This is a genomic window from Streptomyces sp. NPDC043680, from assembly GCF_056436685.1.
This window is the reverse complement of sequence record NZ_JBWKCE010000024.1, coordinates 33675-91345: the sequence shown is the minus strand read 5'-3', so window position 1 is coordinate 91345 and position 57671 is coordinate 33675. Positions and strand designations below refer to the sequence as shown.

The 57671-nt window shown below is 73.0% G+C and carries 46 protein-coding genes (1 of these 46 only partly in view); 13 read left to right on the top strand and 33 right to left on the bottom strand.

What is annotated here, in order from left to right; all coding sequences use genetic code 11:
* The 5 genes from manA to AC0666_RS30955 form a co-directional block, all read right to left on the bottom strand.
* A protein-coding gene (gene manA / locus AC0666_RS30975) for a mannose-6-phosphate isomerase, class I (RefSeq protein ID WP_468969643.1) crosses the window boundary here: on the bottom strand, positions 1-531 show its start. Its footprint begins 627 nt before the window's first position; only the first 531 of its 1158 coding nucleotides appear in the window; the start codon lies at positions 529-531; the stop codon falls past the left edge of the window.
* A gap of 43 nt (positions 532-574) precedes the next feature.
* Positions 575-1708: an SIS domain-containing protein gene (locus AC0666_RS30970; RefSeq protein ID WP_468582032.1), complete on the bottom strand. Its 1134-nt coding sequence runs from the start codon at positions 1706-1708 to the stop codon at positions 575-577.
* Positions 1709-1777: 69 nt separating this feature from the next.
* The gene (locus tag AC0666_RS30965) at positions 1778-1963 is read right to left on the bottom strand and encodes a Trm112 family protein (RefSeq protein ID WP_054222355.1); all 186 of its coding nucleotides are present in this window, start codon (positions 1961-1963) and stop codon (positions 1778-1780) included.
* A gap of 156 nt (positions 1964-2119) precedes the next feature.
* Positions 2120-3490, bottom strand: coding sequence for a phosphomannomutase/phosphoglucomutase (locus AC0666_RS30960; protein ID WP_478708821.1), 1371 nt, complete (start codon positions 3488-3490; stop codon positions 2120-2122).
* Positions 3491-3567: 77 nt separating this feature from the next.
* Entirely contained in the window at positions 3568-3942 is a 375-nt protein-coding gene (locus AC0666_RS30955) for a DUF3499 domain-containing protein (protein ID WP_468582028.1), read from the bottom strand.
* 138 nt (positions 3943-4080) lie between these two features.
* Between AC0666_RS30955 and AC0666_RS30950 the strand changes: the two genes are divergently transcribed.
* On the top strand, positions 4081-4614 hold the full coding sequence (locus AC0666_RS30950) for a metallopeptidase family protein (protein ID WP_478708820.1): 534 nt from the start codon (positions 4081-4083) through the stop codon (positions 4612-4614).
* A gap of 80 nt (positions 4615-4694) precedes the next feature.
* Here the strand turns inward: AC0666_RS30950 and AC0666_RS30945 are convergent, their stop codons facing one another.
* The 3 genes from AC0666_RS30945 to AC0666_RS30935 form a co-directional block, all read right to left on the bottom strand.
* Complete coding sequence (locus tag AC0666_RS30945) at positions 4695-6173, bottom strand: DUF5719 family protein (protein ID WP_468969654.1); 1479 nt, start codon at positions 6171-6173, stop codon at positions 4695-4697.
* Positions 6170-9778 carry a glycosyltransferase family 2 protein gene (locus tag AC0666_RS30940; RefSeq protein WP_478708819.1) on the bottom strand — a complete coding sequence of 1203 codons (3609 nt, stop codon included), beginning with the start codon at positions 9776-9778 and terminating at the stop codon, positions 6170-6172. Before AC0666_RS30940 ends, AC0666_RS30945 begins: the two co-directional genes overlap by 4 nt.
* A 250-nt stretch (positions 9779-10028) precedes the next feature.
* Positions 10029-10292: a WhiB family transcriptional regulator gene (locus tag AC0666_RS30935; protein ID WP_003983763.1), complete on the bottom strand. Its 264-nt coding sequence runs from the start codon at positions 10290-10292 to the stop codon at positions 10029-10031.
* A gap of 642 nt (positions 10293-10934) precedes the next feature.
* Here AC0666_RS30935 and AC0666_RS30930 point away from each other — a divergent pair.
* From AC0666_RS30930 to AC0666_RS30920, 3 genes are all read left to right on the top strand, one after another.
* Positions 10935-11429 carry a cysteine dioxygenase gene (locus AC0666_RS30930; protein WP_468969658.1) on the top strand — a complete coding sequence of 165 codons (495 nt, stop codon included), beginning with the start codon at positions 10935-10937 and terminating at the stop codon, positions 11427-11429.
* Between the two features lie 117 nt (positions 11430-11546).
* Positions 11547-12506: a 2-phospho-L-lactate transferase gene (gene cofD / locus AC0666_RS30925; protein ID WP_468582023.1), complete on the top strand. Its 960-nt coding sequence runs from the start codon at positions 11547-11549 to the stop codon at positions 12504-12506.
* Complete coding sequence (locus AC0666_RS30920; RefSeq protein ID WP_478708818.1) at positions 12503-13807, top strand: coenzyme F420-0:L-glutamate ligase; 1305 nt, start codon at positions 12503-12505, stop codon at positions 13805-13807. Before cofD ends, AC0666_RS30920 begins: the two co-directional genes overlap by 4 nt.
* Positions 13808-13994: 187 nt before the next feature.
* Here AC0666_RS30920 and AC0666_RS30915 read toward each other — a convergent pair whose 3' ends face one another.
* Together AC0666_RS30915 and AC0666_RS30910 are read right to left on the bottom strand one after the other, a co-directional pair.
* Positions 13995-14987, bottom strand: a complete 993-nt coding sequence (locus AC0666_RS30915; protein ID WP_468969663.1) for a DNA-3-methyladenine glycosylase family protein — start codon at positions 14985-14987, stop codon at positions 13995-13997.
* A gap of 63 nt (positions 14988-15050) precedes the next feature.
* On the bottom strand, positions 15051-16415 hold the full coding sequence (locus AC0666_RS30910) for an LCP family protein (RefSeq protein ID WP_468969665.1): 1365 nt from the start codon (positions 16413-16415) through the stop codon (positions 15051-15053).
* A 132-nt stretch (positions 16416-16547) separates the two neighbouring features.
* Here AC0666_RS30910 and AC0666_RS30905 point away from each other — a divergent pair, with 132 nt between their 5' ends.
* On the top strand, positions 16548-17099 hold the full coding sequence (locus AC0666_RS30905) for an acyl-CoA thioesterase (RefSeq protein ID WP_356853454.1): 552 nt from the start codon (positions 16548-16550) through the stop codon (positions 17097-17099).
* A 6-nt stretch (positions 17100-17105) separates the two neighbouring features.
* On the opposite strand, the gene AC0666_RS30900 is transcribed toward AC0666_RS30905, so the two are convergent.
* Complete coding sequence (locus tag AC0666_RS30900; RefSeq protein WP_478708817.1) at positions 17106-18617, bottom strand: LCP family protein; 1512 nt, start codon at positions 18615-18617, stop codon at positions 17106-17108.
* Between the two features lie 174 nt (positions 18618-18791).
* Here AC0666_RS30900 and AC0666_RS30895 point away from each other — a divergent pair, with 174 nt between their 5' ends.
* The gene (locus tag AC0666_RS30895; RefSeq protein ID WP_468969671.1) at positions 18792-19832 is read left to right on the top strand and encodes a glycosyltransferase family 2 protein; all 1041 of its coding nucleotides are present in this window, start codon (positions 18792-18794) and stop codon (positions 19830-19832) included.
* A gap of 69 nt (positions 19833-19901) precedes the next feature.
* On the opposite strand, the gene AC0666_RS30890 is transcribed toward AC0666_RS30895, so the two are convergent.
* The 4 genes from AC0666_RS30890 to AC0666_RS30875 all read right to left on the bottom strand — a co-directional run bounded on the left by AC0666_RS30890 (position 19902) and on the right by AC0666_RS30875 (position 25938).
* Positions 19902-21587: an LCP family protein gene (locus AC0666_RS30890; protein ID WP_468969674.1), complete on the bottom strand. Its 1686-nt coding sequence runs from the start codon at positions 21585-21587 to the stop codon at positions 19902-19904.
* 151 nt (positions 21588-21738) lie between these two features.
* Positions 21739-23481 (bottom strand): LCP family protein, encoded by a 1743-nt coding sequence (locus tag AC0666_RS30885; RefSeq protein WP_468969676.1) that lies wholly within the window; start codon positions 23479-23481, stop codon positions 21739-21741.
* A 245-nt stretch (positions 23482-23726) separates the two neighbouring features.
* The gene (locus AC0666_RS30880) at positions 23727-24953 is read right to left on the bottom strand and encodes an LCP family protein (RefSeq protein ID WP_468969678.1); all 1227 of its coding nucleotides are present in this window, start codon (positions 24951-24953) and stop codon (positions 23727-23729) included.
* A gap of 232 nt (positions 24954-25185) precedes the next feature.
* The gene (locus tag AC0666_RS30875) at positions 25186-25938 is read right to left on the bottom strand and encodes a TIGR03089 family protein (RefSeq protein WP_478708816.1); all 753 of its coding nucleotides are present in this window, start codon (positions 25936-25938) and stop codon (positions 25186-25188) included.
* A gap of 139 nt (positions 25939-26077) precedes the next feature.
* On the opposite strand from AC0666_RS30875, the gene AC0666_RS30870 reads away from it, so the two are divergent.
* Positions 26078-27598 carry a peptidoglycan recognition protein family protein gene (locus AC0666_RS30870; protein ID WP_478708815.1) on the top strand — a complete coding sequence of 507 codons (1521 nt, stop codon included), beginning with the start codon at positions 26078-26080 and terminating at the stop codon, positions 27596-27598.
* Between the two features lie 59 nt (positions 27599-27657).
* On the opposite strand, the gene manB is transcribed toward AC0666_RS30870, so the two are convergent.
* The gene (manB, locus tag AC0666_RS30865; protein ID WP_468582073.1) at positions 27658-28740 is read right to left on the bottom strand and encodes a mannose-1-phosphate guanylyltransferase; all 1083 of its coding nucleotides are present in this window, start codon (positions 28738-28740) and stop codon (positions 27658-27660) included.
* Between the two features lie 112 nt (positions 28741-28852).
* Positions 28853-30010: an acyl-CoA dehydrogenase family protein gene (locus tag AC0666_RS30860; RefSeq protein WP_361718339.1), complete on the bottom strand. Its 1158-nt coding sequence runs from the start codon at positions 30008-30010 to the stop codon at positions 28853-28855.
* A gap of 194 nt (positions 30011-30204) precedes the next feature.
* Between AC0666_RS30860 and AC0666_RS30855 the strand changes: the two genes are divergently transcribed.
* Entirely contained in the window at positions 30205-31548 is a 1344-nt protein-coding gene (locus AC0666_RS30855; RefSeq protein ID WP_468582007.1) for a UDP-glucose dehydrogenase family protein, read from the top strand.
* Between the two features lie 134 nt (positions 31549-31682).
* On the opposite strand, the gene AC0666_RS30850 is transcribed toward AC0666_RS30855, so the two are convergent.
* From AC0666_RS30850 to AC0666_RS30835, 4 genes are all read right to left on the bottom strand, one after another.
* Positions 31683-32771, bottom strand: a complete 1089-nt coding sequence (locus AC0666_RS30850; protein ID WP_468969689.1) for a dipeptidase — start codon at positions 32769-32771, stop codon at positions 31683-31685.
* A 148-nt stretch (positions 32772-32919) separates the two neighbouring features.
* A complete protein-coding gene (locus AC0666_RS30845; protein WP_468969692.1) occupies positions 32920-34149 on the bottom strand; it encodes a dipeptidase in 1230 nt (409 codons plus the stop codon).
* Positions 34146-34682 carry a 5-(carboxyamino)imidazole ribonucleotide mutase gene (gene purE, locus AC0666_RS30840; protein ID WP_468582002.1) on the bottom strand — a complete coding sequence of 179 codons (537 nt, stop codon included), beginning with the start codon at positions 34680-34682 and terminating at the stop codon, positions 34146-34148. Before purE ends, AC0666_RS30845 begins: the two co-directional genes overlap by 4 nt.
* On the bottom strand, positions 34679-35818 hold the full coding sequence (locus AC0666_RS30835) for a 5-(carboxyamino)imidazole ribonucleotide synthase (RefSeq protein WP_468969697.1): 1140 nt from the start codon (positions 35816-35818) through the stop codon (positions 34679-34681). Before AC0666_RS30835 ends, purE begins: the two co-directional genes overlap by 4 nt.
* Before the next feature lie 215 nt (positions 35819-36033).
* Here AC0666_RS30835 and AC0666_RS30830 point away from each other — a divergent pair, with 215 nt between their 5' ends.
* Positions 36034-36561 (top strand): GtrA family protein, encoded by a 528-nt coding sequence (locus AC0666_RS30830; protein ID WP_468969700.1) that lies wholly within the window; start codon positions 36034-36036, stop codon positions 36559-36561.
* A 12-nt stretch (positions 36562-36573) separates the two neighbouring features.
* Here AC0666_RS30830 and AC0666_RS30825 read toward each other — a convergent pair whose 3' ends face one another.
* Both AC0666_RS30825 and AC0666_RS30820 read right to left on the bottom strand, forming a co-directional pair.
* Positions 36574-37839, bottom strand: coding sequence for an ATP-binding protein (locus AC0666_RS30825; protein WP_468581998.1), 1266 nt, complete (start codon positions 37837-37839; stop codon positions 36574-36576).
* Positions 37840-37888: 49 nt separating this feature from the next.
* Positions 37889-38566: a response regulator transcription factor gene (locus tag AC0666_RS30820; RefSeq protein WP_125816630.1), complete on the bottom strand. Its 678-nt coding sequence runs from the start codon at positions 38564-38566 to the stop codon at positions 37889-37891.
* A 493-nt stretch (positions 38567-39059) separates the two neighbouring features.
* On the opposite strand from AC0666_RS30820, the gene AC0666_RS30815 reads away from it, so the two are divergent.
* Positions 39060-40577: a peptide MFS transporter gene (locus tag AC0666_RS30815; protein WP_468969705.1), complete on the top strand. Its 1518-nt coding sequence runs from the start codon at positions 39060-39062 to the stop codon at positions 40575-40577.
* Between the two features lie 91 nt (positions 40578-40668).
* On the opposite strand, the gene AC0666_RS30810 is transcribed toward AC0666_RS30815, so the two are convergent.
* The 8 genes from AC0666_RS30810 to hutU form a co-directional block, all read right to left on the bottom strand.
* On the bottom strand, positions 40669-41964 hold the full coding sequence (locus tag AC0666_RS30810; RefSeq protein ID WP_478708814.1) for a hypothetical protein: 1296 nt from the start codon (positions 41962-41964) through the stop codon (positions 40669-40671).
* Positions 41961-43037 carry a hypothetical protein gene (locus tag AC0666_RS30805; protein ID WP_468969710.1) on the bottom strand — a complete coding sequence of 359 codons (1077 nt, stop codon included), beginning with the start codon at positions 43035-43037 and terminating at the stop codon, positions 41961-41963. Before AC0666_RS30805 ends, AC0666_RS30810 begins: the two co-directional genes overlap by 4 nt.
* A complete protein-coding gene (locus AC0666_RS30800) occupies positions 43034-44011 on the bottom strand; it encodes a hypothetical protein (RefSeq protein WP_478708813.1) in 978 nt (325 codons plus the stop codon). The genes AC0666_RS30805 and AC0666_RS30800 overlap by 4 nt, the downstream gene beginning before the upstream one ends.
* A gap of 17 nt (positions 44012-44028) precedes the next feature.
* Positions 44029-44712 (bottom strand): LPXTG cell wall anchor domain-containing protein, encoded by a 684-nt coding sequence (locus tag AC0666_RS30795; RefSeq protein ID WP_468969714.1) that lies wholly within the window; start codon positions 44710-44712, stop codon positions 44029-44031.
* 126 nt (positions 44713-44838) lie between these two features.
* Entirely contained in the window at positions 44839-46017 is a 1179-nt protein-coding gene (hutI, locus tag AC0666_RS30790; protein ID WP_468969716.1) for an imidazolonepropionase, read from the bottom strand.
* Positions 46018-46135: 118 nt separating this feature from the next.
* The gene (locus AC0666_RS30785) at positions 46136-47476 is read right to left on the bottom strand and encodes a formimidoylglutamate deiminase (protein WP_468970480.1); all 1341 of its coding nucleotides are present in this window, start codon (positions 47474-47476) and stop codon (positions 46136-46138) included.
* Positions 47473-48663 carry an allantoate amidohydrolase gene (locus AC0666_RS30780; RefSeq protein ID WP_468582071.1) on the bottom strand — a complete coding sequence of 397 codons (1191 nt, stop codon included), beginning with the start codon at positions 48661-48663 and terminating at the stop codon, positions 47473-47475. Before AC0666_RS30780 ends, AC0666_RS30785 begins: the two co-directional genes overlap by 4 nt.
* 38 nt (positions 48664-48701) lie before the next feature.
* Positions 48702-50366: a urocanate hydratase gene (gene hutU / locus AC0666_RS30775; protein ID WP_468581990.1), complete on the bottom strand. Its 1665-nt coding sequence runs from the start codon at positions 50364-50366 to the stop codon at positions 48702-48704.
* 104 nt (positions 50367-50470) lie between these two features.
* Here hutU and AC0666_RS30770 point away from each other — a divergent pair, with 104 nt between their 5' ends.
* Positions 50471-51814, top strand: coding sequence for a type III PLP-dependent enzyme domain-containing protein (locus tag AC0666_RS30770; protein ID WP_478708812.1), 1344 nt, complete (start codon positions 50471-50473; stop codon positions 51812-51814).
* A 318-nt stretch (positions 51815-52132) separates the two neighbouring features.
* On the opposite strand, the gene AC0666_RS30765 is transcribed toward AC0666_RS30770, so the two are convergent.
* Positions 52133-52975 carry a MurR/RpiR family transcriptional regulator gene (locus tag AC0666_RS30765; protein ID WP_478708811.1) on the bottom strand — a complete coding sequence of 281 codons (843 nt, stop codon included), beginning with the start codon at positions 52973-52975 and terminating at the stop codon, positions 52133-52135.
* A 522-nt stretch (positions 52976-53497) separates the two neighbouring features.
* The gene (locus tag AC0666_RS30760) at positions 53498-54883 is read right to left on the bottom strand and encodes a cystathionine beta-synthase (protein ID WP_361718396.1); all 1386 of its coding nucleotides are present in this window, start codon (positions 54881-54883) and stop codon (positions 53498-53500) included.
* A 134-nt stretch (positions 54884-55017) separates the two neighbouring features.
* On the opposite strand from AC0666_RS30760, the gene AC0666_RS30755 reads away from it, so the two are divergent.
* Positions 55018-56049, top strand: a complete 1032-nt coding sequence (locus AC0666_RS30755; protein WP_468969722.1) for an SGNH/GDSL hydrolase family protein — start codon at positions 55018-55020, stop codon at positions 56047-56049.
* 158 nt (positions 56050-56207) lie between these two features.
* Entirely contained in the window at positions 56208-57428 is a 1221-nt protein-coding gene (locus AC0666_RS30750) for an acetyl-CoA C-acetyltransferase (protein ID WP_361718286.1), read from the top strand.
* Positions 57429-57671 lie beyond the last annotated feature (243 nt).

Here is a 57671-nt window from a genome sequence, read left to right as displayed (position 1 = left end):
CTCGGGGTGGGCGTGGAGCAGGTCGACGTACGGCTTGAGGGAGTTGACCTCCAGCCCGGCCAGCAGCTCGGCGCTCTCCAGGGGCGGGCGGAACCCGCACAGTCCCTCGAAAGGGGTCAGCGCGCAGAGCATCTCGGGCTTGTGGTGGGGGTCCTTGTAGTTGCGGTGGCCGGCGTCCAGGGGGATGCCGCGGCGCTCCTCCTCGGCGTAGCCCTCCTCGGCCTGGGCCCGGTCGGGGTGGACCTGGAGGGAGAGCGGGGCGCCGGCGGCGAGGATCTTGAGGAGGAAGGGCAGGCGGGGGCCGAACTTCGCGACCGTGGCCGCGCCGAGCTCGCGTTCCGGGTCGGCGGCGATCACCGCGGCGAGGGTGGTCTCGCCTGCGCCGCGGTCGAGGCGGGAGGGGGCGCCGGGGTGCGCGCCCATCCACAGCTCGGCCTGGGGCTCCCCCGTGGGCTCGACGCCCATGAGGTGCGGGAGCGCGGTGGTGGATCCCCAGGCGTAGGGGCGGATCGTGTTCGTCAGGCGGTCCATCTTCGTCCGTCTTCCTGGATGAAGGGCCGGCACGGTCGTGTGCTCAGCCGTGTCCCCTGGTCGCCAGGGCCAGGTAGGCGGTGGCGAAATCCGTGACGGCGAGGAGCTCGGCGAGCTGCTCCAGCTCGCTGCCCTCCTCGGGTTCGAGCTCGCTGATGGCCGTGTCGTGGCTGAGGGCGAGTTCGCGTGCGGCCGGAGCGGCGCTCAGGCCTCCCGTGGGCCGGTCGCGCAGCAGGACGATGCGGGCACGCAGGGCCTGGGGCTCCTCGACCCGGTCACGGAAGAAGTCGTCCGGATCGGCTCCGGCGGCGAGGTCGCCGGCGAGCAGGACCCCGTGGGCGGGCAGCGCCTCGGGCAGTTCGTGGGCCAGCGCGGGGCGGCCGGCCAGCTCGGCGAGGGTGGCGGCGAACCGGCGGCCCGCGGGTCCCGCGCCGGCGCCCTCGCTCCAGATGAGCGGGAGGGAGTCGGCGAGCTCGGCGGCGAGGGTCTTGGCCGGGTTGGAGTACGTGGCGATGGCCGGCCCGCAGCGTTCGGCGGTCCGGTCGAGCCGGTCGGCGACGCGCTGGAGGGTGTCGGGGGCCGCGGTGATCAGGCCGACCTTGTCGAGGAGCAGCAGCAGCGGCGTCAGCAGGGCCCACAGGGCTCCGGGGCCGGCCGCGGCGGACTCGTCGTACTCCTGGTACGGGGCCTTGGCCATCGGTACGAAGAGCCCGTGCGCGCCGTCAACGGCCTCGCTGAGCGGAGAGCGCTCGGGGGCGACGGCGACGACGGTGCAGCCGCGCCGGTAGGCCTGTTCGGCGAGGGTGGCGAGGCTGGGCTCGGTGCCGTCGGTGGTGGCAAGGAGCAGCAGGTCGACGGGGCCGGCCCAGCCGGGCAGCGTCCAGCGCAGGGCGCCCGCGGCGGCCGCGACCCCGGTGGGCGCGAGGCGGTGGACGGGCGCGGACGCACCGGCGAGGGCGCCGAGCAGGTCGGCCACGCAGCCCGCGGCGGTGCCGGGGCCCGCGATGAGCACGGCCCGGGGACGGCCGTCGGGCCGCAGGTCGGCGAGGCCCGCCTCGGTCGCGTGCCGGGCGGCGGTGCGGACTCTGGCCCCGGCTTCGGCGGCGCCGCGCAGCAGACCTCGGCGGTCGGCGCGGGCGAGATCGTCCGGTGCGTCGAGGAGCGACTCGTCGAGCATTGCGGCCTCCGGCGGTGGTGAGGGACCCAGGGTTGCGGAATCGGTCTCAGCGTCTGCGGCGGGGGTGGCTCAGGCGGGGCGGCGGGCCTCGTCGACCAGGAGGACCGGGATGCCGTCGCGGACCGGGTACGCGAGGCCGCAGTCCCGGCCGGTGCAGATCAGCTCGGGCGCCGTCTCGTCGGCCGACTTGTCCTCAAGGGGCGAGTGGCAGGCGGGGCAGGCGAGGATCTCCAGAAGGCCGGCTTCGAGCGGCATGGGGCGCTTCCCTTCGAACATGCGGATTGGGCGAGGTCAGCGTACCGCCGAGTCACCTGCGGTGCGGCCCGACGGCGTCGGGCACGGGCCCGGTGCGGCGCCGGTGGGTTGCCGGGCGGGTCGGCACGGTCGGCGCCTTCCCGCCCGACGGGCGCATCAAGCGCGGACGAGGGCGAGGACCTCGTCGCGGACTTTGACGAGCTGCGCGGCGTCGCGCGCCTCGACGTTCAGGCGCAGCAGCGGCTCGGTGTTGGAGGCGCGCAGGTTGAACCACCAGTCGGCGGTGTTGGCGGTGAGGCCGTCCAGCTCGTCGAGGGTGACTCCGTCCCGCGGACCGTACGCGGCCTTGACGGCGGCGAGGCGGTCGGCCTGGTCGGCGACGGTGGAGTTGATCTCGCCCGAGCCGGCGTAGCGGTCGTAGGAGGCGACCAGGTCGGAGAGGGTGCCGTCCTGGCCGCCGAGGGCGGCGAGGACGTGGAGCGCGGCGAGCATGCCGGTGTCCGCGTTCCAGAAGTCCTTGAAGTAGTAGTGCGCCGAGTGCTCGCCGCCGAAGATCGCGCCGGTCTTCGCCATCTCCTCCTTGATGAAGGAGTGGCCGACCCGGGTGCGGACCGGGGTGCCGCCGTGCTCGCGGACGACCTCGGGCACGGACCAGGACGTGATCAGGTTGTGGATTACGGTGCCGGTGCCGCCGTTGCGGGCCAGCTCGCGGGCCGCGACCAGGGCGGTCACGGCGGACGGGGAGACGCCCTCGCCGCGCTCGTCGACGACGAAGCAGCGGTCCGCGTCCCCGTCGAAGGCGAGGCCGAGGTCGGCGCCCTCGGCCTTGACCCGGGCCTGGAGGTCGACGAGGTTCTTCGGGTCGAGCGGATTGGCCTCGTGGTTCGGGAAGGTCCCGTCGAGCTCGAAGTACATCGGTACGAGCTCCAGGGGCAGGCCCTCGAACACGGTGGGGACGGTGTGGCCGCCCATGCCGTTGCCCGCGTCCACGACCACCTTGAGCGGGCGGATGGAGCCGAGGTCCACCAGGGACTTCAGGTGCGCGGCGTACCCGGCGAGGGTGTCCTGCTCGGTGACGGTGCCGGGGACGGTGCCGGCCGCGGGGGCGGGGGCGCCTTCCTCGGACCACTTCTCGACGAGCTCGCGGATCGCGGACAGGCCGGTGTCCTGGCCGACCGGGGCGGCGCCCGCGCGGCAGAGCTTGATGCCGTTGTACCGCGCCGGGTTGTGCGAGGCGGTGAACATCGCGCCGGGCAGGTCCAGCGTGCCGGACGCGTAGTACAGCTGGTCGGTGGAGCACAGGCCGATCAGCGTGACGTCCACGCCGCGGGCGGCGGCGCCGCGCGCGAAGGCGGCGGACAGGGCGGGCGAGGAGGGCCGCATGTCGTGGCCGACGACGATCGCGGTGGCGGCGGTGATCTCCACGAAGGCGGCGCCGAACAGCTCGGCCAGCGACTCGTCCCACTCGTCGGGTACGACACCACGTACGTCGTACGCCTTGACGATGTTCGAAAGATCTGCGGCCACTGCCTGCCCCTCCTGCGGTCTGTGCGGTGGGGCCAACCTACCGTGCACGCACGGCGGCTCTTGAGGCGATCCGCATGTCAGGAGTCCGGCGAACGCAGGACGCGCAGGTGTCCGCGGCGCGTCTCCCCGGTGGCGCCGCCCCCTGGGCGGGCGCCGCCGGCCTCGGCGGCCCGGTCGTGCGGGCGGGCGGCCTCGCGGACGGCGTTGGCCAGTGCTTCGAGGTCGTCGCCGCTGGGACGCGAGGGGGCGGAGCCGTCGGTGAGGCGTACGACGTCCCAGCCGCGCGGCGCGGTCAGGCGCTCGGAGTGCTCGGCGCACAGGTCGTAGCAGTGGGGTTCCGCGTAGGTGGCGAGCGGGCCGAGGACTGCGGTCGAATCGGCGTAGACGTACGTCAGTGTCGCGACGGCAGGGCGGCCGCACGCGGTGCGCGAACAGCGACGTACAAGGCTCACGACGTTGGACGGTACCGCACTCTTGACCGGGCCGCGACGACTCTCCCCCCGCTCACTCCCCCGTGTCGTGCCCGCGGTGGGGCGCGCAGGGTCCGCGAACGCCGGGGCGCGGCCGGTCCTGCGGGCTACCCTGCGGGGGTGACGGACGCCGCCAACCCCCTGCCTCCCGGTCCTCCCGGCCCCGCCGGTCCCGCCGGACCGGAGGGGCCCGCGCACCCTGCCGGGCTCCCCGCCGACCCCCCTGCCGAGCCGCGCACGCGCAGGCGCGACCGGCACGGCCGGGGGATGCGCGGTCCGGTGGCCCCGCCGCAGGTGCCGCTGTCGGCGAGCCGGGCGGAGCTGTTCGGCGACCTCGTGCGGGACTCGGTCGAGCGGCTGGAGCGGCGCTGGCCGCAGCTGGCGGAGGTGGAGTTCATCGTCGCCGACGTACCGGGGCCGCCGGGCGGCCCGGACGCCGGATGGAACGACGAGGCCGTGCCGCTGGGGGCCCTGTCGGAGGCGGCGGGTCCGGGGCGGCCGGCCCGCATCGTGGTGTTCCGGCGGCCGGTGGAGATCCGGTCGAAGACACGGGACGAACGGGCCGTGCTGGTGCACGAGATCGTGGTGGAGCAGGTCGCGGAGCTGCTGGGGTTGTCACCGGAGACGGTGGACCCCCGCTACGGCCAGGACTGAGGTCCCGGCCGCGCCCAGGACCGGGGTCCCGGGCCGCGGCCAGGACCGGGGTCCGGGCCGGGCGGGGTCTGCGACCGGGGCTACTGCGTCAGGACCGTGAGGTCCTGGGCGGCCTTGGGGACCGACACCATCGCGTGGTCGTCGGACAGCGGCTGGACCGTGAACATCGGGATGCCCTCGTGCGGCAGCGTCAGCGTGCGGGCCGCGTAGAGCGGGCCGCCGGAGACCGTCTCGACCGTGAGCGCGTACACGCCCTTGGCCCCGGCCGGGGCCAGGGACAGCACCTGCGTCGTCCCCGCCTTGACGGTGAGCTCCTTGACCGCCGCCTCACCGGCCTCCGTGGCCGCCGACGCCGTCACCTTCACCTTCGCGTCGGCTCCGCCGGCCGCCGTCAGCGACAGCACCGTCGCGTTCTCGTCGGCCCGGTTGTCGGCGACCGTAGCCCGCGTCCCGACCGGCGCCGTCGCGGGGACGAAGCCGAGCTCCTGCTTGGCGCCGCTGCCGCGGACCACGCGGACGGCGGCCACCGCCGGCACGGCCTTCTTCCCGGCCGCCGGGGCCAGCAGCAGCGAGCCGGGCTCGCCGCGGGTGACGTCCTTGAGGTCCAGGCTCGCCGTCATGCCCGCCTTGACGTGCAGCTGCTCGTTGCCGGCCGGGGTGATCGAGCCGTTCGGGCCGGCCAGCTTGATGCCCAGGTCCGCGTCCTCCTCGCCGGGCACGAAGGCGACCAGCCGTACGGAGGTGGCGTCCGCCGGGATCCCGGGCAGCACCAGGGAGCCCGCCGGGTCCACGGAGGCCGGCAGCCAGTCGGCCCCGACCCCCTCCTCGCCCACCTGCACCGAGGCGCCGACCCGGCCCGCGCGGGTCGTCACGTGCGCGGTGAGGTCGGCCAGCTGGGCGCCGGGCGCCAGGGAGGCCAGGGAGACGGACTTGCTGGACTTGGGGTCGATCCGGATGTTCTCGCTGGTGCCCGGCTCGGTCTTGACCACCCCGTCCGGGCCGAACATCTTGATGTCGATCACGGCCGCGGTGTCGTCCGGGTTGGTGAGGTGCACGTAGTCCTCGCGCCCCTTGGCGGTGCTCGCCCCCGGGAACCAGAAGTCGGTGCCCGGCGCGGTGCAGCCCAGGCCGAGCACGCCGCGCGCCCGCCCGACCGAGACCTTCGTGGTCTGCTGGGCGGTCCAGCCGGGCGCGAGGATCCCGTCGGCCGTGCCGGTCAGCGCGGGCGCCTCGGCGCCGGAGGCGGCGGCCCCGGCCGGCTTGCCGCGCTCCTTGAGCTCCAGGACCGGCTTGGCCTCCTTGGTCGCGCCGAGCAGCCGGGCGGTGCCCTTGCCGCCCGCGCCCGCCGCGCCGGGGGTGATCGAGGTGTACGTGGTCTCCGCGATGTCCGAGGAGCTGGGCGCCGGGCACACGAGCGCGGACCGCTCCACCGGCATCCGGGCCGCCGCTGCCGTCTTGGCGTCGGCGGCGGGCGCGGCCGGGACCGCGAGGTGGGCGATGCCGGTGACGGCGGCCAGGGCCGCGGCCACCGCCGCCAGCGTCAGGGGTGCGCGCTTCACTGCTGGGGGCTCCCGTCCGGACGCGGGTCGTGCTGTCCGTAGGTGTCGTACGAGTACGGGTACGGGTACTGCTGCTGCCCGGGTTGCCCGTACGGCTGCTGCGGGTCCTGGTCCTGCTGCGGGTACGGGTACTGCTCCGGGACGGTGTACGGCGGCTGCTGGGGCTGCTGGGGCTGCTCCCAGCCGTAGCCCTGGTCGCCGTACGAGGGGTACGCGTACGTCTCCTCCCCGTACACCGCCTGTGCCGGGATCTGCGCGTACGGGTCGGCGACCGCGCCCTCCGGCTCCGCCGCGGCGGCGGCCCCGGCTTGCGCGGACTCGGCCTCCGCGCGGAGCCTGCGGGCCCGGCGGCCCTCCCCGGCGGCCTCGCCCGGGGCGGCGGACCGTTCGGCGGCGGCCTCGGCCTCCTCCTCCGGCAGGTCGTCGTCGAGCCGGGCGCGGCGGCCCGGCAGGGCCATCACCAGCAGCACCAGCGCGAGCAGGCCCTGCGTCCAGTGCCAGGCGGTCCGGGTGAGGGCGTCCTCGTGGACGAGGTCGAGGCGGCCTCCGGCGGCGGGCAGTTCGAAGCCCTGCGCCCAGCCGTCCAGCGTCTTGGGCTTGAGGGGCTTGCCGTCGAGGGTGGCCTGCCAGCCCGGGGCGGCCCGGTCGGCGATGCGCAGCACCCGGCCCGCCTCGCCCGCCGGGATATTGGTGTGGGCCTCGACGGGGCCCGAGGCGACCGGGATGGGGGCCTCGCCCGGCTTGCCGGAGACGATGGCGGCGCGGACGACCTGGCGGTCCACCCGCCACAGGGCGCTGCCGTCGAGCTGGCTCATCCGGCTGAGGCCGGGGGTGGCGTCGAGGACCTTGTGCATCTGCGGCGGGGCGCCGTCGCGGACCAGGATGTAGCGGATGGCGAATCCGCTGAGCTGGTCGCTCTGGTCGGCTCCGGATCCGGCGACGAGGCTGGAGACGACCTTGTCGAGCTGCGGGCTGCTGCCCGCCTCGGCGGCGAGTTCGGCGTCGCCGAGGCGGCCGCCGGAGCCGCGGACCAGGGTGTAGGAGACGGCGGCGGGCGAGGCTGCGCCGAGGACGAGCGTGCGGGCCTGGTCGCGGGTTCCGCTCTCCTCGGCGACGAAGGCGGGCACCTGTACGGGGTCGCGCCGCTCCAGCGGGCCGTCCGCGCCGCTGATCATCCAGCCGGCGGCGGCGAGCAGCGGGCCCGCGGCGGCGGCGAGGGCGATCAGGGCGGCGAGCGGCTGGCGCCAGCCGAAGTTGCTGGCGGCGACCCGCTCCTTGGCCCCGTCGGCGCCGAGGACGGCCGCGGCGAGCAGGGCGAGGCCGTACACCAGGGTGGCGGGGCCGGCCCAGCCGGTGCGGTTGGTGAGGGCCGCGAGGAGCAGGGCGGCCAGGGCGGTGGCCCAGGCGGTGCGGACGGCGAACTGCCGCCCGGTGCGCAGCAGGGCGGCGAGTGCGGCGAGGACGACGCCGACGAGCAGGACTCCGGCGGTGGCGCGGGGGCCTCCGGGGCTGATGCCGAGCAGGTCGAGGGCGGTGGCCGAGCCGGTCCCGTAGGGCAGGCCGGCCTCCTGGAGGAGCCGGCCGGGGTGGGTGAGCAGGCTCAGCGACCAGGGGGCGAGGACGAGGAGCGGGACGGTGAGTACGGCGAGCAGCCGCAGGCCGTACGTCTTCCACTCGGCGCGGCGCAGTACGAGCGCTGCCGTCCCGAGGACGGCGGCGAGCGGCCAGACGACGGGGGTGAAGGCGGTGGCCAGGGTCAGCAGGAGGGTGTACGTCCACACGGCGCGCCGGCTGCCGCGGCCGCCGTCGGCTCCGGTGAGGGCGAAGGCGGCGACGGCGGAGCGGGCGATGAGGGGGAGCAGGATCGCGAGGACGGCGGTGCCGAGGCGGCCGCCGGCGAGGGCTCCGGTGACGGCGGGCAGGAAGGCGTACGCGACGGCGGCCCAGGCGCGCAGCAGCCGGGAGGCGACCAGCGGCCGGGAGGCGAAGTAGGCGGTCAGTCCGGCGAGCGGGACCGAGCAGACCAGCAGCAGGGTCAGGGCGGCCTGGGTGGAGCCGAACAGCACCGTGGAGAAGGCGCCGAGGACGGCGAGGTAGGGGGGCGCTCCGGCGGTGGAGCCGGTGCCGACGGGCTGCCAGTCGTCGGTGTAGCCGCGCCAGAGGTCGAGTCCGCTGTCGGGGGCGGGCAGCAGGGCGCCGCCCATGAGGGAGCCGCCGCCGAGCAGGGCGCGGCAGGCGATGACGGAGACCAGCAGGAGGACGGCGAACAGGACGGGCGCCGGGTTGCGGGCGATCCGCTTGAGGCGGGCGAACTGTTCGATCTCCAGGTAGTCGGCGTCGTCCCCGCCGGGGCCGGACTCGACGGCCCCGCCGTGGCGGCCGACGGCGTGGGTGTCGGTGTCGCGGTCGGCGCCGAAGTACCCGGCGAGTTGTTCGGCGTTGGCGCGCAGGGTGGCGCCGGGCGGCGGGAAGAGGGGGCGCAGTTCCTTCGCGGGGACGGCGGGGCGGCCGCGTCTGCGACGGGCGCCGAGGATGCGGCCGGGGCGCAGCAGGGCGGCGAGGAGGCCGGTGAACTCGTCGACGGCCTGGCCGGGGGCCTTGCCGACGAGGTAGGCCAGGGTCCGCAGGACGGTGCCGAGGACGAGGCGCAGCAGGACGTAGGGCAGGGCGGGGCCGGAACTGTTGACGAGCACGGTGTAGACGGCGCCGGTCTTGTCGACGCGGTGCGGGCTGGCGCTCGTACGTCCCGCGCAGTCGACGGTGCGGCGTTCGCGGGCGGCGGCTTCGGCGTGGCGCATGACGGCGTCGGGGGCGACGAGGACGGTGTGTCCGGCGCTCTGGGCGCGCCAGCACAGGTCGACGTCGTCGCGCATGAGGGGCAGACGGCGGTCGAAGCCGCCGAGGGCGTCGTACACGTCGCGGCGTACGAGCATGCCGGCGCTGGAGACGGAGAGGACGGGGCGGACCTGGTCGTGCTGGCCCTGGTCCTGTTCGCGGCGGTCGAGGCCGGTCCAGCGGCGGCCGCTGCGGGCGATGGTGACGCCTGCTTCGAGGAGCTGCTTCTTGTCGTACCAGCCGCGCAGTTTGGGGCCGATGACGGCGGCGTCGGGGTTTTCCTCGGCGACGCGCAGCAGTTCGGTGAGGGCGTCGGGTTCGGGTGCGCTGTCGTCGTGGAGCAGCCAGAGCCACTGGACGGGTTCGCCGTGGGGCAGTTCGGGGAGGTCGTAGGCGTCGTCGCGCCAGGTGCGGCTGACGGGGTCCCAGCCGCTGGGGCGCTTGAGGTACGGGAGGTCCTCGGGGGTGAGGACGCCCGCGCTGCGGGCGGCCTCGTCCACCGCGGTGCCGAATCCGGTGCGGCGGGCGAGGTGGAGGACGCGGTCCTCGCCGAGGGCCTCGCCGAGCAGGCGCGCGGATTCGTCGGCGCTGCCGGTGTCGGCTGCGATGTGGTTCTGCGCGGGGCGTTCCTGGCCGAGGAGCCCGGCGAGTGTCCTGGGCAGCCAGCGGGCGCCGTCGTGGGCGACGAGGACGGCGGTGACGACGTGCCGGGGGAACTCGGGTGTGGCGCCGGCCTGGTAGGAGGCCGTCGACTGGCTGTGCAGGGACATCGCTCTACTGGCCCTCCGGCCTGGCTCCTCCCCGGCCGCGGTCCGGGGGTGGGGGGTACCCCCGGACGAAGTCCGGGGGAGTTCCGGGGGTGGTGTGCCCCCGGAGGCTGCTGGACAGCGCCCCACACTAACGGCTGGGAACACAGCGGTCCGCCTCCAGCGGGGAAGGTGCAGGAGGCGGACCGTTTGCCGTGCTTGTGGAGTTGGCTCGTCGTACCGCCGGCGCGGCCGGGCGATATGTCGGGGGATGTCAGACCGCGGCCTTTTTCAGGCGCCGGCGCTCGCGCTCGGACAGGCCGCCCCAGATGCCGAATCGCTCGTCGTTGGCGAGGGCGTACTCAAGGCACTCGGAGCGGACCTCGCAGGCGAGGCAGACCTTCTTGGCCTCGCGGGTGGAGCCGCCCTTCTCGGGAAAGAAGGACTCGGGGTCGGTCTGGGCGCACAGAGCGCGCTCCTGCCATCCGAGCTCTTCGTCCGCCTCCTCGACCAGCAGTTCCTGAAACAGCTCGGTCATGTGCGCCCCTCGCTCTGTCTGTGCGTCCCCGTGGTGTTGCCGTTACTCATTGCTACGTAACGACACGAGTGAAATTACAAGTGCGGTGCTCCGGCGCAGTCAAGCCGGGATCTGCTATTGGGCCCCTTATTCACTCTGCGGAACCAAGCCTATACAGAAAGTGTTCATATCGCCAAAAATCGTGACACATGCCGTTGGTGTCCCACTGCGCCCGGGTTCACCCGCAATCGACGTGCCACTCGGCGGCGTGGTTGCGATCAAGCCAAAGAAGCGGCGCAGATCACAGTCCGATCACGAGAGGGCGCGTCGGGTTTGGATGGTGCGAACGGTGCGACGTGCAGCGCCTTGTGCCCGGGCGCGCGTTGCACAAACCTTTCTCCCCGCAGGGCAACCGGATCAGATGAAACTTTTGCGCCAAACCAGACATTGGGTTGACAGTCCGACCTCGGACCCGCTCTCCTTGTCTCCATGTCAGTGACCGCAGCCGCCACCCGGACCCCCATTCGTGGGTTCCTGTGCGCTGCCCAGGTTCGCTGTTGCTGTTGCAGCTGTTGATGCCTTCGGAGCTTCGGCTCCCCTGAGCTCCGGCCACCCCCACAGCGACCGCCAGCACGACTGACATCCGTCGAGGACTCCCCCACGATGAACAACGACAGCGACCTCCAGATCGCCGGCGACATCCTCTCCGTCCAGCACCTCCTGCAGCCCGCCCGGGAACACCCGGCCACCGTCGCCGAGTTCGCCGGCCTCGCCCGCTCCATCGCCGAGGACCGCGCGAGCTGGCAGCACCTGGTCCGCTACGACGCCACCACCCGCTGGTACCACCGGCTGCGCACCGGCCCCGGATACGAGGTCTGGCTGCTGAGCTGGGTCCCCGGCCAGGGCAGCGGCCTGCACGACCACGGGGCCTCCTCCGGCGTGCTGACCGTCCTCGAAGGCGAGCTCACCGAGCACGGCCCGCGCGGGCCGCTCACGCTCGCAGCCGGCGCCCAGCGCGTCTTCGCCCCCGGCTACGCCCACGAGGTCGTCAACGACGCCCTCGACGGGGCGGTCAGCCTGCACGTGTACTTCCCCGGCCTGACCGAGATGCCGATGCACGGCTGCTCCCCGGCCCGGCGGGAGTCCGTACCGGCCTGACGGCCCCGCCCGTCGCCCGACCACCGCCCCCTCGGCGGACAGCCTGCGGCTGACAGTCCCTCCCGTCGCCCGACCACCGCCCCTCAGCGGACAGCCTGCGGCTGACAGACTGTCTGCATGCGCATTGTTGTTCTGGCCGGCGGCATCGGCGGCGCCCGTTTCCTCCGCGGACTCAAGTCGGCGGTTCCCGACGCGGACATCACGGTCATCGGCAACACCGGTGACGACATTCACCTGTTCGGGCTGAAGGTGTGCCCCGATCTGGACACGGTGATGTACACCCTCGGCGGTGGCATCAACGAGGACCAGGGCTGGGGCCGCACCGACGAGTCCTTCACCGTCAAGGAGGAACTCGCGGCGTACGGGGTCGGACCCACCTGGTTCGGGCTCGGCGACCGCGACTTCGCGACCCACATCGTCCGCACGCAGATGCTCGGCGCCGGCTACCCGCTGAGCGCCGTCACCGAGGCGCTCTGCGACCGCTGGCAGCCCGGGGTGCGGCTGCTGCCCATGTCCGACGACCGCGTCGAGACCCATGTGGCCGTGACCGACCCCGCCACCGGCGAACGCCGGGTCGTCCACTTCCAGGAGTACTGGGTCAAGCTGCGCGCCTCGCTCGACGCGGAGGCCGTCGTGCCCGTCGGCGCCGAGCAGGCCAAGCCCGCGCCCGGGGTGCTGGAGGCGATCGCCGCGGCCGACGTGATCGTCTTCCCGCCGTCCAACCCGGTGGTCTCGGTGGGCACCATCCTCGCCGTGCCGGGCATCAGGGAGGCGGTGGCCACCGCAGCGGCGCCCGTGGTGGGACTCTCCCCCATCGTCGGGGGCGCGCCCGTGCGCGGCATGGCCGACAAGGTGCTCGCCGCCGTCGGCGTCGAGTCCACCGCCGCGGCCGTCGCCCTGCACTACGGCGGCGGACTGCTCGACGGCTGGCTCGTCGACACGGCCGACGCCGCTGCCGTCGCCGAGGTGGAGGCCGCCGGGATCGCCTGCCGTGCCGTACCGCTGATGATGACCGATGAGGCCGCGACGGCCGAGATGGCGCGGGCCGCGCTGGATCTGGCCGAGGCCTCCCGGTGAGCGCCGGGCACGTGCCCTCGTACGAGGTGCGGGCGCTGCCGGGCATACCCGAGGTCCGGCCCGGCGACGACCTCGCCGGGCTGATCGCGGACGCGGCGCCCGACCTGCGGGACGGGGACGTCCTGCTGGTCACCTCGAAGATCGTGTCCAAGGCGGAGGGCCGGATCGTCCGCGCCGATTCCCGCGAGGAGGCGATCGACGCGGAGACGGTCCGCGTGGTCGCCCGCCGGGGGCCGCTGCGGATCGTCGAGAACCGGCAGGGGCTGGTGATGGCGGCCGCGGGCGTCGACGCCTCCAACACCGAGCCGGGCACGGTCCTGCTGCTGCCCGAGGACCCCGACGCCTCCGCCGCCGCCCTGCGCACGGGGCTGCGCGAGCGGCTCGGTGTGGACGTGGGGGTGATCGTGACGGACACCTTCGGGCGGCCCTGGCGCGCCGGACTCACCGACGTGGCGATCGGCGCGAGCGGCGTACGGGTCCTGGACGACCTGCGCGGCGGTACCGACACCCACGGCAATCCGCTGAGCTCGACGGTGGTCGCGACCGCCGACGAGCTCGCCGCGGCCGGCGACCTGGTCAAGGGCAAGGCCGCCGGGCTGCCGGTGGCGGTGGTGCGCGGGCTGGACCACGTGCGCGGCGAGGGCTCCACGGCGGCGGATCTGGTGCGTTCCGCGGCCGACGACATGTTCCGGCTCGGGACCTCGGAGGCGGTACGGGAGGCCGTGGGCCTGCGCCGTACGGTACGGGCCTTCACGGCGGAGCCGGTGGACCCGGGCGCGGTCCGGCGGGCGGTTGCGGCGGCGGTGACGGCTCCGGCGCCGCACCACACGACGCCGTGGCGGTTCGTGCTGCTGGAGTCGGCGGCGGCGCGGCGGGAGCTGGTCGACGCGATGCGCGAGGCCTGGATCGAGGACCTGCGGCGCGACGGGAAGTCCCCGGAGTCCGTCGAGAAGCGGCTGCGGCGGGGCGATGTCCTGCGGGACGCCCCGTACCTGGTCGTCCCGTGCATGGTGATGGACGGGGCGCACGACTACGGGCACGCCCGTCGGGACGCGGCGGAGCGGGAGATGTTCGTGGTCGCGATGGGCGCGGGCGTGCAGAATTTCCTGGTCGCGCTGGCCGGTGAGCGGCTGGGCTCGGCGTGGGTGTCCTCGACGATGTTCTGCCGGGACGTGGTGCGCAAGGTGCTGGGGCTGCCGGAGCACTGGGACCCGATGGGCGCGGTGGCCGTGGGCCACGCCGCCGCCCCTCCGCGGGAGCGGCCGGTGCGCTCTGCGGAGGAGTTCATCGAGATCCGCTGATCCGTCGTCCGGGGGCCGCCGGCGGCGGGCGCGTGCGTCATCGGCCCGTCCCGACGGCTGTTCCCCCCGCCCGACGTCTACCCGAGGCGAACCGAGCCCGTAAACGGGGGGAACGAGCGGTTTGGAGGACGTACGCCCTCCTGGAGCCGGCACCAGCGCCCCGGAGGCGAACCGAGCCCGAAAAAGATCAGAGCAGGCCGATGTCCGTCTTCGGCATTTTCGGGTGGCGGCGGGGTGGGATGCGTCCCGCGAGCAGGATCAGCCGGGCGGCGCGGTGGCGTTGACCGGCGTAGGGGGCGAGGAGCTCCAGCATGGCGGCGTCGTCGGCGTCGCGGTTGCCGGCGAGGGCGTAGCCGATGATGCCGGGCAGGTGGAGGTCGCCGGTGGTGACGGCGTCGGGGGCGCCGTTGCTGCGCTGGAGGGTCTCGGCGGAGGTCCAGGGGCCGATTCCGGGGACGGCCTCCAGTCTGCGTACCGCGGCCGGGAGTTCCATGGCGGCGGCTTCTTCGAGCCGGCCGGCGACGCGGGCGGCGCGGACGATGGTGGCGGAGCGCTTCATGTCGACGCCTGCCCGGTGCCAGTCCCAGGACGGGATCATGGCCCAGGTCCGGGCGTCGGGTACGACGGACATGTCCTGCGGGCCGGGCGCGGGCTCCCCGTACTGGCGTACGAGCCGGCGCCAGGCCCGGTACGCCTCGTCGGCGGTGACCTTCTGCTCCAGGATGGTCGGGATCAGGGTTTCCAGGACCAGGCCGGTCCTGGTCAGGCGCAGGCCGGGGCGGCGGCGGTGGCTGGCGTGGACGAGGCGGTGGCGGGGGACGAACGCGGCCGGGTCGTCGCCGTCGCCGAGCAGCCGCGGCAGCCCGTCGAGGATCCAGTCGGCTCCGGGCCCCCAGGCTTCGGCGTGGACGGTGCCGGCGGGGCAGGTGACGCGGAGGGTGGCGGGGCCGTCGGGTGTCCGGCTGGTCTTCCAGACCGACCCGTCGGGGGTGGTGCGGAAGGTGGGGTCGTGCGGGCCGCGTCTGAGCGGGCCGAGGATCAGGCCGAGGTCCACGGGGCCCGCGGGCGTCCACGTCCGCTCCCGCGCCGCGCCTCCCGCGCGCTGTCCGCTGCCCGCGGGCACGCGGGTCCGCCCGCCGCGTACGGCGGCGCGGGTGAGGGGTTCGTATCGGCCGGCCACCCCCTGAGCGTAGCCCTCCCGGGGGAGGGCCCCGTACGGGTCAGCGGGTGCCGCCGGTGACGGTCAGCGGTTGCCGGTGACCGTCACCTTCTCGTCGTTCTGGATCTGCTTGACCAGCTGCTGCATCTTGGGCTTGTCCCACAGGAGGTTGCCGCCCCGTTCGCCCGCGATCGGCATGTTCATCGAGACGCCCTCGCCGCCGCTGATGCCCTTCATCGCGAAGAACATCTCGCCCATGTCCCACAGGGACATGTCCTTGTCCACGATCAGCGTGTCCAGGCCCGCGCCCAGGACCGGGTAGAGCTTGAACGGGTTGAGGATCGTGCCCGGCGTCGCCGCCTGGCTCGCCAGCGTCGACAGGAACTTCTGCTGGTTCTTCGTCCGGGCGAGATCGGACTCGGCGAAGGCGTACCGGGTCCGTACGAAGGCCAGGGCCTGCTCGCCGTTGAGGGTCTGCTCGCCCGCCTTGAAGTCGGCGCCCGACTTCTCGTCCTTGAAGCCCTTCTCGATGTTCATGTCCACGCCGCCCAGCGCGTCCACGATGTTGGCGAAGCCGGCGAAGCCGATCTCCGCGTAGTGGTCGATGCGCAGGCCCGTGTTGAACTCCACGGTGCGCACGAGCAGCTCGGGGCCGTCGTCCGCGTAGGCCGCGTTGAGCTTGGTGTGCTTGCCCGTGCCGGCGTACTTCTTGCCCGATTCGGAGCCGACGAACGAGGGGATCTCCACGTCGGAGTCGCGCGGCAGGGAGACCATGGTGTTCCCGCTGGAGCAGGACGCCAGGATCATCATCGAGTCGGTGCGCTTGCCCTCGGCGGAGCCGGTGTGGAGCTTCTTCTTCTCCTCGTCGGACATGCCCTCGCGGCTGTCGGAGCCGACGATGAGGTACGTCGTGCAGTCGCCTTCCTTCGGGCGCTCGATGACCTTGGAGAGGTCGACCTCGCGGCGCACCTTGGAGTCGGCCCAGAAGTAGGTGCCGATACCGGTCGCCAGCAGCGCCGAGACGAGCACGATCGACCCGATCTTGATCCGCCTGCGCCAGTCGACGTGCGCCACGACGTGGAGCGGGTCCCCGCTGGGGCCGGGACCGCCGGGACCGCCCGGCCTGCGTGGCCCGCCCGGGCCTCCCGGGCCGCCGGGCCGCTGGGGGGTGCCGTAGACCTGGCCGGTGTTGTACCCGCTGTCGTAGCCGCCCTCGTACGAGTCGTGGCCCTGGGCGTGCTGCGGCGGCACCCCGTACGCGGGCGGGCGGCCCGGCCGGGCGGGGGGCTGCTGCGGCTGCGCGGGCCGCTGGGGCTGCTGCTGCGGCAGCCCCTGCTGCCGGCGCCGGACGTGCGGCATCCGGCGCGCGCCCTCCGGCTGCGCCTGTGCGCTGCCGCGCCCGTACCCGTCGTCGCGGGCGTCGCCGCGCCCTTCTGGCCACTCACTCATGCGGCCTAGGATGCCCGGTCGCGTGAGGTGCAGGACAGTCCGGGAGGGCTTCGTATCGGTGCTGTTGCACAGCTGATGCATCCGCGACGGCTTCCGGGCATGATCCGGAAGACGGGCCTTTAAGGTGGCCGTATGACAGAGATACCGGGCGAACCGGCGCAGGACCCGCAGGGCAAGCCGGTCTCCGCCTCACGGACCACCCTCAGCCACATCATGACGGCCAACGACACCAACCTCCTCGGCACGGTGCACGGCGGCGTGATCATGAAGCTGGTGGACGACGCGGCCGGAGCCGTCGCCGGGCGCCACTCGGGCGGCCCGGCCGTGACCGCATCCATGGACGAGATGGCCTTCCTGGCCCCGGTCCGCGTCGGGGACCTGGTCCACGTGAAGGCCCAGTGCAACTGGACCGGCCGCTCCTCCATGGAGATCGGCGTACGGGTCCTCGCCGAGCGCTGGAACGAGTCGACCCCGGCCACCCAGGTCGGCAGCGCCTACCTCGTCTTCACCGCCGTGGACTCCGAGGGCAAGCCGCGTACGGTCCCGCCCGTGCTCCCCGAGAGCGACCAGGACCGGCGGCGCAACCAGGAGGCGCAGATCCGCCGCACCCACCGGCTGGCCCGGCGCCGGGCGATCATGGCCCTGCGCGAGGAGCGGGCGGCCCAGGGCTTCGACGACGACTGAGCCTGCTCAGCCGCGGCAGACGACCTGGTCCCCGCTGACCACGCCGAACGGCCCCTCCGAGGGGTCCTCCGGCCGGACCGGGACCACCTTCTTGTAGTCCGCGCCGGCGATCACCAGCACCGTCCGCCCCTGGCCGCGCACCGGCCGCAGCTCGCTGCCGGGCAGGGCGGTGGACACCGTACGGGCGGAGCGGTCCCAGCGCGGGTCGTACGCGATCACCGTGCGCTTCACGTTGCGGCCGGCGCCGTTGCCCGGGGCGCCGGTGGTGTCGAAGCCTGTGCCGCGCAGCGCGGCGTCCACGCGGCCGCCCAGCCCGTCGATCCGGGTGCCGTTCTCCACCCGCACCCTGATCTGCTGCGGGGGGACGTCCACCGGCACCGCGGGGGGCGGGGAGGGCCGGCCAGGGGCGGACGTGCCTGTCGGGCGGGGCGGGCGGGGCGGTGTGAGGGGCTGGTCGTCGCGCAGGGCCTGGAAGAGCTTCGCGGCCTTCGGCTCGTCCCATTTGACGGTGGAGCCGATGCCCTTGACCGGGTAGGAGGGGTCGCCGACCGGCACCGAGGCGAACTCCGAGGAGGAGGGGCTGAACTCGCGCATGGCCTGCCCCAGGGCGAGCATCTGCTCCGAGCCGAAGCCCCGGTCGGCCCGGACGGAGCTCAGCAGGGTGGAGCTGACCTCCTTGAACTTCACCGGGTTCAGCAGCACCCCGCTGCCGGTGGCCTGTTTGACCAGTGCGGCGAGGAACCGCTGCTGGCGCTGCATCCGCCCGAGGTCCGCGGCGCCGTCCACGTGGCGCGAGCGGACGTACTGCAGGGCCTCTCCGCCGCGCAGCCGGTGCGTTCCGGGCAGCAGGTCCAGGCCGGTCTTCTCGTCGCGGAGGGTCTTGGCGGTGCAGATCTCCACGCCGCCCAGGGCGTCGACCGTCTTCATGAAGCTGGTGAAGTCGACCTCCAGGTAGTGGTCGATCTTGACTCGGGTCATGCTCTCGACGGTGCGGACGGTGAGCTGCGGGCCGCCCTCCGCATAGGCGGCGTTCAGCTTCACCGGGTGGGGGCCGTGCTGCTGCCCGGTCGACTCGTCGCGGTGGGCGGGCAGCTGCGCGTAGCTGTCGCGGGGCAGGCTGACCACGCTGGCCCGCTCGCGGTCGGCGGACAGGTGCACGAGCATCACGGTGTCGGTGCAGTGGCAGGGGTCGCCGCCGAGGCGGTATTCGCGCTTGTCCCGCTGGGTGATCTTGTCGCGGCCGTCGGTGCCGACCAGCAGGATGTTCAGCCCGTGCCCCGCCTCCGGGCGGTTCTTCATGTCCTTGAAGGGGTCCACCCGCTCGATCCCGGTGTCCACTCCGGTCATCACGGCGTGGCCGACGGCGCCGGAGCCCAGCACCAGCACCGCGAGCCCGCCCGCGAGCCGTACCCCCCACCGGGGTCCGGTGCCCCGGCGCCGGGCCGGGGCACCGCCGCGGCGCGCACGGGGCGGCTGCGGGGGCCTGGCGGTTCGGGTGGGTCGGTGCGGCTGGGGCACGGGGGACACCTCCGCGAGGCAGCAGGGGCCGAAAGGGACGACCCGGGCATATAAGGCAGATCGTCAGAACAGTAGGCCCATACGATCAGCGTCCGTCCCGACCGATCAGGCGGCGCGCACCCGTTTCCCCCGTACGCGGTAACGTGACACCGATACCCGACCGTGAAGGACCACATGCCCGCCCAGCAGCCCGCAGTCTCGGTGATCATGCCGGTGCTCAACGAGGAGCGCCACCTGCGTGACTCCGTCCGTCACATCCTCGGACAGGAGTACGCAGGTGAGATGGAGGTGGTGATCGCGCTGGGGCCGTCCACGGACCGCACCGACGAGATCGCCGCCGAGCTCGTACGCGAAGACCCCCGCGTCGTCACCGTTCCGAACCCCTCCGGCCGTACCCCGGCCGCCCTCAACGCCGCCATCAAGGCCTCGCGTCACCCGATCGTGGTGCGCGTCGACGGTCACGGCATGCTCTCGCCGAACTACATCGCCACCGCGGTCCGCCTCCTGGAGGAGACCGGCGCGCAGAACGTCGGCGGCATCATGCACGCCGAGGGCGAGAACGCCTGGGAGGAGGCTGTCGCCGCCGCGATGACCTCCCGGCTGGGAGTCGGCAACGCCGCGTTCCACACGGGCGGCAAGGCGGGCCCGGCCGACACCGTCTACCTGGGGGTGTTCCGCCGCGAGGCGCTGGAGCAGGCGGGCGGCTACAACGAGGAGTTCATCCGCGCCCAGGACTGGGAGCTGAACTTCCGCATCCGCGAGGCCGGCGGGCTCATCTGGTTCTCGCCCGAGCTGAAGGTCCAGTACCGCCCGAGGCCCTCCGTACGGGCGCTCGCCAAGCAGTACAAGGACTACGGGCGCTGGCGCCACGTGGTCGCGCGCTACCACTCGGGCTCGATCAACCTGCGCTACCTCGCCTCTCCGGCCGCCGTCTGCGCGATCGCAGCCGGTGTGGTGGTCGGAGCGACCGTGACCCCGTGGGCGTTCGTGATCCCGGCGGGCTACCTCGCGGCGATCGGCCTCGGCTCCGTCCCGGCGGGCAAGGGCCTCTCGCTCAAGGCCCGCGCGCAGATCCCGGTGGCCATGGCGACCATGCACATGTCCTGGGGCTTCGGGTTCCTGACCAGCCCGCGCGCTCTTGCGGACAAGGTCATCGCGAGCCGCCGCCCGGCCGTGCGCCGCGACACCACCGAGGTCCAGCCCCGGCTGCCGTAACCCGGAAGGGGCCCGGTGGTGCTGTCGTCCGACAGCACCACCGGGCCCCTTCGCGTTCTGCTCGCGGCCCTACCAGGTGAAGCCCGGCTGGATCGCCATGCACTCCTTGTCGTTGTCCCCGTTGAGCGGGCGCGCGGAGTCGGGGGCCTTGGTCGGGGCGGGCGGCGGCGGGGTCGGTGCGTCGCCCGTCCGCCAGTCCTTGCCCACGAACAGGGTGATCCCGGTGACGTCGTCGGACTTCTCCACGGAGCTCGCCGGCAGGCCGAGGGCGGTGGCCAGGGCCGTCGCGTCGGCCGCCTGGCCCGGGGCGGAGAAGCGGATCACGGTGGTGTCCTCAGCGGCGGCCTGGGCGCTGGCGGCCGCCTTCGTGTAGCCCTTGGCGGCCAGCAGCGAGGTGACCGTGTCGGCCCGGGCCTTGACCCTGGCCTGGCTGCCGTCCTTGCCTCCGGTGGCGTTGCGGACCGTGACCGCGACCTTCGCGGGGGGCGCGGCCGGGACGGCGGCGGGCTGGGACGGGGCGGTGGAAGGCGACGGCGTCGCCGGAGAGCCCGAGGCGGCCGGTGCCGAGGGGGTGGCGGCCGGGTTCCCGGACCCCTTGCCGTCGAGCGCGATGTCCTCGCGGACCATCCGGAACACGTCCTCGGCCTCGCCCGGCTTAGGCTCGACCCGGCCCTCCTCCCGGGTGCTGTACACCCACGGCATGGTGGTCATCGTGATCCGCCCGGTGGGGACCTTCTTGAGCTCCACGCTGAGGTCGTACAGCTTGTCGATCTTGTTCAGGCCGGGGTCCACGACCATGGCCTTGATGGCCGCCTGCGCCAGGCTGTTGAGCTTCACCGGGTTGCTGAGCTTGGCGTTCTTGCGGAACTCGCGGGCCATGGAGTTCATGTACATGTGCTGGGCGTGGGTGCGGCCGAGGTCGGTGCCGTCCTCGAAGCCGTAGCGGGTGCGCAGCCACTGCAGGGCCTGCTCGCCCTGGATGACGTTCTCGCCGGCCGACAGCTTCAGGCCGGAGCCCTTGCCGTCCTTGGTGCGCGACTCCACGTTCTGCTGGACGCAGACCGGTACGCCGCCGATGGCGTCCGCCATCGTCACCACACCCTTGAAGTCGATCATCATGAAGTGATCGATCGGGATCTTGGTCAGTTCCTGCCAGGCGGCGACGGTGCAGCCCGGGCCGCCGCGGCTGAGGGACTCGTTGGTCTGGACGAGGCGAGTGCTGGCCGGGTGGACCTTGCCGTTCGGCTCGGTGCACTTCGGCATCATCAGCATCGTGTCGCGCGGCATCGAGACGACCGACATGTTGCTGCGGTCCGCCGACAGGTGCAGCAGCATCTGCACGTCCGCCAGCGGCGGGCCGTCGAAGGTGTCCTTGGCCCCGCCGAGGGCCTGGTTGGCCGCGTCGTCACGGGCGTCGGAGCCGATGAGGAGGATGTTCAGCGGGGTCTGCCCGAAGGCGTTGGGCTTGGAGCCGCCCAGCTTGTTCTCGCCGAGGTTCAGCGGGTCCGTCTTGATGCTGCCGTTGAGGTGGCGGTAGTAGAGGTAGCCGGCCGCCGCCGTCCCGAGTATGAGGAACGCCAGGACGGAGGCGACCCAGCGCAGTATGCGCCGCCGTCCCCGCCGGGGCGGCGTGCCGTCGCGGCCCCCGCCGTTCCGCGGTGGGGGAACGGCTCCCGGCGCCTCCGCGCCACCGCCGGATATGCCACCGCCGGTCTGGGCGGGCGCCCCCTCCCCCCGCACGCTGCTGTGCCTCACGCGTCCCCCCTCAAGATCACTCTGGTCTTGTGTGCCGGTCGTACCGGCACAGGTCGGTGACCGGCCGGTGGTCGGCCGGCCGTCGATCGCCGTACTCGTTCTCGGGCTCGCCAGGACGGCCGGGCGGGCCCGGCCGTCCTGCGTGCTCCGCCTACTTGGCGCAGACCGCCTTGTCCGCCTCGACCCGCTGGATGTCCTCCGGCGCCTTCTGCGGCGCCGTCAGCGAGACCCCCGCCCCCTTGAAGTCCGCGCCGAGCGTGAGCTTCATCGGGGTCTTGGGCGCGGCGTCCGCCGAGCCCATCTTCAGCGCCGAGGCCGGCAGGCCCATCATGTCCGCCAACGCCCGCGCCTGGTCGGCCTGGTTGGGCGCGTACTCCAGCTGGGTCGCGTCGACCTTGGCGGGCGCATTGCCGTGGTTGCTGGCCCTGGTCACGCCCTTGCTGTTCTGCAGCCAGGTCAGGGTCGTGGAGGCGGAGCCGCCGGGGCCGCCTCCGTTGAAGATGTCCACCCGTACGTCCTTGGCGGCGGCGCGCTCACCCTGCAGGAGGGCGTCCTGCTTGGCCTTGGTCGCGGCGTCGGCCGCGTCCTTGGCGGCCTGCTCCTTCTGCTCGACCTCGGTGAGCGAGACGTCGCTGCGGATCATCTGCAGGAGCGGGTCGGCCAGCGCCGTCTGGACGACGACGGTCGCCTTCTTGCCCGGGGGCTCGGCCGGGTTGTCGAGCACCGGCAGGGTGGTGAAGGTGACGTTCTTCAGGTTCATGTCCTTCAACTCGCCCGCCAGATTGGTGAGCTTGTCGATGGACCCTATCCCCGAGTCCACGGTCAGCGACTTGGTGGCCGCCTCGGCGAGGGAGAAGAACTTCTTCGGACTGGTCAGCGTTTCCTTCGACTTCATCTCGCGCATCATCGAACTCAGGAACTGCTGCTGGGTCTTGATGCGGTCGAGGTCGCTCCCGGTCCCGAGGGCGTGCCGGGTCCGGACGAAGGCCAGGGCCTCCTCGCCCTGGAGCCGGTGCTCGCCCGCGTCCAGCTTCAGCTTGGAGTCCTTGTCGTCGACGGGCTTGGCGAGGCACACGGGCACACCGCCGACCGCCGTGCTCAGCACCTTCACCGCGTTGAAGTCGACCATCATGAAGTGGTCGACCGTGATCCCGGTGAGCTCCTTGACCGTGCGCATCGTGCAGCCCGGGTCGCGGCCCTCCTGGCCGAGGCTCGTGTTGAAGCGGGTGCCCTTGGTGGCCGGGACGGTCTTCGTCGAGCCGTCCGGCTGCTTCGTCGGGCAGGCCGGGACGTTCGTGATCAGGTCGCGCGGGATCGACAGGGCGGTCGCGTTGGTGCGGTCCTTGGCGACGTGGAACAGGATCGTGGTGTCGGCGTGGCCGACGCTCTCCGCGTCCCCGTAGCCCTCGTTGCCCGCGCCGCTGCGCTTGTCGGTGCCGATGACCAGGATGTTGATGGGCTGGTCCTTCTTGAACCCGCCCGTGCCCGCGTCCCCGACGTCCGTGACGTTGAGGTTGTTGTTCAGGTGGTCGTAGTAGAGGTACGCGCCCACCGAACCCGCGACCAGCAGGAAGGCGAGGGTGCCGCCGGTGATGACCAGGATCCTCTTGCGGCGCCCGCCTCCGCCGCCGCCCTTGCGGCCGGTGCGCCGCCCGGGGGGGCCGTCGCCGCGGCGCGGCCCGGGGACCGCGGGGGACGGCGAGGGCGAGGAGGGCTTGGGGCCGGCCGGCACGCCGGGGCGGGCCGAGGAGGGTCTGCGGGGAGCGGCGACCGGGGGCTGCTGCTGCGCAGCGGAGCGGTCCAGTCGCAGTTCGTAGTTGCCGGTGCGGGGGTTGAGTACCCACTGGTCTGCGGGGTCGATCTCGTCTGCCCGCCCACGGCTTTGCGCATCCACGGTTGCTCGAATCCTCCGTCGGTGCCTCGCGACGCGCCTCCCCCAAGGCGCCCGGTCAACGATCCGGCTGCTGGTGCACGGCCTCTTTGCTGGCCGGGGCACCGGACCGCTCACCTTATCCGCCCCGGTCTGCTCCAAACCATGCTGGTGACAAATTCCACTCCCCTTATAACGGGGCAAAACTCCCAAGCCTCTTGGTTCGGGGCTGGTTCGAGGCTGGTTCGGGGGCCGCTTTGGCGATTGTTTTACCGGCAGTCGGCCGCGTCGGCGGTGGTCCCGGTGAAGGTGGGGACGGGTGCGGGGGCCGTACCGGTTCCCGACGGGGAAGGGCTCGCCCCGTCGCGGGCGCCCTGCGGGGCGCCCGGCTTCCGGCCGGTTCCGGTCGGCTGCGGCGCCGCCGACTTCGGCGGGGTCACCGTCAGCGGCCGGTCCGCCCGCAGTTGCTCGAACAGCCGGGTCGCCGCGGGCTGTACGAGTTCGTCCCGGTTCGGGTTGGCCGCGTACGGCCGCCGGGGCACGGTCAGGAACCTCACCTGGCCGGTGGGGATCCCCCTGATGCCGCGGGCCAGCTCGTACAGGTCCCGCAGCGAGGCCAGCCCCGGGTCGGTGGTCACCGAGGAGGTCGCGGCGTCCAGCAGCGGGTACAGCCGCGCCGGGTTCAGCAGCACCCCGCTGCTCTGCACCTTCTTGACCAGCGAGCCGAGGAACTGCTGCTGGCGCGCCATCCGGTCGGTGTCGCTGCCGTTGCCCAGGCTGTAGCGGGCGCGGACGAAGCCGAGGGCCTGCTCACCGTGCAGGGTCTGCCGGCCGGCCGGGAGCTTCAGCCGGGCCTCGGGGTCGTTCATCGGCTGCTTGAGGCAGACCTCCACCCCGCCGACCGCCTCGACCATCTTCTTGAAGCCGCCGAAGTCCACCACCATGTGGTGGTCGATCCGGATCCCGGTGAGCTTCTCCACCGTACGGATCGTGCAGGCGGCCCCGCCCCACTGGAACGCCCAGTTGAACTGCGCGAGCTGCTCGGAGGTGCGGCTGCCGCCCGGTGTCAGGCAGCTCGGGATCCGCGTCATCAGGTCCCGGGGGATCGAGACCGCCGTCGCGCTCTTCCGGTCGGCCGGCAGGTGCAGCAGGATCGCGGTGTCCGAGCGCTGGGTGCCCTGGTCCGGCCCGTAGCGGGCGTTCTCCTTGCCGGAGCGCGAGTCCGAGCCGATCAGCAGGATGTTCTGCGAGCCGCCCGCCAGGCGCGTCGGGCGCTCCCGCTCGTACCGCTCCAGCTCGGCCGCCGCGGAGGTGTCCTGGGTGATGTTCCCGTCGAGCTTGGAGTAGATCCACCAGCCCGCGGCCGTCCCGGCCAGCACCAGCAGGACCATGGCGAGCCCGATCCAGCGCAGCAGTCGGCGCCGGCGGCTGCGCGGGGGCTCCGGGGAGCCTCCGGCGGCGCCGGTACTGCCGGGTATGCCTGCGCTGTCCGTCACTCGCTTACCGTCCCCTCACCGCTCGTGGCTGTGTGGTGACCTGCGGGCCGTACGGGTGTACGCACGACCTGTGCCGATCCTGCCCCCGGGATGCCGCGGCGGCCCGGGGGCAGGGCCCGGTCAAGGGCCGTACGGGTGACAAATCGCCCGAGTTCGCGGCTGGGCGAAGTGGGTGACGAGGGGTAGCGGAGCGTGACGGGCCGGGCGCCGGAAGGGCCGGGGCGGCCCGGGGCTACCGGGCGGTGTGGGTGACCCGCTCGCTCTCCGTCCGCTGGGCCAGGCCGTCCGCCGACAGCCGGTCCAGGTTCCGGCAGAGCACGACCGACCCGCCCGCCGCGAGGGCCGCGTACAGGCCCGCCGACAGTCCCGCCCAGGAGTCGTAGCCGAGCGCCGACAGCAGTCGGGAGCCCTCGCCCAGGCCGAGCCCCGCCGCGTCCTCGCGGGCCCGCTCGACGATCCGTGCGTACGAGAGCTCCTCGCCGCCGACGACCAGCCCCGGGCCGTCCGGGTCGACGGGGACGAAGGGAGCGAACCGGTCGCCCTGTCCGGGCACCTCCACCGCGTAGTCCGCGAACCCGGCGGGCGGCTGCGGGAACCGCCCGCCCAGCGGACGCAGCGCGAGCGCGATCCGCTCGCCGGAGCAGGCCGCGGCCTGCTCCAGGGTGTCGGGCCCGCTCACCACGAGGTCGGCGTCGGCCGGGTCGCCGCCCACCTCGGCGACCACCCCGACCGAGGCGCAGGCGAGCAGCCACACGGCGCTCTGCCAGTGCGCGGGCAACAGCAGGGCGAGCCGGTCACCGGGCCCGGCGCCCAGGTCGCCCTGGAGCAGATTGGCGGTCTTGGCCACCCAATTGGCGAAGGTGGCGACGGACAATTCGACGCGCTCGCCCGTGGCGTCGTCGTAGAAGGTGACGAGCGGGCGGCCCGGATCGGCGGCGAGCGCGGATCGCAGCAGGTCGGCAGGGGTGCGGTCAGTGGCGTTCACCCGGCCCAGCGTACGCGGCGCCCTCCCCCGTACGGCCGTCGGCGACTGCTCCGTACGAGCGAGCGCGGGGGCCCGCCGACCGGACGGGCCATCAGTTCTCAAATGGCGGCCCGGGGTGTGCGTGCACAGCATCTCTTCCATGCGTGGATTCCTTGCTTCCTCGATCGCCGTCGCGACCGCGGCCGCACTGGCCCTGCCGCTCTCGCTCGCCACTCCGGCCCAGGCCGCCGCGTCCCCGTCCGCAGCCTCCCCGGTAACCCCCGCGGGGTCGACCCAGTCGCTGCCGCTCGTCCCCCTGGGACCCTCGGCCGACCGGTCTCCCGGCGTACCCGGTATGAGCGCCTCGCCACGGCTGCCCGAGACCCGGGGCCTCGCCCCGCACGAGGTCAAGAGGTTCTCGCTGGTCGGCGTGGTCTGGGACGACGCGGGCACCGAGCTGTCCGGCCGCGTCCAGGTCCGCACCCGTTCCGCGGGGACGGGGGTCTGGTCCGACTGGCAGGACCTGGAGACCCACAACGGTGAGCACGCCGCCGACCCGGACGCCGCCGAGCGAGGCTCCGGCCGGGTCCGCGGCAGCACCGCCCCCCTGTGGGTGGGCGACTCCGACGCCGTGGAGGTCCGCGTCCGGGCCGAACCCGCGGCGCCCGGCCTGCGCGCCTCCGCCGCGCACCGGCTCCCGTCGGGCATGCGCATCGAACTGGTCGACCCGGGCGCGACGGACCCGGTGACGGTGGTCGACGCCAAGAACGGCGCGGACGGCGCGGACGACCCCGACGGCGCGACCGGTCCGAACGGCCCGGCCGGCCCGAACGGCGCAGCCGGCGCGGTGGACGCGGTGGACGCCGTGGATGCGGTCGACGACCCCGAGGGCGAGGACAAGGGCGACGTGGTGACCCTGCCGGGCATGACCATGGAGATGGCGGAGGCTTCCTCCGCCAACGTCCCCCTGGCCCCGCTCGGCGCGGCCGAGATCACCGCCCTCGACAAGGCCGACTCCACCGCCGACGCGATCCTCGCGAGCGACGGCGAACTCACCGCGGCCTCCCGCCCGTATATCGGCCCGCGGCCGAGGATCATCACCCGCAAGGGCTGGGGCGCCGACGAGAACCTGCGCGAGAAGGGCTTCGTCTACACGAACACCGTCAAGGCGGCCTTCGTCCACCACACCGCCTCCGGCAACAACTACGCCTGCAAGGACGCCCCGGCGGTGCTCCGCGGCCTGTACCGCTACCACGTCGTCAGCCTCGGCTGGCGCGACATCGGCTACAACTTCGCCGTCGACAAGTGCGGAACCGTCTACGAGGGCCGGGCGGGCGGCGTCGCGAAGGCGGTCCTCGGGGCGCACACCATGGGGTTCAACACGGACAGCATGGGCATCGCGGTGCTCGGCACGTACACGAGCACCACCCCGCCGGCGGCCGCGGTGAGTGCGGTGGCCCGCCTGACGGCGTGGAAGCTGGGCCTGTTCAACCGCGACCCGCGCGCCAAGACCACCCTCAAGTCGGGCGGCGGCAACCGCTTCACGAAGGGCACCAACGTCAAGATGAACGTCATCTCGGGGCACCGCGACGGCTTCGCCACGGAATGCCCCGGCCGCCTCCTGTACGGGCAGCTGCCCCCGACCCGCGTCTCCTCGGCCAAGCTCCAGGGCCGCCCGTAGGGGCTGTCTTCGGGATCAGGCCGAACGGCCCCGGGGAGATCCTCCGGGGCCCTCGCGGTTCAGCGGTCGGAGGAGAAGCGCACCGCCGCGGGCGGCAGCTCCGCCTCGCACCACACGCGGGCTCCGCCGCGCAGCTCGTTGTCCGACCCCACGACGGCGCGGTCGCCGACGACCGCCCCCTCCAGGACCGTACGCGCGCCCACCGAGGCGGCGACACCGATCAGGCTCGCCCGGACCCGGGTGTCCGCGCCGATGACCGCGTCGTCGAGCACGATCGAGCCGTGCACCACGGCACCCGCCCCGATCCGGGCGCCCGCGCCCACGACGGTGCCCCCGGAGAGCTCGGCCCCGGGCGCGACACTCGCGCCGGGCAGGACCAGTGCCTCCCCGCGGGGGCCGGGGACCGCCGGGGAGGCGACGACGCCGCGCACCAGGTCGGCGGAGGCCTGGACGAAGGACTCGGGCTTGCCGAGGTCCAGCCAGTACGTGTTCTCGGTGACGCCGTGCAGTTTCGCGCCGGAGGCGAGCAGCCCGGGGAAGGTCTCGCGCTCGACCGAGACGGGGCGGCCCGCCGGGATCGAGTCGATCACGCTGCGGCGGAAGACGTAGCAGCCGGCGTTGACCTGGTCGGTGATGATCTCCTCGGGCGTCTGCGGCTTCTCCGTGAAGGCCAGCACCCGCCCGTCCGGGTCGGTGGGCACCAGGCCGAAGGCGCGCGGGTCCTCGACCTGCACCAGGTGCAGGGAGACGTCCGCGGCGGCGGCCCGGTGGGAGTCGACGAGGCCGGCGATGTCCAGGCCGGTGAGGATGTCGCCGTTGAAGACGAGCACCGGGGAGTCGGGGCCGCCGGTCAGGCGCTGCGCCGCGTTGCGGATGGCGCCGCCGGTGCCGAGCGGCTCGTCCTCGACGACGTATTCGAGGCTGACGCCGAACGCGGACCCGTCGCCGAAGTAGGGCTCGAAGACCTCGGCGAGGTAGCAGGTGGCCATCACGATGTGGGTGACGCCGGCTGCCGCCGCCCGCGCTATCTGGTGGGCGAGGAAGGGCACGCCGGCCGCGCGCACCATCGGCTTCGGGGTGTTGACCGTGACGGGGCGCAGACGCGTCCCCTGCCCCCCGACCAGCAGGATCGCTTCCAAAATTTGCCTCTCCCCACCCGGTTCGGGAGTCCGAAGGTCCAAAGTTAGCCCATCCGGGGGGCCTCGCAGCCCGGGGGCGGCGGAATCACGCCGCCGCCCCCGGCCGACGGTGCCGCTACGGCAGGTTGCGCGCCATGACGATGCGCTGGACCTGGTTGGTGCCCTCGTAGATCTGCGTGATCTTGGCGTCGCGCATCATGCGCTCGACCGGGTAGTCACGGGTGTAGCCGTATCCGCCGAGCAGCTGGACCGCGTCCGTGGTGACCTCCATGGCCACGTCGGAGGCGAAGCACTTGGCGGCGGCGCCGAAGAAGGTCAGGTCGCCGTCGACGCGCTCGGACTTGGCGGCGGCCGCGTACGTCAGCTGGCGGGCGGCCTCGATCTTCATGGCCATGTCCGCGAGCATGAACTGCACGCCCTGGAAGTCGCCGATCGGCTTGCCGAACTGCTTGCGCTCCTGGACGTAGCCCTTGGCGTAGTCCAGGGCGCCCTGGGCGATGCCGAGCGCCTGGGCGGCGATGGTGATGCGGGTGTGGTCGAGGGTCTTCATCGCGGTGGCGAAGCCGGTGCCCTCGGCGCCGATCATGCGGTCGGCGGGGATGCGCACGTTGTCGAGGTAGACCTCGCGGGTCGGGGAGCCCTTGATGCCGAGCTTCTTCTCCGGGGCGCCGAAGGAGACACCCTCGTCGCCCTTCTCGACGACGAAGGCGCTGATGCCCTTGGAGCGCTTCTCCGGGTCGGTGACCGCCATGACGGTGTAGTACTCGGAGACGCCCGCGTTGGTGATCCAGCGCTTGACGCCGTTGAGGACCCAGAAGTCCCCGTCGCGCACGGCGCGGGTCTTCATGCCCGCGGCGTCGGAGCCCGCGTCGGGCTCGGAGAGCGCGTACGAGAACATCGCGTCGCCCTTGGCCAGCGGGCCGAGGTACTTGGCCTTGAGCTCCTCGGAGCCGGAGAGGATCACCGGGAGGGAGCCGAGCTTGTTCACGGCCGGGATCAGGGAGGAGGAGGCGCACACGCGGGCCACCTCCTCGATCACGATCACGGTGGCGAGGGCGTCGGCGCCCGCGCCGCCGTAGGTCTCCGGGACGTGCACGGCGTGCAGGTCGTTGGCGACCAGGGCGTCCAGCGCCTCCTGCGGGAAGCGGGATTCCTCGTCGACCGCGGCCGCGAACGGGAGGATCTTCGCCTCGGCGAGCGAGCGGACGGACTCTCGGAGCATGTCGTGCTCCTCGGCCGGGCGGTACAGGTCGAAGTCGGCAGAACCCGCCAAGATCTCTCACTCCCCAAGGTGAACCATGTGCTAACTACCGTTAAGTAACCCAAATCTTAGTGTCCGGCGTCCGCGCAGCGATATGTACGGGGCACGTGAGCTGCATGACAGCGGTGGCGCTCCTGTGAGCGTCCCCTGCGACGGGCGCGACTATGCTCGGTTGCCGCACACGGCCCCGCACCTCTGGAGCACCCATGGCCCCCCTCAAGATCACTGTGATCGGCACCGGCTACCTCGGCGCCACGCATGCCGCGGCGATGGCGGAGCTGGGCTTCGAGGTCCTCGGGCTGGACGTGGTGCCGGAGAAGATCGAGATGCTGGCCGCGGGCCGGGTGCCGATGTACGAGCCGGGGCTGGAGGAGCTGCTCGCCGCGCACGTCGCGGGGCTGCCCGGGTCCTCGGGGCGGCTGCGGTTCACCCGGTCGTGGGAGGAGGTCGGCGCCTTCGGCGACGTCCACTTCGTCTGTGTGAACACCCCGCAGAAGCACGGCGAGTACGCCTGCGACATGTCGTACGTCGACTCCGCCATCGAGTCGCTCGCCCCGCACCTGACCCGGCCGGTCCTGGTGGTCGGCAAGTCGACCGTGCCGGTCGGCTCCGCGGAGCGGCTCGCGGCGAAGCTGGCGCAGCTCGCCCCGGCGGGCGCGGAGGTGGAGCTGGCGTGGAACCCGGAGTTCCTGCGGGAGGGCTTCGCGGTGCAGGACACCCTGCACCCGGACCGGATCGTGATCGGCGTCCAGGGCGACCGCGGCGAGAAGCTGCTGCGGGAGGTCTACGAGACGCCGATGTCGGAGGGCACCCCGCTGGTGGTGACCGACTTCCCGACGGCCGAGCTGGTCAAGACGGCGGCCAATTCCTTCCTGGCCACCAAGATCTCCTTCATCAACGCGATGGCGGAGGTGTGCGAGGCCGCCGGCGGCGACGTGGTCAAGCTGGCCGAGGCCATCGGCTACGACGAGCGGATCGGCGCGAAGTTCCTGCGCGCCGGGATCGGCTTCGGCGGCGGCTGCCTGCCCAAGGACATCCGGGCCTTCATGGCGCGCGCCGGCGAGCTCGGCGCGGACCAGGCCCTGACCTTCCTGCGAGAGGTCGACTCCATCAACATGCGCCGCCGCGGGCACATGGTGGAACTGGCCCGGGAAGCCGTCGGCGGCGCCTTCCTCGGCAAGCGGGTCGCGGTGCTGGGCGCCACCTTCAAGCCGGACTCGGACGACGTCCGCGACTCCCCCGCTCTGAACGTGGCCGGGCAGATCCACCTCCAGGGCGGCCAGGTCACCGTCTACGACCCGAAGGGCATGGACAACGCCCGCCGCGTCTTCCCGACGCTCGGCTACGCCGACTCGGCCCTGGAGGCGGCCCGGGGCGCGGACGTGGTCCTGCACCTCACGGAGTGGCGGGAGTTCCGCACCCTCGACCCGGTCGAGCTCGGCTCCGTCGTCACCGACCGCCTCATCCTCGACGGCCGCAACGCCCTGGACCCGGAAACCTGGCGCGCGGCGGACTGGACCTACCGCGCGATGGGCCGCCCCCGCGCCTGACCGCCGACCCGGCCCCGACGGACGGAGTCCGGCGCAGCACCCCGAAGCCCGCAAGGCCCCCCAGGGCCGAGCGGCGCGAGGGGTGCGTCGGAAAAGGGGACCTCGACGGACGGAGTCCGTGCGTCGAAAGGGCGCTACGGGGTCTTGCGGTGCTGGGCCGCGCGGGCCGTGAATTCCGCGTCGCGCAGGACCCGTTGGGCGTTGCCCCAGGTGAGCAGGGCCAGGTCGGTCTCCGGCCAGCCCCGTTCGAGGAGTTCCGCGATCAGCCGCGGATACCCCGAAGCGTCGGTCAGGCCCGTCGGGCGGGGGACGCCCGGCTCGCTGCCGAAGGTGGCGCCCAGGCCGACGCAGTGCGGGCCCGCCACGGCCCGTACGTGGTCCACGTGGTCGGCCACCGCGTGCAGGCTGTCTCCGGTCTGCGCGGCGTCGAAGGTGACCATCGCCAGTCCGCCCGCCTCCCGCAGCGCGAGCAGCACCTCGTCGGTCACGTTCCCCGGGTGGGGGTTCAGCGCGGCGGCCGCGGTGTGCGAGACGATCACCGGCGCCTTGGAGGCCCCGGTCAGCTGGCAGGCCACCGTCGGGCTGCACCCGGTCAGGTCCACCAGCATCGCCAGCCGGTTCATCTCCTTGACGACCTCGTGGCCGAAGGCCGTCAGCTCGTCCCGCGCCCAGGGCGCTCCGGCCGGCGCGAGGATCCGTACGCCCAGGGCGTGGAAGGCCCGCAGCGCGCCCAGCGAATCGGTCAGCGTACGGCCCGGCACCGGGCCCAGGAACGAGGCGATCCGCCCCCGGTTGCGGGCATCGGCCATGTCGTTCGCGGTCAGCGCGAAGCACAGGCTGTCGGGATAGCGGCGCATCAGCGCCAGCGCCCCGTCGATCTGTTCGAGGGTGTCGGAGACCACCTGGTCCGGGGACGCCGCCTCCCGCGGCAGCATCAGGGACCAGAACTGGGCGCCCACCCCGCCGGCCCGCAGCCGCGGGATGTCGGTGTCGACCCCCGCGTCCGGGGTGTCGATGTCGTGGTACGGGCTCTGGTGCAGCGTCCACACCAGGGTGTTGTGCCCGTCCGCCACGGGATGGACGGCCAGCAGCTCGACGGCCCGTTCCAGGGCGCCGGCCGCCGCGTCGGCGGGCACGTCCTCGGCGCCGACGGAGCCGAGGGGGGCCGGGTCGGCGGTGCAGGCCGTGTTCCCGGCGTTCGGTTCGTCCTGCAGGTCGGCCATGGCGTTCGCTCCGGTCTCGGCGGCAGCAGGGAGAGGGGTTCTGCCACGGTGACACGCGCAGCGGCCGGGCCGCCCGGCGGATGGGGCGTTCGGGTGAAACCCGCAGGTCACACCCCATGGCCCAGCCGCCGTGCGGTGCCGCGGCCCGCTACCTGACCGGCTGCAGCACGGCGTTCGACGGCCCCCGCGTCGCGGAGAGCCCGCGCGCCACCGCTTCGGCGTCGCGCAGCGCCCGTACGGCGTTGGACCACGTCAGCTTGGCCAGGTCCGCCCGGGACCAGCCGCGGTCGAGGAGCTCCGCGATCAGGTTCGGGTATCCGGCCACGTCGTCCAGCCCGGCCGGGGTGAAGGCGGTGCCGTCGTAGTCCCCGCCGATGCCGATGTGGTCGACGCCGGCCACCTCCCGCATGTGGTCCAGGTGGTCGGCCACCGTGGCGGCCGTCGCCACCGGGCGCGGGTGCTCGGCCTCGAAGGCCCGGTGCAGGGCCATCGCCTCGGCCGTGGTGTCCAGCGGGTGGAATCCGTGCGCCCGCAGGTTCTCGTCCGCGGCGAGGGTCCACTCGACCGCCGCCGGGAGGATGAACTTGGGCACGAAGGTGGCCATCGCCACCCCGCCGTTGGCGGGCAGCTGCGCCAGGACCTCGTCCGGCACGTTGCGCGGGTGGTCGCAGACCGCCCGCGCCGACGAGTGGGAGAAGATCACCGGCGCCGCGGAGACGGCGATCGCGTCCCGCATCGTCGTCTCCGCGACGTGCGAGAGGTCGACGAGCATGCCGATGCGGTTCATCTCGCGGACGACCTCGCGGCCGAAGTCGCTCAGACCGCCGTGGCGCGGCTCGTCGGTCGCCGAATCCGCCCAGTCGATCGTGTCGTTGTGCGTCAGCGTCATGTACCGCACGCCCAGCCGGTGCAGGGCGCGCAGGGTGGCCAGCGAGTTGTTGATGGAGTGGCCGCCCTCGGCGCCCATCAGCGAGGCGATCCGGCCGTCCGCACGGGCCGCTTCCATGTCGTCCGCCGTCAGCGCCCGTGCGAGGTCCGCCGGGTAACGCCCGATCAGCTGGGCGACGGCGTCGATCTGCTCCAGGGTGGCGCTGACCGCCTCGTCGCCGGCGTAGTCGGAGCGCACGTAGACCGACCAGAACTGCGCGCCGACCCCGCCGGCGCGCAGCCGGGGGATGTCGGTGTGCAGGTGGACGGACTGGTCGGCGGCGATGTCACGCCGGTCGAGGTCGTAGCGCACCTGCTGGCGCAGCGCCCACGGCAGGTCGTTGTGCCCGTCGACGACCGGGTGCTCGGCGAGCAGCTCGCGGGCCTCGGCCAGCCGCCCGGCCGCACCCGCCCCCGCCCGCCCCGCCCCGGCCTCGCCGGCCGCGCTCACTTGCCGAATCCGAAGGACTCCGCGCCCGCCACCTTCGCACGCAGCCGCTTGCCCTTCTCGGTGGCCTGGTCGTTCAGCTCCTGCTGGAAGTCCCGCATCCGGCCCAGCAGCTCCGGGTCGTGCGCGGCGAGCATCCGTACGGCCAGCAGTCCGGCGTTGCGCGCCCCGGCCACGGAGACGGTGGCGACGGGAACCCCCGCGGGCATCTGGACGATCGACAGCAGCGAGTCCATGCCGTCGAGGTACTTCAACGGGACGGGGACGCCGATGACCGGCAGCGGCGTGACCGAGGCGAGCATGCCGGGCAGGTGGGCCGCCCCGCCCGCGCCCGCGATGATCGCCTTCAGGCCGCGGTCGGCTGCCTGCTCCCCGTACGCGACCATCTCGCGCGGCATCCGGTGCGCGGAGACCACGTCGACCTCGTAGGAGACCTCGAATTCGTCCAGCGCCTGGGCCGCGGCCTCCATGACGGGCCAGTCGGAGTCCGAGCCCATGACGATGCCGATGACGGGACCTGCGGTAGCGGTGCTCATTCGGTGATCGTTCCTCTGAGGTAGCCGGCAGCGTGACGTGCGCGCTCCAGCACATCGTCCAGGTCGTCGCCGTAGGTGTTGACGTGGCCGACCTTGCGGCCGTGTTTCACGTCCTTGCCGTACATGTGGATCTTCAGCTGCGGGTCGTGGGCCATGCAGTGCAGGTACGCCGCGTACATGTCGGGGTAGTCCCCGCCGAGCACGTTCGCCATGACCGTCCAGCGGGCCCGGGGGCGCGGGTCGCCCAGGGGGAGGTCCAGGACCGCGCGGACGTGGTTGGCGAACTGGGAGGTGACGGCACCGTCCTGGGTCCAGTGGCCGCTGTTGTGCGGGCGCATCGCCAGTTCGTTGACCAGGATCCGCCCGTCGGCGGTCTCGAACAGCTCCACGGCCAGGTGCCCGGTCACGCCGAGCTCCTGGGCGATGCGCAGGGCGAGGGCCTGGGCCTCGCCCGCGAGGGCTTCCGAGAGGTTCGGGGCGGGGGCGATCACCGTGTCGCACACGCCGTCGACCTGGATGGACTCCACCACGGGGTAGGCCACGGCCTGGCCGTGCGGGGAGCGGACGATGTTGGCCGCGAGCTCGCGGACGAAATCGACCTTCTCCTCCGCCAGGACCGGGACGCCCGCCTTGAAGGGGGCCTGCGCGTCCTCCACGGACCGCACGACCCACACACCCTTGCCGTCGTAGCCGCCGCGCACGGTCTTGAGGATGACGGGGAAGCCGCCCACCTCTTCCGCGAAGGCGGCCGCGTCCGCCGGATCGCTCACGATCCGGTGGCGGGGGCTGGGCGCGCCGATCTCGTCGAGCTTGGCGCGCATCACCCCCTTGTCCTGGGCGTGCACCAAGGCGTCGGGCCCCGGGCGGACGGGGATGCCGTCCGCTTCCAGGGCCCGCAGGTGTTCGGTGGGTACGTGCTCGTGATCGAAGGTGATCACGTCGCAGCCGCGCGCGAAGGCGCGCAGCGTTTCCAGGTCGCGATAGTCGCCGATGACGACGTCGTTCACGACCTGGGCCGCCGAGTCCTGTGGGGTGTCACTGAGGAGCTTGAATCTGATGCCGAGGGGGATACCCGCCTCGTGGGTCATGCGGGCGAGCTGTCCGCCGCCGACCATGCCGACTACCGGGAACGTCACCCCTCCAGAGTATCCGCCGGTATTCCGCCATCCGGACCGGGCCCTGGCCCGTACTCGCCGATGTGGCTCGTCTCATCCTCCCGGTGTGCCGTGCGTCGCACGGTGTGCGAAGGCACGGACGGCCCACCGGGGCGACACTTAGCATGGGTGGCTGACCGAGACAGACGAGACGCCGCCCGGCCCGGGGGGCGCCGACGACGGGACTGATCCATCACATGAGCGCGCCGGAGCAGGGATCCGCCCTCGAACGGGTACGCGGTCTCGTACGGGAGGTCGCCAAGTTCGGGGCGGTCGGCGGCCTGGGCGTGCTGGTCAACCTGGGCGTCTTCAACCTGATCCGGCACACCACCGACCTGCAGGTGGTGCGGGCGAGCGTCATAGCCACCGTCGTGGCCATCATCACCAACTACATCGGGTTCCGGTACTTCACCTACCGTGACCGCGCCCACTCCGGCAGCTCCCGCGAGCTGCCGCTGTTCGTGGCCTTCAGCGTGATCGGCCTGGTCATCGAGAACGGCGTGCTCTACACGGCCACCTACGGCTTCGGCTGGGACGGCCCGCTCGCCACCAACGTCTGCAAGTTCGTCGGCATCGGCACGGCCACCGTCTTCCGCTTCTGGTCGTACCGGACCTGGGTCTTCAAGGCGCTGCCCGCGCCGGAGGCCGCCGCCGCGGTCGCGGGGCACCAGGACTCCGCGCTCTCCGCGGAGCCCGCGCTCGCCCCGGAGCCCGCGGGCAAGTAGGGCCGTCCGGCCTCAGCGGACCGTCTCCTCCGGCTCCGGGCGCTCCGGCGCGGTCCGGCTCAGGAACAGTGCGAACACCGGCGGCTGCGTCTGCAGCAGCTCCAGGCGCCCCCCGTCGGCCTCCGCGAGGTCCCGGGCCACGGCCAGGCCGATCCCGGTGGAGTTGCGGCCGCTGATGGCCCGCTCGAAGATCCGGTTGCCGAGGTCGGGCGGGACTCCCGGCCCCTCGTCGGTGACCTCCAGTACGGCCTGGTTGCCGATCACCCGGGTCCGCAGGGCGACGGTGCCGCCTCCGTGCATGAGCGCGTTCTCCACCAGGGTCGCCAGCACCTGCGAGACCGCGCCCGGGGTGGCGACGGCCCGGATGCCGGTCTTGCCGGAGCGCACGATGGCCCGGCCCGCGCTGCGGTAGGCGGGCCGCCACTCCTCCACCTGCTGTTTGACGACCTCGTCCAGGTCGAAGGGCACCGCGGAGCCCGTCCGCGGGTCCCGGGAGTTCGTGAGCAGCCGCTCGACCACATCGGTGAGCCGTTCCACCTGGGTCAGGGCGATGCTCGCCTCGTCCCGTACCGTCGCCAGGTCCTCGGTGACCGTGATCTCCTCCAGCCGCATCGACAGGGCGGTGAGGGGGGTCCGCAGCTGGTGCGAGGCGTCCGCGGCCAGGCGCCGCTCGGCGGTCAGCATCCGGGCGATCCGCTCCGCGCTGGAGTCCAGTACGTCGGCGACCCGGTCCAGCTCGGGCACCCCGTACCGCTTGTGCCGGGGCCGCGGGTCGCCGGAACCCAGCCGCTCGGCGGTCTCGGCGAGGTCGGTCAGGGGGGAGGCCAGCCGGTTGGCCTGCCGTACGGCCAGCAGGACGGCCGCCACCACCGCGAGCAGGGCCACCGCGCCGACCACGGCGAGGGTCCGCCCCACCTCCTTGGTCACGGTGGAGCGGGAGGCCTCGACGACGACGGTCTCGCCCTGCTCGCCCTTCGCGGTGCCCCGGATGACGCTGTCGGGGATCCGTTCGCCGACCTCCACGGCCGGCCGGCCGGGGACGGTGATGCGGGCGTAGCGGCCCGCGTCGAGCTGCTCGGCGAGGGCCTGCGCGTCGATCGGCTTGCGCTCCAGGACGTCCGCCTCGACGCTGCCGACGAGGCGCAGCGCCTCGGACTCGATGCGGTCCTGGGCGCTGCTGGTGATCGTCCGGGTCTCCACGATGACGAGGGAGACCCCGAAGACGGCGATCACGACGAGCACCACGGCGAGCGTGGACTGGATCAGGCGGCGGCGCATGGCTCAGTGGTGCTCATTTTTGCTCGGGTCCACTCGGACGCTGGTGGCACTAGCTCTTCTCGAAGCGGAAGCCGACGCCGCGGACGGTCGCGATGTAGCGGGGGTTGGCGGCGTCGTCGCCCAGCTTCTTGCGGAGCCAGGAGATGTGCATGTCGAGGGTCTTGGTGGAGGACCACCAGGTGGTGTCCCACACCTCGCGCATCAGCTGGTCGCGCGTGACGACCCGGCCGGCGTCGCGCACCAGGACCCGCAGCAGGTCGAACTCCTTGGCGGTGAGCTGGAGCTCCTCCTCCCCCATCCAGGCGCGGTGCGACTCGACGTCGATCCGTACGCCGTGGGTGGCGGGGGCCTGGCTGGCCTCGTTGGCGCCGCGCCGCAGCAGGGCCCGTACCCGGGCCAGCAGTTCGGCGAGGCGGAAGGGCTTGGTCACGTAGTCGTCGGCGCCCGCGTCCAGGCCGACGACGGTGTCGACCTCGTCCGCGCGGGCGGTGAGGACCAGGATCGGAAAGCCGTGGCCCTCGGCGCGCAGCCGTCGGGCGACCTCCAGGCCGTCCATGCCCGGCAGGCCCAGATCCAGGACGACGAGGTCGACGCCGCCCTGCAGTCCGGCGTCCAGGGCGGTGGGGCCGTCCTCCCGGACCTCGACCTCGTACCCCTCCCGGCGCAGGGCGCGGGCCAGGGGTTCCGAGATGGATGCGTCGTCCTCGGCGAGCAGTACACGCGTCATGTGGGTGATGGTAGTCCGCAGCGGCTGAAAGCAGGGTCGTGCGTGCACACCCCTGCCGATCTGGTCTTATGGCAAGGGGCGGCCTTCGAATGTGACCAAACGGTTCCCGAAAGGCCTGTGATCCATGTCTCAAGTCCTTTCATATGCCGCCGTGTCGTGTCGTATGGTGGCGAGACGCCTGATGCACTACCTCTGAGACCTTTGTGCCGAAAAGCGCGCCGAGGGTCTCTCTTTCTGTCCTGACCGGTCCGGGCAGTCCGCGGACTGACGTGGCCGGGCTTGATGACAGTGAATGACCTGTGGGCCGGGCTTCGCGCGCGAGGTGTGCGACGAAGCGTGGATCCCGGTTACGGATGCTCCCTCGTCTCCGCCGTACAGGCGGGGACGGACCCCAGGGCGTGGGGTGGGTCGCCCGTCGCCGGTGCCGGCCAACCCCCCACCGGGCGCTGTTCCGCTCACGAAGCGAGGCGTCCCGAGCAAGCAAGGATCGACCATGGCTTCCAGCCTGACGAAGGACCCGGCGGCTCCGGCCTCCGAGAAGACCTTCTTCGGCCACCCCCGTGGCCTGGCCACTCTGTTCATGACCGAGATGTGGGAGCGCTTCTCCTACTACGGCATGCGTGCACTCCTCGTGTACTACCTGGTCTCGGGCGGCGCCGACGCCGCGACGGGAAGCCAGGGCGGCGGTCTGGCGATGACCGCGGCCACGACCACGGCGATCTACTCCGTGTACGTCTCGATGGTCTACCTGATGGCCATGCCGGGCGGCTGGTTCGGTGACCGCGTCTGGGGTGCCCGCAAGACGGTCGCCATCGCCGGCTTCGTGATCATGGCCGGCCACCTGTCGCTGGCCCTGCCGGGCCAGGCGATGTTCTTCGTCGGTCTGATCCTCGTCGCGGCGGGCTCCGGTCTGCTGAAGGCCAACATCTCCACGATGGTCGGCCACCTGTACGACGGCCCCGAGGACCCGCGCCGTGACGGCGGCTTCACGCTCTTCTACATCGGCATCAACCTCGGTGCCTTCGTCGCCCCGCTCGTCGTCGGCACGGTCGGCAAGGAGCACAACTGGCACCTGGGCTTCGCCCTCGCCGCCGCCGGCATGGCCCTGGGTCTCACCCAGTTCCTGCTCGGCACCAAGCACCTGAGCCCGAAGAGCAGCGAGGTCCCGAACCCGCTGACGCCGCAGGAGCGCAAGGCCGTCCTCACCAAGGTCGCCCTCGCGGTCGCCGGTATCGCCGTCTTCTACGGCGCCGTGGTGGCCCTCGGTGCCTACACGCTGAACTGGGCGCTGGTCCCGCTGACCCTGGCCGGTCTGTTCATCCCGATCGCCGTGCTGGTGCGCATCAAGCGCGACAAGGACCTGTCCTCGACCGAGCAGTCGAAGATGACGGCCTACATCTGGTTCTTCATCGCCGCCGCCGTCTTCTGGATGATCTACGACCAGGGTGGCTCCACGCTCTCCCTGTTCGCCGACGACAAGACCGCCGACACCGTCTTCGGCCTCGGTTTCTCGGCCACCTGGTACCAGTCGCTGAACCCGCTGTTCGTGATGGCGCTGGCCCCGGTCTTCGCCTGGCTGTGGGTGTGGCTGGCCCGTAAGAACCAGGAGCCGAACACCATCGTGAAGTTCGCGATGGGCCTGGTCCTGATCGGTGCCTCTTTCTTCGTCTTCATCATCCCGATGAACATGGCGGGCGGCGACGCCAAGGTCTCCCCGATGTGGCTCGTCTCGATCTACATGATCCAGACCATCGGTGAGCTGTGCGTCTCCCCCGTCGGCCTCTCGGTCACCACGAAGATGGCCCCGCAGAAGTACGCCTCCCAGATGATGGGTGTCTGGTTCCTCGCGGTCACCGCCGGCGACTGCATCACCAGCCTCCTGTCCATCGGCGGGGTGGACCTGAACGGTCTGGGCGTGATCGCCCTGCAGGCGGCCGCCGCGGCCCTGGCCGGCTTCGCGGTGTACGCCTACCGCAAGAAGGTCCAGGCCCTGATGGGCGACGTCCACTGACGCAGGCCCCTCGGCGCGTGAAGCGGCCCGGCACACCCCTGGTGTGCCGGGCCGCTTCGTCGTTCCCGCCGCCGTTCCCGCTGCCCCGGGCTCAGCGCGTGCCGCGCAGGCGGCGCCAGGGGGTGAAGGTGAAGACGGCGCCGCCGAGCAGGATCACCGTGCCCGCGACCAGGGCCAGGGCCTTGATGCCGCCCTCTTCGCCGCCGGTCTCGGCGAGACCGCCCGAGGAGGAGGTGGAGCCGGTGGTCGAGGGCGATCCGGAGCCGCCGGGCTGGGCGGTGGTGTCCAGCTCCAGCGATACGCCGCTGCTGACGGCCTTGCAAGGGACGTTGATGGGCGTGGACCCCGGGGCCATGGTGACGTCGATGGTCAGCTGGTCCGGGCTCAGCGTCACCTTGCCGGTCTTGCCGGGCGTGTAGGTGCCGGTCATGTCGCTCAGGCTGACCGGGGCCTTGTCGGGGATCGGCTCGGCGTTGGCCGGGCCGGTGACCTTGACCGTGCCGGTGTCGGCGCCGCCGAGCTTGATGTTCATCGAGGGCTTCAGGGCCCCGGCCGGCAGGGCCATGGGGCTGGCCATGGCGCCCTTGGCGGTCTTGACGGTCAGGTCGTAGCCGCCGCCGTTCTTCTTGGCGTTGATCGTGACCGGGGTCTTGATGCCGCCGGGGACGACCGCGCCGCAGTCGAAGGCGACCTCGACGGGCTTGCCGGGGAAGTCGGTCTGGCCTCCACCGCCGCCGGTGGTGGACCCGGAGGTGCTGCCGCCCGAGGAGGTGCTGCCGCCGGAGGAACCGCCCGAGGTGGAGCCGCCGGAGGTGGAGCCGCCGGAGGTGGAGCCGCCGGACGTGGAGCCGCCGCCCTCGGTGACCTTGATGGTGGCCCCGACCGCGGCCGTCTCCTTCGGCGAGCAGTGCGTGACGAACCCGCTGAAGTCCACGTCGTACTTGCCGGGTGTGAGCGTGACGTCCCCGGCCTTGGTGAGCTTGATCTTGCCCTTCATGTCGGACATGACCATGGGGGCCTTCTTCGGGATGGGCGGGTTCTTGCGCTCGCCCTCCAGCTTCGCCTCCCCGCCGAGCGCCCCGCCCAACTGGACGAAGCCGGTCGGCTTGACGGTGTCCTTGCCGAGGTCCATGAGATCGGTGTTGTTCGAGGCCGGTTTGACGGTCTTCCAGACCACCTCGACCTCGTCGCCGACCTTCGCGGTGGCGGGCGCGGTGATGGAGACGGTGTTCGTCCCCTGGACCGGGCCGCCGCCGCCCGCCGGCGGGATGCATTCCACCTTGTACGAGACGTCGGCCGCCTGGGCGGGGCTTGCCGCCAGCAGGATGCCCGCGCCGCCGAACAGCAGCGCGACCGCGGCCGCGCTCACCCTCCGTTGGGTCTTCACGAATGTCCCTTCGTCGTCGGAGTGTTCTCAGACGGTGCGGACGCCTGTGGTGACGGTGGTGACTGAGAGGAGTGGGGTGTAAACCACGGCAGGACCGCCGTGGGGGTCTCGGGATCCGCGCCGGTCTCCCCGGCCCCGCTCTCCCCGGCGCCGGCGCCTGCACCGGCTGCCGCCTCGGCCCGGTGGCGTCCGCCCGCGCCTGCGGTGCGCGGCCGGACCCGGTCGACGACGGCCATGCCGGTACGGAAGACCGCGGCCGGCGCCACCAGCAGGAGCAGGCCCCAGAACAGCAGGACCCCGTACGGGCGGTCCACGCCCCACGGCTGCGTGGCGACGACCGTGTCCCCGTACTTGAGGGAGACCGTGTAGTCGCCGTGGGCGCCCGCGGACAGGCTGACGTCGAGCCGGACCTCCGCCTTGCCGCCCGGCGGGATCGTGCCCTTCCACCGGACCTCGTCCCACTGCGGCGCGAACACCCCGTGGGCCGTGCCGAGCTGGAAGACGGGGTCCTTGACGGGGGCGGAGCCGAGATTGCCGACGGTGACGGTGAACGTGCGGGTCGGCGGGGCGCCGAACCAGGTCAGCACGCCGTCCTCGCCCTTGAGGCGGACCCCGGTGAGCATCGCGAGACGGGCGGTGCCGGACTCGGCGGGCAACTCGGCCACCGGATGGTCGGTGATCTTCAGGGGTACGGCGACGGTGGACTGGTCCCCGCCCACGGAGGTGACGTTCACGACGCACGGGCAGGGCCTGGGCGGGGCCACCACGGGCAGCCGGGCGGTGAAGCGGCCGTCGTCGCCGGCCGAGACGGCGGTCCCGTCGGCGTTGGCGCAGCTGTTCGTGCCGCCGATCATGTTCTGGCCGCAGAGCAGCACCATCACCAGCGTCCTGGCGTGCCATCCGCTGCCCGTGACGGTGAGTTCGGTGCCCTTCGCGGCCTCCTGGAGCGAGAGCGCGACGCCCGGCTTGTCCTCGGCCGCACCGGCCGGGCCCGCGTTCCAGCCTCCCCCTGCCAGCGCCAGGAGGCACACCGCCAGCCCTGCCGCGAGCCGGGTCCTGAGCCTGCCGGTCACGGGGTTGCTCCCGTCAGCTCGTGTTCCGGTGTCCGTTCCTCCCGGGCCGGCGCCACCGGCTGCTCCCGGCGGGTGCGCCGGCTGCGTACGAGGAGCAGTGCGGCCAGGGCGAGCCCGGCGAGGGCGAGCAGCCCGGCGCCGGTCCGCGCGGCGATCCCCCAGGGCGCGAACCACGCCGAGGCGGTGGCCGTGGCCGGGGCCGCGCCGGGGGCGGTGACGGTGAGGGTGAGGTCCACGTCGTCGAGGACCGGCGCCCCGGGCCACGGCTCGGTCAGCCGGACCCGCTGGCCGGGGAGCAGTTCCACCGGGACGGCGCGGGCGCTGCGGCCGGGGACCTCGCCGAAGAGGCCCTCGGCGCGGATCGAGAGCTGCGGGGCGAGGACCACGTTGCCGCGGTTGACGAGGGTGTACGCGACCTGCGCCCCGGCGCCCCGGCCGCGGACGGAGACGCCCTCGACGGTGAGGGCGGCCAGCGTCGGGCCGCCGACCCGCAGGTGGACCCGTACCCCTGTCTCGCGGCCCGCTTCGGTGACGACCACGGCGGCGGGGTGGTCGCCGGGCGGGGAGGCGGGCGGCAGGGTGACGGTGAAGGGGACCACGGCGCGGGTCCGGGGCGGGATCCGCACGGTGGTGGCCGCGCCGAAGCTGATCCAGGAACCGGCGCCCGTCGACTGCCGGGTGGGGCGCACCGCGAGGGCGCCGTCCGCCTCGTTGTAGGCGTCGGCCCCGCGCAGGGTGAGGGTGAGCTCGTGGTCGGTGGTGTTGGACAGGGCCACCCGGTCCTCCAGCACGGTGCCGGCGGCGCCCGCCAGGTAGAAGTACGGGCGGGCCGCGCCGGTGGTGCCCGCCGCGGGCTCGGCGGTCCAGCCGGGCTCGTCGGCCGCGGCGGGACCTGCGGGCGCGGCCGCCACCGCGGTGAGCAGGAACAGGATCAGGAGGCGGGCGAGGTGCGTACGGGCGCAGGGCACGGGCATGGCCGGGGGCGCTCCGTTCAGGACCGGGCCCGCCGGCCGCGCCGGGTCAGCCAGAGCATGCCGGCGGCGCCGGTGAGCAGCACGGTGCCGCCGAGGGTGCCGAGGGCGAGGGCGGAGTCGGCGGGCCCGGTCTGGGGCAGGGTGTCGCCCGTGGTGGCGCCGCCGGATCCGGTGGTGTCCTTGGCGCCGGCGGCCGCCGTGACGTCGAGTTCCAGGGAGGGCTTGGGGCTGTTGCCGGGCGTGCAGGTGGTGGTGGTGCCCAGGGCCTTGATGGTGAGCACGCCCGCGGTGAAGGTGACCTTGCCGCTCTTCTTGGGGGTGTAGGTGCCCGAGAGGTCGGTGATCTTGATGGGCGTGTCGGCGGGCACGGCCTCGGGGTTGGGCGGCCCCGAGACCGGCACGGACACCTTGTCCGCACCGCCGGTGAGGACGACGGCGCTGGGGCTCATCGCGCCCTTGCCGAGCTCGACGGGGCTGGATGAGACGCCCTTCTGGAAGGACATCGTCAGCTTGTAGCCGTCGCCCTCCTTGACGGCCTTGATGTCGATGGGCGAGACCGCCGACTTGTCGCCGATGGGGGTCTTGCAGTCGTAGGCGACGTCGACGACGTCGGCACGGGCTGCGGGGGCGGTCAGCAGTACCGCCGATCCGGCCAGCGCGGACGCCAGCGCAAGCGCGGTGGAGCGTTTCCGGTTGGGCACCTTCGTCTTCCCCTCGGGCCACAAGTTACTGACGACACATCAGATCGGTGGCTCAAGGTACGCCCGGGACCTTACGGAGGGAAGACAAAGGACATGCGGGATCAGGCGGGAGGGGACGGCCCCGGATCAGGCCGCTCGGACGCCCTTCTGCCAGACCGCCGAGACGAGCGGGACGCCCGGCCGGTAGGCCAGGTGGACGTGGCTGGGGGCCTCCAGCAGGGCGAGGTCGGCGCGGGCGCCGGGGGTGAGCGTGCCGATGTCGGTGCGCCGCAGGGCGCGGGCACCACCCGCGGTGGCGGACCACAGGGCCTCGTCGGGGGTCATGCCCATGTCCCGGACCGCGAGCGCGATGCAGAACGGCATGGAACTCGTGTAGGAGGAGCCCGGGTTGCAGTCCGTGGACAGGGCGACGGTGGCGCCCGCGTCGAGGAGCCGGCGCGCATCGGGCCACTGGGCGCGGGTGGAGAACTCGGCGCCGGGCAGCAGGGTCGCGACCGTGGTGCCCGCGGCCTGCGCCAGGGCGTCCACGTCGGCGTCGGTGAGGTGCGTGCAGTGGTCGGCGGAGGCCGCTTCGAGCTCCACCGCGAGCTGCACGCCCGGGCCCTGGCTGAGCTGGTTGGCGTGGACCCGCGGGAGCAGGCCCGCGGCGGCGCCCGCCGTGAGGATCGCGCGGGCCTGGTCGCCGTCGAAGGCGCCCTTCTCACAGAAGACGTCCACCCAGCGGGCGTACGGGGCGCAGGCGGCGAGCATGGCGCCGGTCACGAGGTCGACGTAGCCGGCGGGGTCGTCGGCGTAGTCGGGGGAGACGATGTGCGCGCCGAGGTAGGTGACCTCCTCGGTGTGCGCGGCCGCGATGCGCAGGGCGCGGGCCTCGTCGGCGACGGTCAGCCCGTAGCCGGACTTCGTCTCGAAGGTGGTGGTGCCCTGGCGGCGGGCCTCGTCGAGGTGGCGCACCAGGTTCGCCTCCAGCTCGGCGTCGGTGGCGGCGCGGGTGGCGGCGACGGTGGTGCGGATACCGCCGGCGGTGTAGCTGCGGCCCGACATCCGGGCGTTGAACTCGGCGGTGCGGTCGCCGGCGAAGACCAGGTGGCTGTGGGAGTCGACGAAGCCGGGAATGACGGCGCGGCCCTGGGCGTCGAAAACGCCGTCGGCGGCGGGGGCCTCGGCCGCCGGGCCCACCCAGGCGATCTTGTCGTCCTCGACGACGAGGGCGGCGTTCTCGATGAGGCCAAGGGGGCTGCCGTCGCCGAGGGCGGGGTCGTTGGTGACGAGGCTGCCGATGTGGGTGATGAGGGTGGTGGTCATGGGAGTCTCCGGGGGTCGGCGGCGAAGTGCGGGCCGGTGGTCGCTGCGGGTTTCGGCTGCACGCCGGTGGTCCCGGTGCGCCCGCCCGTCCCGCCCTGCGGGACGATTGCCCGCATCTTCAGCGGAGGGCCGCGATGGCGTCGGCGAGGACGGACGGGACGTCGGGGACCAGGGTGTGCGCGCCGTCGCGGACCACGTGGCGGCCGCCCACCACCGTGTGGCGGACGTCCGCTGCGGAGGCCGCGAAGACCGCGGTCTCGGCGCCCAGCCGCGGCAGCGGACCGGCCGTGCGTACGGAGTCCAGGGCGATGGTGGTGAAGTCCGCGAGCGCCCCCGGCTCCAGGCGGCCCGCGTCGGGCCGGCCGAGGGCCGCGTGCCCGTCCGCTGTGGCCGCGGTGAGCAGGGCGTTCGCCGTCCAGTGGCCCCGGGTCCGACTGCGCAGGCGCTCGTTCAGCTCCATCGCGCGGGCCTCCTCCAGCAGGTCGATCACCGCGTGGCTGTCGCTGCCGAGGGAGAGCGGGCTGCCGGCCCGCTGGAGCCGGCCGGCCGGGCCGATGCCGTCGGCGAGGTCGCGTTCGGTGGTGGGGCACATGCAGGTGCCGGTGGCGCTGGCACCGAGGAGCCCGATGTCGGTGTCCGTCAGGTGCGTGTTGTGGACGCCGGTGGTGCGCGGTCCGAGCACGCCGTGGTCGGCGAGCAGCTGGGTCGGGGTCCGGCCGTGGGCCGCCAGGCAGGCCTCGTTCTCGGCGGTCTGCTCCGAGAGGTGGACGTGCAGGGGGGCCTGCCGCTCCTCGGCCCAGCGGGCGACCGTGGCCAGCTCGCCCGCCGGCACGGCGCGCACGGAGTGGACGGCCGCGCCGATCAGGGCGTGCTCGCGGGGCTTGAGGGCCGAGACCCGCTCGGCCCAGGCCTCGGCGGTGCCGTCGCTGAACCGCCGCTGGTGCGCGTTGGGCGCCTCGCCGAAGCCCGCGGACAGGTAGGCGGTGTCGAGGAGGGTGATCCGGATGCCCGCCTCGGCGGCGGCCTCGATCAGGGCCTCACCCATGGCGTTCGGGTCGGCGTAGGGGGTGCCGCCGGGCGCGTGGTGGACGTAGTGGAACTCGCCGACGTTCGTGACGCCGGCCAGCGCCATCTCCGCGTACACCGCGCGGGCCAGCGCGAAGTAGCGCTCCGGGGTGAGGTTCTGGGCGACCTGGTACATGAACTCGCGCCAGGTCCAGAAGGTGCCGGAGCCGACCTGCACGAGGGAGCGCAGCGCCCGGTGGAAGGCGTGGCTGTGCGCGTTGGCGAGGCCGGGCAGGGTGAGCCCGCGCAGGACCTCGGCACCGGGCGGCGGGGTTTCGGCGCCGGTGCGCAGGGCGGCGATCCGCCCGTCGCCGCCCACCTCCAGGGCGACGCCCGGCTCGACATGGGTGCCGAGCCAGGCGTGCTCCAGCCAGTACGTCTTGTGCGCGGTCAGCGGCACGCCAGGCCCTCCAGTACGTCGGCGAGGGCGAGGACGCCCGCCACGCAGTCGTCCTCGGCGGCGAATTCCCGCGGGGAGTGGGAGACGCCGGTGGGGTTGCGTACGAACAGCATCGCCGTCGGGACGGCTGCGGAGAGGATTCCGGCGTCGTGTCCCGCCCCGGTGCCGAGGACGGGGACGGCGCCGCCGAGGATCCGGTTCAGCTCGTCGCGCAGCGCGTGCCCGAACTCGACGACCGGGGTGAAGGACTCCCGGACGACGGACAGCTCGATGCCGTCCTGGTCGGCCCGCTCGCGGGCGGCCTTCTCGACGGCGGTGACCACGGTGTCCAGGGTGGCCTGGTCGGCGGCCCGCGAGTCCAGCCAGCCGCGGACCAGGGAGGGGATCGCGTTGACCCCGTTGGGCTCGACGGAGACCTTCCCGAAGGTGGCGACGGCCCCGGCGAGGGCGGCCTCCGTACGGGCCGCGAGCACGGTCGCCGCGTACGTGAGCATCGGGTCGCGGCGGTCCACCAGGCGGGTGGTGCCGGCGTGGTTGGCCTCGCCGTGGAAGTCGAACCGCCAGCGGCCGTGCGGCCAGATCGCGGAGGCGATGCCGACCCGGTCCCCGGACAGGTCCAGGGCCCGGCCCTGCTCGACGTGGAGTTCGACGAAGGCGCCGATGCGGGCGAGGCGCTCCGGGTCGGCCCCGATGGCGGCGGGGTCGTACCCGGCGGCCTCCATGGCCTGCGGGAGGCTGATCCCGTCGGCGTCGCGCAGCTCGTACGCCTTCTCCTTGGTCAGCTGCCCGGCGGCGAGCCGGGAGCCGACGCAGGCGAGCCCGAAGCGGGCGCCTTCCTCGTCGCCGAAGTTGGTGATGGCCAGCGGCCTGGTGAAGCGGGCGCCGCGGCCGCGGAGTTCGTCCAGGGCCGCGAAGGAGGACACCACGCCGAGCGGGCCGTCGAAGGCGCCGCCGTCGGGGACGGAGTCCAGGTGCGATCCGGTGACCACGGCGTCCCCGGCGAGCGGGTCGCCGAGCCAGGCCCACTGGTTGCCGTTGCGGTCCGTCTCGTACAGCAGGCCGCGGGCCTCGGCCTGCTCCTGGAACCAGGTACGGCAGTCGGCGTCGGCACCGCTCCAGGCGTAGCGGCGGTAGCCGCCGGAGTCCCGGTGGCGGCCGACGGGGGCCAGCTCGTCCCACATGGTGTGGAACGAGGCTCCGGCCGCGGGGGCGTCCTGGATCACGCCGGGTCACCCTCGCGCATGGGGACGCGGACGCCGCGCTCGTCCGCCACCGACTCGGCGATGTCGTAGCCGGCGTCGACGTGGCGGATGACGCCCATGCCGGGGTCGTTGGTCAGGACGCGGCGGATCTTCTCGCCCGCCAGCGGGGTGCCGTCGGCCACGGTGACCTGGCCCGCGTGGATGGAGCGGCCCATGCCGACGCCGCCGCCGTGGTGCAGGGACACCCACGAGGCGCCGGAAGCGACGTTGACCATGGCGTTGAGCAGGGGCCAGTCGGCGATGGCGTCCGAGCCGTCGAGCATGGCCTCCGTCTCGCGGTACGGCGAGGCGACGGAACCGCAGTCGAGGTGGTCGCGGCCGATGGCCAGCGGGGCGGCGAGCTCGCCGCTCGCGACCATGTCGTTGAAGCGCTCGCCGGCCTTGTCGCGCTCGCCGTAGCCGAGCCAGCAGATCCGCGCGGGCAGGCCCTGGAAGTGGACGCGCTCGCCGGCCATCTTGATCCAGCGGTGCAGGGACTCGTTCTCCGGGAAGAGCTCCAGCATCGCCTTGTCCGTCTTGGCGATGTCCGAGGCCTCGCCGGACAGGGCCGCCCAGCGGAAGGGGCCCTTGCCCTCGCAGAACAGCGGCCGGATGTAGGCCGGGACGAAGCCGGGGAAGGCGAAGGCGCGGTCGTAGCCGGCGAGCTGGGCCTCACCGCGGATGGAGTTGCCGTAGTCGAAGACCTCGGCGCCGGCGTCCATGAAGCCGACCATGGCCTCGACGTGCCGGGCCATGGACTCGCGGGCCCGCGTGGTGAAGCCGGCCGGGTCCTTGGCCGCGTAGGAGGCCATGTCCTCGAAGTCGACGCCGACCGGCAGGTACGACAGCGGGTCGTGCGCGGAGGTCTGGTCGGTCACGATGTCGATCGGGGCGCCTTCCGCGAGCATCTGCGGGAGGAGCTCGGCCGCGTTGCCGAGCAGGCCGATGGAGAGCGGCTTGCGGGCGTCGCGCGCCTCGACGGCCAGCTGCAGGGCGTGCCGGAGGTTGTCGGCCTTCACGTCCAGGTAGCGGTGCTCGATCCGGCGCTCGATGGCGCGCGGGTCGACGTCGATGCAGATCGCGACGCCGTCGTTCATCGTCACCGCGAGCGGCTGGGCGCCGCCCATGCCGCCGAGGCCGGCGGTCAGGGTGATGGTGCCGGCGAGGGTGCCGTTGAACTTCTTGGCGGCGACCGCGGCGAAGGTCTCGTACGTGCCCTGCAGGATGCCCTGGGTGCCGATGTAGATCCACGAACCGGCGGTCATCTGGCCGTACATGGTCAGACCCAGCTGCTCCAGGCGCCGGAACTCCTCCCAGTTGGCCCAGTCGCCGACCAGGTTGGAGTTGGCGAGCAGGACGCGGGGGGCCCACTCGTGGGTCTGCATCACGCCGACGGGACGGCCGGACTGGACGAGCATCGTCTCGTCCTGCTTGAGGGTCTGCAGGGTGCGGACCATCGCGTCGAAGGAGCGCCAGTCGCGAGCCGCCTTGCCGGTGCCGCCGTAGACGACGAGCTTGTCGGGGTGCTCGGCGACCTCGGGGTCGAGGTTGTTCTGCAGCATCCGCAGGGCGGCTTCCTGCTGCCATCCCAGGGTGCTGAGCTCGGTGCCTCGCGCGGCCCGTACGGGGCGGGGTCCTGACATGGCGGTGCCTCCTCCGGTGTTGGTCAATCCATTCACATCCTCGCGGTCTGAATAGATTCAGTCAACAGCTGCGGGCCGCCGCGCCGGATGATTGGCTGACAGACATGCATCGGCGAACGCAGGGTGAGGGCGGGGCGGCGCGCCGCGACCGGGTCGTGCGGGCCGCCGTCGAGCAGGGGCTCGTCGGCGGGACGGAGAGCTCACCGCCCCTGGTGTGCCTGCTGGACACGGAGGGGATCCGGGCCTCCGCAGCAGCCCTGACCAGCGCCTTCGCGGCAGCCCTGGCGCCCGGCACCCCGGTCCTGCACGCCTTCGCGGTCAAGGCCGCGCCGCTGGTCCCGGTGCTGCGGCTGCTCGCCGACGCCGGCCTCGGCTGCGAGGTCGCGAGCCCCGGCGAGCTGGCGCTGGCCCGGGCGGCAGGGGTGAGTGCGCAGCGGACCGTACTGGATTCCCCGGCCAAGACCACCGCGGAACTGCGCGAGGCACTGGCGCTGGGGGTGGCGGTCAACGCCGACAGCCGGCAGGAGCTGGAGCGCCTGGACACGATGCTGGGCCGGCGCCCCACCGGCCCGGTCGGCGTCAGGGTCAACCCCCAGACGGGCGCCGGCGCGATCGACGCCCTGTCCACGGCCACGGCCACGTCGAAGTTCGGCATCGCCCTACGGGACCCGGGCGCCCGGGAATGGCTCGTGCGGGCCTTCGTGGACCGGCCCTGGCTGACCAGGCTGCACACCCATTCCGGCTCCCAGGGAGTCCCGCTCCCCCTGATCGCGGAAGGGGTCCGCGCCCTCCACGCCCTGGCCGAGGAGATCAACGAGGCGGCCGGCCGCCGCCAGGTCGACACGCTCGACATCGGGGGCGGCCTCCCGGTGAACTTCGCCTCCGACGAGGAGAAGCCGACGTACGCGCAGTACGTGGCCGCCCTGCAGGAGGCCGTCCCGGCGCTGTTCGACGGCTCGTACGGGCTGGTGACGGAGTTCGGGCGCTCCCTGCTGGCCAAGCACGGGCTGGTGCTGGCCCGGGTCGAGTACACGAAGACCACGGGCGGCCGCCCCATCGCCCTGACCCACGCGGGGGTCCAGCTGGCCACCCGGACGGTGTACGCGCCGGCGGCATGGCCGCTGCGGATCCTGCCGTACGACGCGAAGGGCACCCCGAAGACGGGCCCGCCCGTCGCCCAGGACATCGCCGGCCCCGCCTGCTTCGCCGGGGACCTGCTGGCCACGGCCCGGGAGCTGCCGGAGCTGGCCCCGGGCGACCTGATCGCCGTCCCGGACACCGGGGCGTACTTCTTCACCGCCCACTACGGCTACAACAGCCTCCCGCGCCCGCCGGTCCACGGCTTCACCACGACCCCCGAGGTCCGCTTCACCCTGGCCCGCCCGGCACAGTCCCTTTCCGACCTCCTGACAGAAGCCGGCGCCACCCACCCGAACGCCCTGCTCTGACCCCCTGCCGAGCACCTTGCGCCCCGACAAGGCCGGAGTTGTCGGCGCACACGAGGACGGCAGGCCGGGGCCGGTCACAGGGGAACAGCAGGCCGGGGGCGGGTGGAGGTGGGGTGTTGTCCGGGGCGTAGAACGTGATGTGTTGGCGCGGGATCCGGAGTTCGACGACCGATCCGGAACAGGCGCCATAAATCATGAGCCCCGGACGACACCCCACCCCCCACCCGACACCGGCCCCCGCAACCACCGCCCGGCAGGCACCGCCCACGACCCGCACCGAGCCACCCGCGACACACCGCCCCGCAGGGCCCCCCGCGGTCACTCCACGAACAGCCCCCGGCTGGCCGCCCTGGTGTCGAAAGCCTCCAGGCGGGCCTGCGCCTCCGGCAGCGCATCCGCCATCGCCTCCAGCAGCACCCGCCCCAGCAGCATCGGCGCGCACGCCGTGTCAAAGGCCAGCCCCGTACCCACCGGAGCCGGGATCAGCAGGTCCGAGTACCGCGCCACCGGCGCGAACGCCGAGTCGGCCACCGTCACCACCGTCAGCCCCGCCCCCCGCGCCTGCTCCAGCGCGTCCACCACCTCCCGCGGATGCCTCGGCAGGGCGAAGCACAGCAGGGCCGACGCCCCCGCCCCCACCGCCCCGTCGATGCGGTCGGCCAGCATCGAGCCGCCCTCGTCGAGGAGCCGTACGTCCGGATGCACCTTGGCGGCGAAGTACGCGAAGCCCCGCGCCTGCGAGGACGCCGCCCGCAGGCCGAGCACCGGCAGCGGGGTGGAGCCGGCGAGCAGCCGGCCCGCCTCCTCGACCGGGGTCGGATCGGCGAGCATGGCGGACAGCTGCCGCAGGTTCTCGATCTCCCCCTGCACCGCCTGCTGGTACTCGTTGTACGTGTCCTCCCGCACCGCCTCGGCCCGCTCCGCCGGAGCCACCTCGCGCAGGTGCCGGCGCAGCGCCGGGTATCCGTCGAAGCCGAGCGCCACCGCGAACCGGGTCACCGAGGGCTGGCTCACCCCCGCCAGGTCGGCGAGCTCCACGCTCGACAGGAACGGCACGTCCGCCGCCCCGCGCACCATGCAGTGGGCGATCCGCCGCTGGGTGGGCGTCAGCCGGTGCCCCTCGAACAGCTGCTGCAGCCGCGCTGCCGGGCTGTCACTCATCCCGACCCCTCCGTCCCCGTGATTATTCAGTCACGGAGCACTCTGCATGCGGCTATACAAGACGGCAAGCGGCAGACCGCTCAGCGAGACGCGGCCGGACACCGGAGCGCTTCGGGTGGGCGGTCATCACGCCGGTGCACCAAGCCGGTGCACCAAAAAGATGTGCGCGGGGACCACCGCACCCTCGCGCAGGCGAGGGGCGGGACGACGGTGGTCCCCGCGCAGGACACGGGCCGGGTCAGGGCCGTCCGCGTCCGTGGCGTTCACGCGGTCCGGGAGCCGCTCCGGAGGTACGCCAACGCCGTTTCGTGGTGCCGGCCGGGGAGCTGACGCCCCTGCCGACGACCACCACTGTGCCGGAGCCGTGTTAAGCCGGTGCTGCCGTCACATGTCCGGCCCGTACCGTTTGCGCGACGTGCCCCCGACGCGGCGTCCTGCGTCGACGGGAACGGCAACGGCAACGTCAACGTCCTGCGTCGACGGCAGCGGCCGGCTCCGCGCGGCCTGCGCCACGGCAACGGCCTACTTCGAACCCTTGGCCAGGAACGCCAGCAGGTCCTGGCGGCTCACCACACCGGTCGGCTTGCCCTCGACCAGCACGATCGCCGCGTCCGCCTCGCCCAGCACGGCCATCAGCTCGGACACCGGCTCACCGGAGCCCACCTGCGGCAGCGGCGAGCTCATGTGCTTCTCCAGCGGGTCGGTCAGCGACGCCCGCTGCGCGAACAGCGCGGCGAGGAGCTCCTTCTCGACGACCGAGCCGATGACCTCGGCCGCCATGACGTCGGGGTGGCCGGCGCCGGGCTTGACGATCGGCATCTGCGAGACGCCGTACTCGCGCAGCACCTCGATGGCCTCGCCCACGGTCTCCTCGGGGTGCATGTGGACCAGGGACGGGATGCCGCCCTCCTTGTCCGCGAGCACGTCCCCGATGCGCGCCGAGGGGCCCGCCTCCTCCAGGAAGCCGTGCCCGGCCATCCACTCGTCGCTGAAGATCTTGCTCATGTAGCCGCGGCCGCTGTCCGGCAGCAGGACGACGACGACGTCGTCCGGGCCGAGGCCCTCGGCCGCCTTCAGCGCGGCGACGACCGCCATGCCGCAGGAGCCGCCGACGAGGAGGCCCTCCTCTTTGGCGAGCCGGCGGGTCATCTGGAAGGAGTCCTTGTCGGACACCGCGATGATCTCGTCGGTCACGTTCGGGTCGTAGGCGGTCGGCCAGAAGTCCTCGCCTACGCCCTCGACCAGGTACGGGCGGCCGGAGCCGCCGGAGTAGACCGAGCCCTCGGGGTCGGCGCCGATGACCTTGACCTTGCCGCCGGACACCTCCTTCAGGTAGTTGCCGGTGCCGGAGATGGTTCCGCCGGTGCCGACGCCCGCCACGAAGTGGGTGATCTTCCCGTCCGTCTGCTCCCACAGCTCGGGACCGGTGGTCTCGTAGTGCGAACGGGGGTTGTTCGGGTTGCTGTACTGGTCGGGCTTCCAGGCGCCCGGCGTCTCGCGGACGAGGCGGTCGGACACGTTGTAGTACGAGTCCGGGTGCTCGGGGTCGACGGCCGTCGGGCAGACCACGACCTCGGCACCGTAGGCGCGCAGTACGTTGATCTTGTCGAGGGAGACCTTGTCAGGGCAGACGAAGATGCACTTGTAGCCCTTCTGCTGGGCCACGATGGCGAGTCCTACACCGGTGTTGCCGCTGGTGGGCTCCACGATGGTGCCACCGGGCTTGAGGGCACCGCTCTGCTCGGCGGCCTCGATCATCCGGACGGCGATCCGGTCCTTCACGGATCCGCCGGGATTGAAGTACTCGACCTTGGCAAGGACGGTGGCCTGCAGGCCTTCGGTCACACGGTTGAGCTTCACCAGCGGGGTGTTGCCGACGAGGCTGATCATCGAGTCGTGGAATTGCACCATGTTCTCCAGGGAGGGGACTCCACGGGTTCTCCGGGAGGCACGGCCAGAGTAAGCGGAAAGGGATTGGCCGACGGGCAGTACGGGGCAGGTAGGTCAACAGGGCCGGGCAGGGAAGCGAGGAGGCTCCAAGGGTGTCCAGGGCGAGGACGGCCCGCCGGATCGCGGCGGGGGCGGCATACGGCGGAGGCGGGCTCGGGCTGGTCGGAGCCGCGGCGGTGGGGCTGGTACTGGCTGAGGTCCAGTTTGCCAAACGGACGGTCGGGACGGGGCTCCCCGACCCACCGCGGGCGGACGGGCTCTACGGGAGCGAGTTCGCCGGGACGGAGCCGGGACCGGGCCCGCTGCGGCTGGCCATGATGGGCGACTCCACGGCCGCCGGGCTCGGCGTCCGCCGGGCCGGGCAGACCCCGGGCGCCCTGCTGGCCTCGGGGCTGGCGGCGGTGGCCGAGCGGCCGGTGGAGCTGCGGAACGTGGCCCAGTCCGGGGCCATGTCGGACGACCTGGACCGGCAGACGGGGGTACTGCTGGACGACGGGCGTCCGCCACCGGACGTGTGCGTGATCATGATCGGCGCGAACGACGTGACCCGCCGGATGCCGCCGACCCAGTCGGTGCGCCACCTCACCTCGGCGGTCCGCCGGCTGCGGCTCGCGGGCACCGAGGTCGTGGTCGGCACCTGTCCGGACCTGGGCACGATCGAGCCGGTCTACCAGCCGCTGCGGTGGCTGGCCCGGCGGGTCTCGCGGCAGCTGGCCGCCGCCCAGACCATAGGGGTCGTCGCCCTGGGTGCCCGTACGGTCTCCATGGGGGACCTGCTCGGCCCCGAGTTCGCGGCGAACCCGCGCGAGATGTTCGGCCCCGACTCCTACCACCCCTCGGCGGAGGGGTACGCGACCGCCGCCATGGCCGTCCTGCCGACCTTGTGCGCGGCCCTCGCCCTGTGGCCGGAGTCGGACCGCCTGGAGGTGGCGCGGAACGAGGACATGCTCCCGGTGGCCAAGGCCGCGTCCGCGGCGGCGGGCCAAGCCGGTACGGAGGTCACGCAGGCCCGCGGCCCCTGGGCCCTGCTCAAGCACCGGCGCCGGCGCCGGGTCGCGGCGGAGGAACTGGCACCGGCCGAGCCGCCGGCGGAGCTGCCGGGCACCCAGGTCGCCGGCACCTGACCGGCGCGTCGGGTGGGGCTTCCCGGGCGGGGGTAGGTACCCGAACAGCCCGCGGAGCGACCGGCATCACACGGGGAAGGCGGTGACCTCGACGGTACGGGCCGGTAACTTCGCTTGCGGTCCCGCAACGAGCCGCACGACACACCCTTGGAGCCCCGATGCCCGAAGCCGTCATCGTTTCCACCGCCCGCTCTCCCATCGGGCGCGCCGGCAAGGGGTCGCTCAAGGACGTCCGCCCGGACGACCTGACCGCGACGATCATCCAGGCCGCGCTCGCCAAGGTTCCCGAGCTGGACCCCCGCGACATCGACGACCTGATGCTGGGCTGCGGCCTGCCGGGCGGCGAGCAGGGCCACAACCTGGCCCGCATCGTGGCCGTGCAGATGGGCATGGACTTCCTGCCGGGCACCACGATCACCCGCTACTGCTCCTCCTCGCTGCAGACGTCCCGGATGGCGCTGCACGCCATCAAGGCGGGCGAGGGCGACGTGTTCATCTCCGCGGGCGTCGAGACCGTCTCCCGGTTCGCGAAGGGCTCCTCGGACGGCCTGCCGGACACCCACAACCCGCTCTTCGCGGAGGCGGAGGCCCGTACGGCCGCCGTCGCCCAGAGCGAGGGCTCGTCCTGGCACGACCCGCGCGAGGACGGCCTGATCCCGGACGCGTACATCGCGATGGGCCAGACCGCCGAGAACCTGGCCCGCCTCAAGGGCGTGACGCGCCAGGACATGGACGAGTTCGGCGTCCGCTCCCAGAACCTGGCCGAGGAGGCCATCAAGAACGGCTTCTGGGCCCGCGAGATCACCCCGGTCACCACCCCGGACGGCACGGTCGTCTCCACCGACGACGGCCCGCGCGCCGGCGTCACCCTGGAGGGCGTGCAGGGGCTCAAGCCGGTCTTCCGCCCCGACGGCATGGTCACGGCGGCCAACTGCTGCCCGCTCAACGACGGCGCCGCGGCGCTGGTCATCATGAGCGACACCAAGGCGCGCGAGCTCGGCCTGACCCCGCTGGCCCGGATCGTCTCCACCGGCGTGACCGGCCTCTCCCCCGAGATCATGGGCCTCGGCCCGGTCGAGGCGTCCAAGCAGGCGCTCAAGCGCGCCGGTCTGACCGTCGGCGACATCGACCTGTTCGAGATCAACGAGGCGTTCGCCGCGCAGGTCATCCCCTCCTACCGGGACCTGGAGATCCCGCTGGAGAAGCTGAACGTCAACGGCGGCGCCATCGCCGTCGGCCACCCCTTCGGCATGACCGGCGCCCGCATCACCGGCACCCTGATCAACAGCCTCCAGTTCCACGACAAGCAGTTCGGCCTGGAGACGATGTGCGTGGGCGGCGGCCAGGGCATGGCCATGGTCATCGAGCGGCTGAGCTGAGCCGGAGCGGAGGGTAGGGGTCGCCCTGACCACACCGACGTGCGGTTCCGTCGCGTGGCGAAGGGCGGCACCTGCCCGCAGCGGTGGCGAAGCTCAGCGCGACCACCGAATCGAGCGGCTGAGCTGAGCCGGAGGGGCCGTGGCGCCGGGGATCCGGGCGGTTACCCCGCGCCGCCCGGCCCCCCCTTCAACCCCAGCGCAACCCACCTGTGACCCAAATACCCCCCCGAAGTGACCAACGAA

Coding starts and splice junctions, on each gene's coding strand:
- AC0666_RS30780 (WP_468582071.1), bottom strand. CDS start 48,663: ATGTGGGACGAGCTGGCCCCCGTCGGCCGCCACCGGGACTCCGGCGGC.
- AC0666_RS30815 (WP_468969705.1), top strand. CDS start 39,060: ATGGCTTCCAGCCTGACGAAGGACCCGGCGGCTCCGGCCTCCGAGAAG.
- purE (WP_468582002.1), bottom strand. CDS start 34,682: ATGAGCACCGCTACCGCAGGTCCCGTCATCGGCATCGTCATGGGCTCG.
- AC0666_RS30970 (WP_468582032.1), bottom strand. CDS start 1,708: ATGCTCGACGAGTCGCTCCTCGACGCACCGGACGATCTCGCCCGCGCC.
- AC0666_RS30820 (WP_125816630.1), bottom strand. CDS start 38,566: ATGACGCGTGTACTGCTCGCCGAGGACGACGCATCCATCTCGGAACCC.
- AC0666_RS30930 (WP_468969658.1), top strand. CDS start 10,935: ATGAACAACGACAGCGACCTCCAGATCGCCGGCGACATCCTCTCCGTC.
- AC0666_RS30940 (WP_478708819.1), bottom strand. CDS start 9,778: ATGTCCCTGCACAGCCAGTCGACGGCCTCCTACCAGGCCGGCGCCACA.
- AC0666_RS30800 (WP_478708813.1), bottom strand. CDS start 44,011: ATGCCCGTGCCCTGCGCCCGTACGCACCTCGCCCGCCTCCTGATCCTG.
- AC0666_RS30830 (WP_468969700.1), top strand. CDS start 36,034: ATGAGCGCGCCGGAGCAGGGATCCGCCCTCGAACGGGTACGCGGTCTC.
- AC0666_RS30750 (WP_361718286.1), top strand. CDS start 56,208: ATGCCCGAAGCCGTCATCGTTTCCACCGCCCGCTCTCCCATCGGGCGC.
- AC0666_RS30870 (WP_478708815.1), top strand. CDS start 26,078: ATGCGTGGATTCCTTGCTTCCTCGATCGCCGTCGCGACCGCGGCCGCA.
- AC0666_RS30965 (WP_054222355.1), bottom strand. CDS start 1,963: ATGCCGCTCGAAGCCGGCCTTCTGGAGATCCTCGCCTGCCCCGCCTGC.
- AC0666_RS30855 (WP_468582007.1), top strand. CDS start 30,205: ATGGCCCCCCTCAAGATCACTGTGATCGGCACCGGCTACCTCGGCGCC.
- AC0666_RS30850 (WP_468969689.1), bottom strand. CDS start 32,771: ATGGCCGACCTGCAGGACGAACCGAACGCCGGGAACACGGCCTGCACC.
- AC0666_RS30935 (WP_003983763.1), bottom strand. CDS start 10,292: ATGACCGAGCTGTTTCAGGAACTGCTGGTCGAGGAGGCGGACGAAGAG.
- AC0666_RS30910 (WP_468969665.1), bottom strand. CDS start 16,415: ATGAGTGAGTGGCCAGAAGGGCGCGGCGACGCCCGCGACGACGGGTAC.
- AC0666_RS30905 (WP_356853454.1), top strand. CDS start 16,548: ATGACAGAGATACCGGGCGAACCGGCGCAGGACCCGCAGGGCAAGCCG.
- AC0666_RS30770 (WP_478708812.1), top strand. CDS start 50,471: ATGCATCGGCGAACGCAGGGTGAGGGCGGGGCGGCGCGCCGCGACCGG.
- AC0666_RS30825 (WP_468581998.1), bottom strand. CDS start 37,839: ATGCGCCGCCGCCTGATCCAGTCCACGCTCGCCGTGGTGCTCGTCGTG.
- cofD (WP_468582023.1), top strand. CDS start 11,547: ATGCGCATTGTTGTTCTGGCCGGCGGCATCGGCGGCGCCCGTTTCCTC.
- AC0666_RS30765 (WP_478708811.1), bottom strand. CDS start 52,975: ATGAGTGACAGCCCGGCAGCGCGGCTGCAGCAGCTGTTCGAGGGGCAC.
- AC0666_RS30895 (WP_468969671.1), top strand. CDS start 18,792: ATGCCCGCCCAGCAGCCCGCAGTCTCGGTGATCATGCCGGTGCTCAAC.
- hutU (WP_468581990.1), bottom strand. CDS start 50,366: ATGTCAGGACCCCGCCCCGTACGGGCCGCGCGAGGCACCGAGCTCAGC.
- hutI (WP_468969716.1), bottom strand. CDS start 46,017: ATGACCACCACCCTCATCACCCACATCGGCAGCCTCGTCACCAACGAC.